Raw genomic sequence first — 40,561 nt, 5'->3', positions numbered from 1 at the left:
GTACGCCGGGCCCGGCAGCGCGGGACGCGCCGGGCGGGCCAGGCCGCGCGGCGCCCCCGTGGCGGACCCGACCGGGTGCGCGACCAGCGGCGGCTCGGCGCCGCTCAGCAGCTCGTGCGGCTCGTCCAGCACCACCAGCGAGTGCGGGACGAGCACGATCGCGGTCGTCCCGCCGTACGGGGACGGCTGCAGCGACACGCTGATGCCGTGCCGGTCGGCGAGCCGCGCGACGACGAACAGCCCGAGCCGCTCGGTGTCGACCAGGTCGAACTCCACGGTGCTGGACAGCCGCCGGTTCAGCTCGTCGCGCTCGTCCGGGTCGAGCCCGACGCCGCGGTCGACGATCTCGACGGCCAGCCCGTTCGCCACCGTGTCGAGCTTGACGGTGACCTCGGTGGTCGGCGGGGAGAACGACGCGGCGTTCTCGATCAGCTCCGCGAGCAGGTGGATCACGTCGGCGACGACGGTGCCGGTCACCGCGGCCGACGACGCGCCGGTCACCTCGACCCGGGTGTAGTCCTCGACCTCGGCGATCGCCGCGCGGATGACGTCCTCGGCGGACACGGGGTGGTCCCAGGCGCGGACGGTCGGCGAGCCGGACAGGATGACCAGGCCCTCGGCGTGCCGGCGCATGCGGGTGGTGAGGTGGTCCAGCCGGAACAGGTCGTCCAGCTCCTCGGGGCTGGCGGCGCGGCGCTCCATCTGGTCCAGCAGCCGGAGCTGGCGGTGCAGCAGCGACTGGCTCCGCCACGACAGGTTGACGAAGACCCGGTTGATGGCGGCGCGCAGGTCGGCCTCGCCGACCGCGGTGCTCACCGCGGTCCGCTGGACGGCGCCGAACGCCTCGCCGACGAGCGCGATCTCGCGGGTGCCGCCGATGACCGGCGGCGGCACCTCGGCGTCGACGTCGACGGGGTCGCCGCGGCGCAGCCGGGCCACCACCCGCGGCAGCCGCTCGTGCGCCAGCTCCTGCGCGGTCCGCTGCAGGTGCCGCAGCTCCTCGGTGATGCGGCGGGCGAACAGCAGCGACAGGGCCACCGAGGCCGCCACGGCCAGCAGCCCGAGCCCGCCGATCAGGTAGAAGGTGAGCATGATCCGGCGGCCGGCGGGCTTGACGTCCTTGTTGCTCACCTGGTCGCCGGCCTTCGCCGCGGCCTGCAGCCAGACCGGCGACAGCGCCGCGATCGTGGTGCGCCACTCGCGCTGGGACGGGGCGAACCCGTTGTCGACCACGGCGTTCTCCAGCGCCGTGTAGGCGGTGTACTGCGACGAGTTCGCCAGGTCGTCCATGATCCTGGCGATCGGGCCGTCGCCGGCGGCGCGGCCGAGCTCGAAGAACTGGGCGCGGGTGCTCGCCCAGCCGGCGAACGTGGTCCGCTCGTCGGAGCCCAGCGCGCCGCGCTGCAGCCCGGACACGAGGTCGGCCTCGCGCAGCATGAACTCGCGCGCCCAGTAGTTGTCCAGCAGCGCGTTGGTCTGCTGGTACACCGGGACGGCGTTGACGCTGACCAGCGTGGTGAGCACCCGGATCGTGCCGTCGATGATCTTGCTGTAGCCGCCGATCGCGCCGAGCGGGGTGGTGCCGTCGACGCGGATCTGCGCGCGCAGCGACTCCAGCGCGTCGAACGCGCCGCTGAGCGTGTGGACGCGCCGCTCGACGGCGTCGTCCATGGCGCCCGCGGCGTCGGAGGAGAAGGCCGACTTGCGGAACGCCGCGACCATCGTGTCCGTCCGGGCCGCCTGCTCCTTGAACTTCGTCTCGCTCCCGGCCTTGGGGTGGGCCAGCGACGCGACGGCCGCGGAGCGCTCCTGCTGCATCGCCTCGATGACGGTGGTGGCGGGCAGCCCGACCTTGTCGTAGACCGTCGCGAAGTCGTACCGCTCGAACGCGTTCGACAGCGTGACGCCGGTCGGGACGAGCCACAGGACCAGCAGCGAGGCCAGCGGGACCGACAGCAGCAGCGCGATCCGGCGCCTGATGCTGCGGGTGCGCGGCCGGCCGGTCCGGATGCGCGGACGCCGCGGCGTCGCGGGCGCCTGGTCGGGTCGCGTCACCGGTTCACTCCCTGTGTCGTGCGTCGTGGAGCTCGCTCCGTCGCCGAGCTGCAAAGGCCCGCAGCATACTGAGTCGGATTTATCGCTGACCAGGGGTATCAACTGCTATTTATCGGATGCGTACGCGCAGTGACCTCGACATCGGCATGGAAATGGGCGGAAACGGGAGGGCGCGGGCGGAGCTGGCCGCTTCCGGCAACGGCCGCGGATTGGCAACTCTAGATCTTGTTGGGTGTAAGCCCACATGTCACGCTTCGTGAAATTTGTCCCCCCCTGCAACGGAGCCACGGTCATGCGCAGAGCCGCGCTCGCCTCCCTCCTGGGGCTCTCGCTCGCCGCCACCGCGCTGGCGGCGACCGACGCCCAGGCCGCCGGACCGGACAGGTCCAAGCTGGCCGCCCTCGTCACCCTCAAGGCCGTCCGCCAGCACCAGCTCGACCTGCAGAAGATCGCGGACGCCAACGGCGGCAACCGCGCCGCCGGCCTGGACGGCAACAAGATCACCATCAAGTACATCGCCGACCAGCTGAAGCGCTACGGCTACCACCCGACGGTCCAGGACTTCACCTTCGACTTCTGGCAGGAGAACGCGCCCGCGACGTTCGCCGAGACCGCGCCGACCCCGAAGACCTTCACTCCCGACACCGACTTCGCGACGCTCCAGTACTCCGGGTCCGGCGACGTCACCGCCGCCGCGACGCCCGTCGACCCGGAGGCCACCGGCAACGGCAGCGGCTGCGAGGCCGGCGACTTCGCCGGCTTCCCGAAGGGGAGCATCGCGCTGATCCAGCGCGGCGGCTGCTTCTTCTCCGTGAAGGCCGGCAACGCCGTCGCCGCCGGCGCGAGCGCCGTCGTCATCTACCAGCTGCCCGGCCAGCCGGGACCGGTGGCGGGCACCCTCACCACGCCGTACTCGATCCCCGTCGTCGGGCCGACCAACGCGGTCGGCACCGACCTCGTCAAGCAGGCGCAGAACGGTGGCGTGACGCTGCACGTCAAGACCGACACCACCAACCAGAAGCGCGCGGCGGCCAACGTCATCGCCGACACCCCGCGCGGCCGCGCCGACAACGTCGTGGTGGTCGGCGCGCACAACGACAGCGTCACCGCCGGGCCCGGCATCAACGACGACGGCTCCGGCACCGCGACGCTGCTGGAGATGGCCAAGCAGATCCACAAGCTGGGCGCCAAGGTCCGCAACCAGGTGCGGTTCGCCTTCTGGGGCGCCGAGGAGGAGGGCCTGCTCGGCTCGCAGTACTACGTGGACAACCTGCCGCAGGCCGAGCGGGACAAGGTCGCGCTGATGCTCGACTTCGACATGCTCGCCTCGCCGAACTACGTCCGGTTCGTCTACGACGGCGACAACAGCGAGGGCGGCAACAACGTCGACACCCCGCCCGGCACCGGCGCGATCGAGAAGGCGTTCACCGACCACTTCGCTGCACGCCGCCTCGCCACCGACCCGACCGCGTTCGACGGGCGTTCCGACTACAACGCCTTCATCACCGCGGGCATCCCGGCGGGCGGCATCTTCACCGGCGCCGAGAAGATCAAGACCGAGGAGCAGGCGAAGGTGTACGGCGGCACCGCCGGCGTCGCCTACGACCCCTGCTACCACTCCGCCTGCGACCGCTACGACAACGTGAACCTGCAGGGCTTCGACCAGATGATCGACGCCACCGCGGCGGTCACCGAGCTGTTCGCCCACAGCACGCTCACCGTCAACGGCAACGCGCTCGCCCGCAAGCAGGCGGCGGCGAAGCCGGCCGCGCCGACCCGGGTGGGCTCCTACCTCACCCGCTGACCGCGCGTTGAGCCGCGGCGGGTCGCCGTTATGGCGCGTTCATGACGGCGGCCCGCCGCAGGCGAACGGACCGGCGGGGTCAGGGCTTGCGGCCGACGCCCACCAGGAACCAGAAGCGGGACGGGTCGTCCGGCACCTCGTCCGGCGAGTCGGGGCGCCAGAGCGGGCCGTGCACGAGACCGGGCTCGACCAGGTCGAAGCCGGTGAAGAAGGCGCCGATCTCCTCGGCGGTGCGCAGCGTCGGCTCGCCCTGCGCCACGGCCCGCCGGTACACCGTCGCGACCGCCTCGCCGGTCTCCCGCTTGTGCGTGCCGTGGCTGACGGCCAGGTGGCTGCCCGGCGCGAGCGGCGCGGTGAGCTCGGCCAGGATGCCGCCCGGGTCCTGCGCGTCGGTGACGAAGTGCAGGACGGCGACCAGCAGCAGCCCCACCGGCTCGTCGAAGTCGATCATCTTCCGCACGGTCGGGTGGCCGAGGACGTCCGCCGGGCGGGTCAGGTCCGCCCGGATCACGGCGGCGTTCGGGTCGCCGTCCAGCAGCGCGGTGCTGTGCGCGACCGCCACCGGGTCGCGGTCGACGTAGACGACCCGCGCCGCCGGGTCCACCCGGCGGACGATCTCGTGCACGTTGCCTAGCGTCGGGATGCCCGAGCCGATGTCGAGGAACTGCCGGACGTCGGCCTCGGCGGCGAGGTACCGGACGGCACGTACGAGGAACGCCCGGTTCGCCGCCGCGATCGCGCGGGCCTGCGGCTCGATGGCCTCCAGCGTCCGGGCGATGTCGCGGTCCGCGGAGAAGTTGTGCGCGCCGCCCAGCAGGTAGTCGTAGACGCGCGCGACGCTCGCCTGGTTCGGGTCGATGCCGGTCGCCCAGTCCGGGTCGTTCAACGGATCCCCTCTCGTTGTGCGGTCGCGCCCCGGCCGGTCAGGTGCCGGTGCGGACGAGCATCACGGTGACGTCGTCGTGGTTCGGCGGGACGACGAGCTTCGCGACGACGTCGGCGCACGCGTCCTCCAGCGGGCCCGCCCGGCCCGCGAGCGCGGACCGCAGCGCCGCGATCCCCGCCTCCAGGTCGCGGGCGCGGGTCTCGATCAGCCCGTCGGTGTAGAGCACGAGGGTGGACCCGTCCGGGACGGCCACCCGGGTGTTCTCGTAGTCGGCGCCGTCCAGGCCGAGCGGCAGCCCGGGCGGCAGGTCGAGGACGTCGCAGTCGCCGTCCGGGCGCAGCAGGATCGGCGGCGGGTGCCCGGCGCGGCAGATCTCGGCGGTGCCGGCGGCGGGGTCCAGGACGGCGCACGCGCAGGTCGCGAACTGGACGGGGCCGATGTCGGGCGCGATGCGGTCCAGCCAGGTGAGGATCTCCGCCGGGTCCTTGCCGAGCATCGCCAGTGTGCGCGCGGCGGCGCGCAGCTGCACCATGGCCGCGGCGGCGGCCGAACCGTGGCCCATGGCGTCGCCGATGACGAGCGCGAGCCGCCCTCCGGGCAGCGGGACGACGTCGCACCAGTCGCCGCCGACGAGGTTGGCCCGGCCTGCGGGCACCGACCGGTGCGCCACCCGCACTCCGGGGACGGCGCCCGGCGGCAGCGGCAGCAGCCCCGCCTGCAGCGCCCGCGCCGCCGCGTGCTCGCGCTGGTAGCGGCGCGCGCCGTCCAGGCAGCGGGCGGTCAGGGCGGCCAGTTCGCCGGCCAATGCGGCGTCCGCGTCGGTGAACGGCCCCGCCGCCTTCCCGCGCGCGAACGCGGCGAGCCCGAGCACGGCCTCGCCCGTCCGCAGCGGGACGAGCAGGAAGTCCACCAGGTCGGCGAGCCGCTCGCGGGCCGGGCGCGGCGGCGGCACCCGCGGCTCCAGGACGAGGTGCCGGTCCAGCTCGCCGAACCGCTGCGGCGCCCCGTCGGCGATGCACGCGGCGTAGGCGCTGCCGGCCGCGAACACCACCATCTCCCCGGCCGGGAACAGCGGCTCCAGGTCGGCGCCGGTCGCGCCGACCGCGATCCGGCGCGTCTCCACGGCCCGGACGCCGGGCGGGCGGGGCGGCTCGTCCCCGACGATCAGCTGCTCGGCGACGTACACCCCGACCGTGTCGGCGAACCCGCCGAGTGCGACCGCGACCAGGTGCCGCGCGACCCGCTCCATGTCCAGGACGCCGGCCATCCCGGTGCTCGCCGCGCTCAGCAGCCGGAGCCGGTCGGGCTCGGATTCGGCGTTCACGTCGTACGCCTCCCGCGGGCGCTCGGTGAATCGTGACGAGGGGCGCTGAATCGTGCAGACATGATCATTTCGTGCGCCCGGCGGCCGCCGCAAGGGCTTCGCGGAAGCAGCCTCCGCTTTCCGCCGCCCGGCCCGGCCGCGCCGCCGGCGCCCGCGCGGCTGCGAGGATGGGGACATGACCGACCGGCCCCGCCTGCTGCTCCTGGACGGCCACTCGCTGGCCTACCGGGCGTTCTACGCCCTGCCGGTCGAGAACTTCAGCACGACGGCGGGGCAGCCCACCAACGCCGTCTACGGGTTCGCGAACATGCTGGCCAACGCGCTGCGCGACGAGCGCCCGACGCATCTCGCGGTCGCGTTCGACGTCTCGCGCCGCTCGTTCCGCACCGAGGCGTTCCCCGGGTACAAGGCGACGCGGGCGCGCTCGCCCGAGGAGTTCGGCGGGCAGCTCGCCGTCCTCGACGAGCTGCTCGGCGCGATGAACGTCCCCGTGCTGCGGGCGCCCGGCTACGAGGCGGACGACGTCATCGCGACCCTCGCGACGAAGGCCGCGGCGGACGGCCTGGACGTGCTGGTCGTCACCGGCGACCGCGATGCGCTCCAGCTCGTCAGCGAGGACGTGACCGTCCTGTACTTCTACCGGACGGCGTCGGAGATGATCCGGTACACGCCGGAGGCGGTCGAGGCGAAGTACGGGCTGACGCCCGCGCAGTACCCCGACTTCGCGGCGCTGCGCGGCGACCCGTCCGACAACCTGCCGAGCATCCCCGGCATCGGCGAGAAGACCGCCGCGAAGTGGATCCGCGAGTACGGGTCGCTCGCCGCGCTGCTGGAACGGGCGGACGAGGTGAAGGGCAAGGCGGGGGAGCGGCTGCGCGCCGCGCTCGACACCGTCCGGCTGAACCGGCGGCTCACCGAGCTGGTCCGCGACGTCGACCTCCCCGTGGACGTCGGCGACCTGCGGCGCCGGCCCTACGACATCGCCGCCTTCACCTCGCTGCTGGACGACCTGGAGTTCCGCAACGCGAGCCTGCGGCAGCGCCTGTTCGCCGCCGACCCCGGCGGCGGCCGTCCCGCGGAACCCGCCGGGCCCGTGCTGCGCGGCCGCGAACTCGGGCCGGACGAGCTGGCGCCATGGCTCGCCGAGAGGGCGACCGGACTGGTCGGGCTCGCCGCCGACCACGTATGGGCGCGCGGCTCCGGCGACGTCCACCGGATCGCGCTGGCCACCGCCGACGGGTTCGCCGCCGCGTTCGAGCCGTCCGCCCTCACCGCCGCCGACGAGGCCGCGTTCGCGGGGTGGCTCGCCGACCCGGACCGCCCCAAGGCGGTGCACGACGCCAAGGCGCTGCTGCGCGTGCTGCCCGAGCGCGGGTGGCGGCTCGGCGGCGTCGCCGTGGACACGGCCATGGCCGCCTACCTGCTGCTGCCCGGCCTCGCCGCCTACGGGGTCGCCGACGTCGCGGCCCGCTACCTCGGCCGCCGCCCGCCCGAGGACGGCCCCGAGGGACTGATGCTGCGGGCCGGCGCCGTCCTCGACCTGGCCGGACGGCTCGCCCCCGACCTCGCGTCCACCGGGATGGGCGAGCTGCTCGGCGACGTCGAGCTGCCGCTGTCCGGCCTGCTCGCCCGCGCCGAGCGCACCGGCGTCGCCGTGGACGCCGGGCTCCTGCGCGAGCTGGAGCGGCACTTCGCCGACGGCATGGAGCGCGCCGCCGACGACGCGGCCGAGATCGCCGGGCACCGCTTCAACCCCGGTTCCACCAAGCAGCTCCAGGAGGTGCTGTTCGGCGAGCTGGGGCTGCCGAAGACCAAGAAGATCAAGTCCGGGCACTCCACCGACCTGGACGCGCTGACCTGGCTGGCGACGCAGACCGACAACGGCCTCCCGCGGATCCTGCTGCGCCACCGCGACCAGGCCCGGCTGCGCGCCACGGTCGCGGGGCTCGTCCGGGAGATCGGCGCGGACGGGCGCATCCACACCACCTTCCAGCAGACCGTCGCGGCGACCGGGCGCCTCACCTCCACCGAGCCGAACCTGCAGGTCATCCCCGTCCGCACCGAGGAGGGGCTGCGGATCCGCCGCGCGTTCCGGCCCGGCGACGGCTTCGACGCGCTGCTGACCGCCGACTACGGGCAGCTGGAGCTGCGCGTCATGGCGCACCTGTCTGAGGACCCCACCCTGCTCGCCGCGTTCGCGTCAGGGGAGGACCTGCACAGCACGATGGCGGCGCGGGTCTTCCAGGTCGCCCCGGAGGCGGTGACGCCGGACATGCGCCGCAAGATCAAGGCGATGTCGTACGGGCTGGCCTACGGGCTGTCGGCGTTCGGGCTGGCCAAGCAGCTCGGCATCGCGATGGCGGAGGCGCGGCCGCTGATGGACGCCTACTTCGCGCGGCTCGGCGGCGTCCGCGACTACCTGGAGGAGGTCGTCGCGGAGGCCCGGGTGACCGGCTACACCCGCACGCTCCTCGGCCGCCGCCGCTACCTGCCGCATCTGACCAGCGACGACAGGCAGCGGCGCGAGACCGCCGAGCGGATGGCACTGAACGCGCCGGTGCAGGGCTCGGCCGCCGACATCGTCAAGATCGCGATGCTGCGGGTGGACGCGGCGCTCACCGAGGCCGGGGCGCGCAGCCGGCTGCTGCTGCAGGTCCACGACGAGATCGTCCTGGAGGTCGCGCCGGGGGAGCACGACGCCGTCCGCGACCTCGTGCGCGCGCGGATGAGCACCGCGTACCCGCTCGCGGTCGGCCTGGACGTGGCGACCGGCATCGGCGCCGACTGGGCCGCCGCCGCCCACTGACGCCCGTCCGCCCGGCCCGCGCCTACTGGAAGGCGGACTCGCCGGTGAGCGCGCGGCCGATGACGAGCGAGTGCACCTCGGAGGTGCCCTCGTAGGTCAGCACCGACTCCAGATTGGCGGCGTGCCGGATGACGGGGTACTCCAGCGTGATGCCGTTGGCGCCGAGCAGCGTCCGGCAGGTGCGGGCGATGTCGATGGCCTCGCGGACGTTGTTGAGCTTGCCGACGCTGACCTGCTCGGGCGTGATCGTCCCGGCCTCCTTCAGGCGGCCGAGGTGGATCGCCAGCAGCAGCCCCTTGCCCGCCTCCAGCGTCATGTCGGCCAGCTTCTGCTGCGTGAGCTGGTACGAGGCGAGGGGGCGGTCGAACACCCGCCGCTCGCCGACGTAGTCGAGGGTGGTCTCCAGGCAGTCGAGGGCGGCGCCGACCGCGCCGAACACGATCCCGAAGCGCGCCTCGTTCAGGCAGCTCAGCGGCCCGGACAGGCCGCGCGCCTCCGGCAGCACCGCGTCCGCGGGCAGCCGCACCTCGTCCAGCACCAGCTCGCTGGTCACGCTGGCGCGCAGCGACAGCTTGCGCTCGATGTCGCGGGCCTCGAAGCCGGGGGTGCCGGCGGGGACGAGGAAGCCGCGGATGCCGTCGTCGGTGCGGGCCCACACGACCGCCACGTCCGCGACCGACCCGTTGGTGATCCACATCTTGGTGCCGGACAGGATCCAGTCGGCGCCGTCGCGGCGGGCCCGGGTGCGCATGCCGGCGGGATCGGAGCCGAAGTCGGGCTCGGTGAGGCCGAAGCAGCCGATCGCCTCGCCGCGCGCCATCGCGGGCAGCCACTGCCGCTTCTGCTCCTCGCTGCCGTGCTTCCAGATCGCGAACATCGCGAGGGAGCCCTGCACGGACACCAGGCTGCGCAGGCCCGAGTCGGCGGCCTCCAGCTCCAGGCAGGCCAGGCCGTAGGAGACGGCGCCCATCCCGGCGCAGCCGTAGCCCTCCAGGTGCATGCCCAGCACGCCGATGGAGCCGAACTGCCTGGCCAGCTCCCGCGCCGGGATGCCGCCCTTGTCGAACCACTCGGGCAGGTGCGGGCGCAGCTCCTTGTCGCAGAGCTTGCGGACGGTGGCGCGGATCTCGCGCTCCTCCTCGCTGAGGAGCCCGTCGATGCCGAACAGGGCGGTGGGGTGGACGGTCCTGGCGCGCGGTGAGGTCGTCATGCGCGGGAGTCTAGTATTGGATCCAATATCCGTGATCCAGTGACCCCGCGTGAGATGGTGGCCCGATGACCGTGCAGCGCACCCGGCCGCCGACGGCCCAGCAGTTCGTCCTCGACGAGCTGCGGCGCGCCATCACCAGCGGCCGGCTCCGCCCGGGCGCGCCGATCCGGCAGGACGTGGTGGCCGAGGAGTTCGGCGTCAGCCGCGTCCCGCTGCGCGAGGCGCTCAAGACCCTGCAGGGCGAGGGCCTGGTCACCTACCGCGCGCACCGCGGCTACTACGTCGAGGAGCTGTCCCTCGGCGACCTGCGCGAGGTGTACCGCATCCGGACCCTCCTCGAAGAGGAGGCGGTGCGCCGCGCGGCCGCGCTGATGACGGCCGCCGACCTCGCCGCCCTCGACCGCGCCGAGGACGAGGTGGAGGCCGCGGCGCGGGCCGGCGACGTGCTCGCGATGGCGGCGGCGAACCGGGCGTTCCACATGGCGCTCTACGAGTACGCGGCGATGCCGCGCCTCGTCCGGCTCATCCGCACGCTGTGGGACGCCACCGACGCCTACCGCTCCATCTACTACGGCGAGGGCGTCAACCGGGAACGCGTCGTCGGCGAGCACCGCGCGGCCCTCGCCGCGCTGCGCGCCGGGGACGCCGACGAGGCCGTCCGCGTCCTCGACGTGCACCGCGCGCACGCGGTCACCGCCCTCGAGCACCTCATGGCCGAGCCCGCCCAGGAGCCCGCCGAGACCGGCTAGCCCGCCCCGGGGGCGTCCGGGCGGGGGTCAGCCCCAGACCTCCTCGGCGGTCTCCGCGATCAGCCGCAGCTTGGCGAACTGCTCGCTCGCCGTGAGCACGTTCCCCTCGACGGTGGAGGAGAACCCGCACTGCGGCGACAGGCAGATCTGCTCCAGCGGGACGAACCGGGCGGCCTCGTCGATGCGGCGCTTCAGCTCGTCCTTCGACTCCAGCTCGCCGCGCTTGGTCGTGACCAGGCCGAGCACGACCGTCTTGCCGGGCGGGACGAACCGCAGCGGCTCGAATCCCCCGGAGCGCTGGTCGTCGTACTCCAGGAAGAACCCGTCCACGTCCAGCTCGGAGAACAGCGCCTCGGCGACGAAGTCGTAGCCGCCCTCCGCCGTCCACGACGAGCGGAAGTTGCCGCGGCACATGTGCGTGGTGACGGCGAGGTCGGCGGGACGTCCCGCCAGTGCCGCGTTGATCTGCCGGATGTAGCGCAGGTGCAGGTGGTCCGGGTCGTCGCCGCGCTCGGCGATCATCGCGCGCTGCTTCGGGTCGTTGAGGTAGGCGAGGCTGGTGTCGTCGAGCTGCAGGTACCGGCAGCCGAGGGCGGCGATCCGCCGTACCTGCTCGGCGTACGCGGCGGCCAGGTCGGACCAGAACTCCTCGACGTCCGGGTACACCTCCGGGTCGATCGCCGCGGGCCCGCCCCGGTAGTGGACCATGTTCGGCGACGGGATCGTCAGCTTCGGCGTGACGCCCTCGCCCGCCGCGTCCCGCAGGAAGCGGAAGTGGTCGGCGAAGATCGTCTCCTCGAGGCGGACCCGGTCGTGCACGCGCAGCGCGGCCGTGCTGAACTCCAGGTCGCCCGACTCGTTGCGGAACCTGACCTTGATCTGCTCGTCCGCCGGGCTGATCCCGCCGAGCCGGTAGATGAAGTCCATGTGCCAGGACGTGCGGCGGAACTCGCCGTCGGTGGCGGTCCGCAGCCCGGCCTGGCGCTGCATCGCGACGGCGTCGCGGATCGCGGCGTCCTCCACCTCGGCGAGGCGCCGGCCGTCGATGCGGCCGCGGGCGTGGTCGTCGCGCGCGGCCAGCAGGTCGGGCGGGCGCAGCAGGCTCCCGACGTGGTCGGCGCGGAAGGGCGGGCGTGTGCGCGGGGACATGGCGGCTCCCTGACCGAGACGGTGCTGCCGGAACGGGCTCCACCGCCAAATCTAGGCACTCCGGCGACGGCGATCAATCCGCCGCCCAGGATCGCCCCTGACCGGCCGCGAGAGCAGCCGGCCGGGACCGCCGCCCGCGCAGGGGCCGCGCGAGGGCGACGGCGGAGCCGTCGTCAGGGCGCCAGGCCGTTGCCGTGCGGCCGGGTGCGGTCCGCCTCGGGCAGGGTGCGGATGACGCTGCGCAGGTGCTCGCGGGCGGCCCGCTCGGCGGCCTCGGGGTCGCGGGCGCGGATCGCCTCGATGATCGCCAGGTGCTCGGGCAGCGACACCGCCGGGCGGCCGGGGTGCATCGCCAGCTTGAACTGGTGCCGGACGCTCTGCGCGCGCAGCCGCTCCAGCACCTCGGCGGCGGTGCGCTGGCCGCTGATCGCGCGGATCTCGCGGTGCAGCCGCTCGTTCAGCCGGGAGTAGCCGAACACGTCGCCGGACGCGACCGCGGCGCGCATGTCCTCGGCGATCCCGGTCAGCAGCCGGACGCCGTCCTCGGTGACCCGCTCGGCGGCCTTGGCGGCGCACAGCCCCTCGATCACCATGCGCAGCTCGCTGATCTCGATGGCCTCCTCCAGGGAGATCGCCCGGACCCGGGCGCCCCGGTTCTGGACCCGCTCGATCAGGCCCTCGTTGGCGAGCTCCAGCAGCGCGGCGCGGACGGCGGCGCGGCTGGCGCCGAAGCGTTCGGCGAGGTCCGCCTCGACCAGCCGCTGGTTGGGCACGAACTCGCCGGAGAGGATCGCCTCCCGGATCCCGGTCGCCACCGGGCGGCCGGTGTCCTGGTCGTCGGCAGTCGGCACTGTCCCTCCCGTGGAACCCGTGCGAAGATATTGTCGCCAATTTTGGCGCGACCCTCAGTCTAGCGGCGGGGCAGCGCCACCGTGGTCGAGGAGGCTCGAATGTCGGAGGGTACCGGGCGGCCGCCCGTCGTCGCCGTGCTCGGGCTGGGGGAGGCCGGCGGGGCGATCGCGCGCGACCTGGTCGCCGCCGGCGCCGCCGTCCGGGCCTACGATCCCGCCGTAGCGGCACCGGAGGGGACGGTCGCCGCCGCCGGCGAGGCGGACGCGGCCGAAGGCGCCGACCTGGTGCTCAGCGTGAACAGCGCGCACGACGCCGCGGCCGCGCTGCACGCCGGGATCCCGGGTGCGGGCGGCGCCGTGTGGGCCGAGATGAACACCGCCTCGCCCGGCCTGAAGCGGGAGCTGGCGGCGGCCGCGAAGGCGGCCGGCGTGCGGTTCACCGACATCGCGATCATGGCGCCGGTGCCGGGCCGCGGGCTGTTCACCCCCATGCTGGCCAGCGGCGACGCGGCGGCGGACGCCGCCGCGATCCTCACCGGGCTGGGCGCCTCCGTCGAGGTGATGGACGCCGAGGCGGGCGCCGCCGCGACCCGCAAGCTGCTGCGCAGCGTCTTCTTCAAGGGCCTCGCCGCGTCGGTCGTGGAGGCGCTGGAGGCGGCGCGCGCGGCGGGCTGCGAGGACTGGCTGCGCGGCAACATCGTCGAGGAGCTGGTCGCGGCGGGCGAGCCGACGGTGGACCGCCTCGTCGCCGGGACGCACCGGCACGCCGTCCGCCGCGCCGACGAGATGGCCGCCGCGGCGGACATGCTGGTCGAACTGGACGTCCCGCCCACGATGGCCGCCGCCAGCCGCGACCTCCTCCGCCGCCTCTCCTCCTGACCCTCCCCGCCGGCGTGCCGCGGGTCAGAGGGGCGGGGTGCCGTGGGTGTGGAAGGACTCGATGGTCTTCAGGCCCCACGCCTGGCCCTTGGCGCGCTCCGCCTCCGTCCAGGTGATCGGCTTCCAGTCGGGCGCCAGGACCAGCCGCGCGCAGGGGTTGCACAGCTCGATCCGGTTGCCGCCCGGCTCGTAGACGTACAGGAAGAACGTCTGCTGGATCGCGTGCTTGTGCGGCCCCGTCTCGATGAAGACGCCGTGGTCGAGGAAGATGTCGGCCGCGCGGAGGATGTCCTCGCGGGTGTCGGTGGCGAAGGCGATGTGGTGCAGCCGCCCGTTGGCGCCCGTCCGGTCGCGGGTGTAGACGATGTCGTAGGACTTGTTGGTGAAGTGCAGCCAGCGCCCGGCGATGTCGCCGCTGTCGAGCCGGATCTGCTCGGTGGTGCGCCCGCCGAGCGTCTCCATCAGGAACTCGGTGCTCGGCTCGACCTCGGCGGACAGGAAGTTCACGTGGTCGAGGCGGCGGACGCACACGCCGCGCGCCGGGTACGCCTGCGCCTGGTTCTTCAGCGCCGGCCGCAGCTCCGGCGGCGCCTCGTACCACTCGCTCTCCCAGTACAGCTCCAGCTCGTGGCCGTCGGGGTCGCGGAACACGTACGTCGGGCCGAGGCCGGGGTCGCCGTCGCGCCAGCCGATGCCGAGCCCCGCCTCCTCGATCGCCTTGACGCGCCGTTCGAGGGCCTCCTGCGACCAGGTCCGCAGCGCGGTCCGGCGGATGCCGGACGTGCTGTGCGCGGTGAGCTTGACGGTGTGGTGCTCGTAGTCGTCCCACGTCCGCAGGTACACCGAGTCGCCTTCGGAGCCGACCTCCGTCAGGCCCATGACGCGGGTGAAGAACCGCAGGCTCTCGTCCGGGACGGGCGTCAGCAGCTCGACGCTCCCGACGTGCGCGATCTCATGCGTGATCAAAGGGACCTCCGGGGGAAGACGGTTCCGTCGAAGAGCTTGCGGGCGGTGCGGACGACGCTGGACCGGCGCACGGACGCGCCGTCGAGCTCGACCGCGACGTCCAGCCGGCCGGTGGGGTGCTCGATGCCCATCGGCGCGCCCGGCGCCGGGAGGTCGGCGAGGTCGTGGCCGACCGCGCCGTCCATCAGCAGCGCGGTCGCCACGGTGACGGCGCCCAGCACGCCGATCGAGGCGTGCACGCGCAGCGGGATGAAGGTCCGGGTGCAGACGGCGCCGCCGTCGCGGGGCGGCGCGACGAGCGTGGTCTTCGGGACGGACGCGTCCGAGACGTCGCCGAGCCCCATCAGCTTCCCGGCGGCCAGCCGCAACGACTGGATCCGGTCGCGCAGCCGGGCGAGGTCGGCGGGGTCCTCGTAGCCGGTGACCCCGAGATCGGACGCGGCGGCGACCACGACCGGCATCCCGTTGTCGACGCACGTGACCTCGACGCCGTCGACGACGTCCCGGACGTTCCCGGTCGGCAGCAGCGCCCCGCACGCCGACCCCTCGGTGTCCTCGAAGTCCAGGACGACCGGGGCGGCGGTGCCGGGCACCCCCGAGATCGCGGTGTCCCCGTCGTAGTCGACGGCGCCGCCGGGCGTCGCGAACGTCGCGGTCGCGACGCTGTCGGAGTTGACCATCCGGATCCGCACGCCGCTGCGGTCGGGGCCGGCCGCGACGAGGCCGCGCTCGACCGCGAACGGGCCGATCCCGGCGAGCAGGTTGCCGCAGTTCTGCCGGTCGGAGACGGTCGGCTCCCCGACGCCGAGCTGCAGGAACAGGTAGTCGACGTCGACGTCCGGCCGCCGCGAGGGGGAGACCACCGCGACCTTGCTGGTCAGCGGGTGCGCGCCGCCGATCCCGTCGATCTGCCGGGGGTCGGGCGTGCCCATGACCCGCAGCAGCAGCTCGTCGCGCTCGGCGGGGTCGGCGGGCAGGTCGCCGGCGAGGAAGTAGGCGCCCTTGGACGTCCCGCCCCGCATCATCATGCAGCGGATCCCGGTGCTCATGACTCGCCGTACTCGCTGTAGGGGACGTACTCGACGCCCATCCCGGGCAGCCGGTCGCGCAGCCCGTAGCGGTCGAGCCCGAGTTCGCCCTTCTGGAACGCCGCGCGGGTCGCCTGCTCCTTCTCCTCACGCGCGCGCGCCGCCTCCACCGCGCCGGCGACCTGCTCGCGCGGGACGCGCACCACGCCGTCGTCGTCGGCGAGGATCGCGTCCCCCGCCCTGACGACCTGCCCGCCGATGGTCACCGGCACGTTGACCGCGCCCGGCGTCGCCTTCACCGTGCCCTGCGCGCTGACCGCCGCCGACCACACCGGGAAGCCCATCGCGTGCAGGGCGGCGACGTCACGCACCCCGGCGCCGATCACCAGCCCGCGCACGCCGCGGAACTGCAGCGCCGTCGCGAACAGCTCGCCGAACATCCCGTCGGTGGACGGCGACGTCGTCGCCACCACCAGCACGTCGCCGGGGCGGCACTGCTCGACCGCGACATGGATCATCAGGTTGTCGCCCGGCCACGACAGCACCGTGACGGCCGTCCCCGCGATCCGCGACCCGAGGTGCACCGGGCGGATCGCGGGGCCGAGGTAGCCGGTCCGCCCCATCGCCTCGTGCACGGTCGCGACGCCGAAGCCGCCCAGCGCGTCGACCGCCGCGGCGTCCGCGCGCGGCGGGTCCGTCACCACCACGGTCCTCACGCCAGCACCCCCGTCGTCTGCGGGTACACGCGCACGTACGCCTCGGCCATCGTCTCGTGGGGCAGGCCCAGGTTCGGGCCCGCGTTCCGCTTCAGCTGGACGCCGCGCCGCTTCGCCAGGTCGGTGTAGTACTCCCACATGTGCACCTGCGCGGGCAGGCACTCCATCGCCTTGCGCTTGCGCTCGAAGACCGGCGTGATGTCGAGCAGGACGTCCGGCTTGAAGTCGCACTGCTCCGGCTGGTGCGGCTCGAAGAGGAACACCGGCGGCGCGCCCAGCGGCTCGCCCGGCGCGTCGTACCCGATGGCCTGCGCGAGCACGCGCGCCTGCATCGCCATCCGCGCCGCCGCCGGGTGGTCGCCGTTGTACGGGTCGGCGAGCGTGTGCGTCAGCACCACCGCGGGCTCGACCTCCCGGTACACCCGGACGAGGCGGTCCACCAGCTCGGGCGTCTCCCGCAGCGGGTAGTCGCCGGCGTCCAGGAACTCGATCTCGGCGCCCAGCTCGACCGCGGCGGCCTCCGCCTCGCTCCGCCGCAGCGCCTTGATCTCGTCGAGGCCCTTGCCCTCGCGCCACGCCCGCGCGGACTCGCCGCGCTCGCCGTAGCTCAGGCACACGACCTTCGCCCGGTCCCCGCGCTCGGCGGCCAGCGCGATCGCCCCCGCCGCCCGCCACACGAAGTCACCGGCGTGCGCGCTGACGACGAGCAGCGGGCCGCCGGTATCGGTGCTCATTCGGATTTCCTCCATCGACATGCGGGACCGACCCCCGGACCAGGGCCGGCCACCACGATCCTGGAACCTGTCGCCGAAATTGTCAACAATTCTGGCGCTTATCGTGGCGAGGCGCCCGCGGGGACGGCGCCCGGTCAGGCGGGACGGCGGTCGAGCGCCTCGGCGCCGGCGTCGTCGTCGGTGAGGAAGCCGCCGGACTGGTGGTGCCACAGCCGGGCGTACGCGCCGTCCGCCTGGAGCAGCTCCCGGTGCGAGCCCTGCTCCAGGACGCGGCCCCGGTCGAGGACGACCAGCCGGTCCATCCGGACGACCGTGCTCAGGCGGTGCGCGACGACCAGGGCGGTGCGGTCGCGCATCAGGTGCCACAGCGCCTCCTGGACGAGGATCTCGCTCTCGGAGTCGAGGGCGCTGGTGGCCTCGTCCAGCAGCAGGATCGGCGCGTCCCGGAGGATGGCGCGGGCGAGCGCGACGCGCTGCCGCTGCCCGCCGGAGAGCTTGACGCCGCGCTCGCCGACCAGGGTGCCGAGCCCGTCCGGCAGGCCGTCGGTGAACTCGGTGACGTGCGCCGCCCGCGCGGCCCGCAGGATCTCGTCCTCGGTGGCGCCCGGCCGGGCGAAGGCGATGTTGTCGCGCACCGACCGGTGGAACATCGCGGGCTCCTGCGGCACGTACGCGATCAGGGCGCGCAGGTCGCTCTGGCGCAGCCGCGCGATGTCCTGGCCGCCGACCAGGATGCGTCCCCCGTCGACGTCCATCAGGCGCAGCAGCAGCCGGGTCAGGGTGGTCTTGCCGCCGCCGGACCGTCCGACGAGCCCGATCCTGGCGCCTCCCGGGATCTCCAGGTCCAGCCCGTCGAACAGGGGCGGGCCGTCGCCGTGCGCGAAGCGCACCCGCTCGAAGCGGACCGAGGCGTCGGCCGGCGCCGACGGCTCCGGATCCGGCGGGTCGACGACGGCCGGCGGCGCCAGGAGCAGCTCGGTGAACTGCGCGGCCTCGGTGAGCGTGCTCTCGATCCGCCGGTAGACCTGGTTGAACTCGAACATGATCCGGGTGGCGTTGGTGTAGTAGGTGAACGTCACCACGACGGCCTCCACCCCGAGCCCGCCGCGCAGCGCGACCGCGGCCAGCAGGCCGAGGACGCCGGTCAGGATCGACATCGGCGCGACGATCATGTCCACCCGCAGGTTGGCGTAGTCCCACGAGCGCAGCGACAGCCGGCGCTGCTCGATGACGCGGGTGCGGTACTCCGCGGCCTCCCGCTCCTCGGCGGCGAACGCGCGGACCGTCTCCATGTTCGTCACCACGTCGGCGACATGGCCCGACACCCGCACCTTGGCGGCCTCGCGCGCGTCCACCAGCGCCTGCCGGCGGCGGATGAGCGGCGCGACGAGCAGGCCGGTCAGGACGATCATGCCGAGGAGCACCACGACCAGCAGCGGGTGGTACCGCCACAGGACCACCGAGGCGAACGACAGCGGGATCACGTTGGCCATGATCGAGAACGCGAGCGTGTCTGCGAAGTCCTCGAACCCGCTGGAGAAGTTGAGGATCCGCTTGGTGAGCGCGCCGGCGAAGTTGTCGTGGAAGAAGGCGGTCTCCTTGGCGAGCAGCTCGTCCATGCCGACGATGCCGAGCCATTCGATGCCCCGCCCGTCCGTCCGGTTGAGGCAGTGCAGGCCGGCCCGCCAGAACGCCTCGCCCGCCGCCATCAGGCCGGTGAAACCGAGCAGGTAGGGGAGCATCGCGCCGAGCGTGCCGTCCCCGCCGCCCGCCAGGTGTCCGATCAGGGCGGCCACCACCAGCGGCGTGAGGTAGTACAGGCAGGTGTTCCCGAGGGCGGGGAAGACCATCGCCGGGATCGAGACCCGCCAGTTCCGGCGCAGGACGGCGGTGTAGTACCGCAACGCCAGCAGCACCGCCCGCCTGCGAGGTGCCCGTCCGTCCTGAAGACCATCCCGTGCATCCGCCAGAACCACGCGCCCTCCCCACGCCGCCGCGGACTTCATGCTGCCCCGAACCCTCCGGGACGGGCCATCGCATTTCCGGGTGCGGCGTGCGCCGTGGGGAGCCGCGTTCCGAAAACGAGGATGAGCGCGTCCGGCACACGTCGAAAGCGGGGGAGAAGGGCGCCGCGCCGTCCTTCCGCGCGGCGCCGGTGGCGGACGAGCGACCCCGAAACGGGACGACTGTTTTCCGCTGGCCGCACATCCGAATGTGGCCGAGCCGGTGGCGCCGCGCCTGAGGCGGGCGGCCGGCGCCCCGCTAGAGGTTGACGGCGATGCCCAGCCCGCGCTCGCGGGCCGCGCGGTACACCACGGAGGCCGCCGCGACGTCGAGGGCGGCGTGGCCGGTCGACTTGAAAAGCGTCAGCTCCGACGCCGAACGGCGGCCGGGACGCCTCCCCGCGAGGACGTCACCGATGAGCCGGGCGCGCGCCGGGTCGGTGCCCTGCAGCTCCCAGGCTCCGGCCGGAGGCGGCTCGGTCACGGCGCCGGGCCACTCGACGAACAGCGACGCGTCCTCCAGCGTCCCGGCGTCGAACTCCGGGCCGTCGGAGCCGCCGACCGAGCTGAGGTGGGCCCCGTCGCGCAGCCACGAGCGCCGGAGGACCGGTTCCCGGCTGGACGTGCAGCAGAAGACGACGTCCGCCGACCGGACCGCCGCCTCGACGCCGGCCGCCGCCGCTCCCGCGGCCGGCCGCTCGGGCAGCTCTGCGACGAGCCGCTCGGCCTTGGCCGGGTCGCGCGCGCCGACCACGAGCTCCACGCCGTCCATCGCCGCGATCAGCGCGATCTGCGCGCGCGCCTGCGTCCCGGTGCCGATCACGGCGATCCGGGACGTGCCGGGGCGGGCGAGCGCGCGCATGGCGACCGTCGCGGCGGCCGCCGTCCGCACGGCGGTGACCGCCTCGGCGTCCATGACGGCGAGCGGCCGCCCGGTCTCGGCGTCGAAGTGCGCGACGATGCCGAGGTGGGAGCCGTGCTCGCCCGGCGCGGCGCCGGGGAAGACCGACACGAGCTTCGCCGACAGCCCCAGCCCGGGGACGTGCCCCGGCATCGCGCCCAGCAGGCCGCGCCCCGAGCGGGCGGCGACGCGCGGCGGCGCGGAGACCTCGCCGGCCGCGACGGCGATGAGGGCGGTGCGCACCGCCTCCGCCACCGCCTCCGGACGCGCGGCCTCCCGGGTCCGGCCCCGGTCGAGGATCAGGACGCCGACGCCCGCGGGGTCACTCACGGCCGGCCCCGGAGCCCGGACCGGCCAGCGCGCGCCCCAGCTCCGCCGCGGCCGCGGACAGGTGCTCCCGAAGCACGGCCTGCGTCGGATCGTCGAACTCGCCGTCCAGGCCGACGACCGTGATCGCGCACAGCGGCCGGCCGTTGCCGGCGAGGACCGCGCGGCTCAGCGACGCGATCACCTCCTCGTTGCGCCCGCGCTGCAGCGCGAAGCCGGTGCGCCGGGTCCGCTCGATGTCCTCCAGCAGCGCGGCGCGGCCCTCCGGCGGGTGCCCCTGCCGCTCGGCGGCGCGCAGGTACGGGAGCCGGGCCGCCTCGTCGAGCGCGGAGACGAGGGCCAGGGGCCCGGCGAACGTGTGGACCGGCAGCAGCTCGCCGAGCAGGTCGGTGAACATCGCCAGCCGCGGCGGGCGGACGGCGTCGACCACGCGCCCGCCCTCCGGTTCGAGCACCTGGAGGTTCACCATCATCCCCGTCCGGTCCGACAGCGCCTGGAGCACGGGGCGGCCGAGCACGGCCAGCGAGCCCGCGGCGGCGGCCTGGGAGAACCGCAGGACGGCCGGGCCCGGCAGGTAGCGGTCCTCGCTGCGCAGGACCCAGCCGCGCCTCACCAGGTCCACCAGGATGCGGTAGGCGGTGGCGCGGTGCATCCCCGTCTCGCTCGCCAGCTCGCTCAGGCGGAGCGGGCGGTCGGCCCGCACGGTGGACTCGATGAGGTCCAGGGCCTTGTCGACGGCGGAGCCGCCCGGTCTGGACAACGTCCCTCCACGGTTCGCTGGACGGATGACCGATCTTCGGGCACCCTAACAGACGTTGCCAGATTCACAACAGTTGTTACGGTGTATGTAACGTCCCTGGTCACGGGCGGATTTTCCGGCCCTCCAGGATCGAGAACGGAGACCGCGCGATCGCCATGACGGACCAGGACGAGCCCCCGGTCGCGGAGAACGACCCGGCCCCCACCCCCTTCGCCGCGCCCGGGCCGTGCCGCGTGACGGCCTACCGGGGCGTGTCGCTGATCGACGGGACCGGCGCCCCCGTCCGGCACGGCATGGCGGTGGTGACGGACGGCCCGGTGATCGAGGCGGTGGTCCCCGACGCCGACCTCGGCCCGTCGGGCCCGCCCGGCGCCGAGACGGTCGACGCGCGGGGCGCGTTCCTGCTCCCCGGCCTGGTCGACGCCCACCAGCACCTGTCGACCCCGCCGAACCGCGCCCAGGCCGAGGCGATGATGCGGCGGCAGGTCTACGGCGGCGTCACCGCGATCCGCGAGATGGCCGGCGACCTGCGGCAGATGGCCGACCTCGCGCGCGCCGCGCTCGTCGGCGAGATCCCCGGCCCGGACGTCCACTGCGCGGCGCTGATGGCGGGCCCGGGGTTCTTCGACGACCCCCGCACCCACCAGGTGACGCAGGGGGCGGCGCCCGGCGCCGTGCCCTGGATGCGGGCGGTCGACGAGGGGACCGACCTGCGGCTCGCCGTCGCCGCCGCGCGCGGCACCGGCGCCGTCGCGATCAAGATCTACGCCGACCTCGACGCCTCGCTGGTCCGCCGGATCGCCGCGGAGGCGCACCATCAGGGGATGCTGGTGTGGGCGCACGCGGCCGTGTTCCCCGCGATGCCCGGCGAGGTCGTCGCGGCGGGCGTCGACGTGGTGTCCCACGTCCACATGCTCGTCCACGAACTCTCCGGTGACCGGCCCGTGTCGTACCGGCGGCAGCGCGAGCACCTCGCGGACGCCTACCGGCGCTTCCTCGACGCGCCCGAGGACGCCCTGGACCCGCTGTTCGAGGACATGCGGCGCCGCGGGACGGTCCTCGACGCGACCGCGAGCCTCGTGGCCCGGATGCCGTCGGGCGCCCCCGGCGCGGCCGAACTCGCCCCGCGCGTGCTGCGGCGGCTGATCGGCCGGGCGCGCCGCGCGGGCGTCACGATCTGCGCCGGCACCGACTACGAGACGTCGCCCCGCGACCGGTTCCCGGCGCTCCACGACGAGCTCCGCTACCTCGTCCGATCGATGGAGATGGCGCCGCACGAGGCGGTCCGCGCGGCCACCACCGCGGGCGCCGCCGCGATCGGGCTCCAGGACACGGTCGGCACCGTCGAGCCGGGCAAGCGGGCCGACTTCGTCATCGTCGACGCGGACCCGTACGAGGACATCGACCACCTCCGCCGCATCGTCACCACGGTCAAGCGCGGCCGGCGCCACGACCGTGCCGACTACCACCGTGCCGACTACGACCGCTCGGACCACGACGCCCAGGCGGCCGGCACCGGCGCCGGCACCGGGAAGGGAGCGCCCGATGGGCGTTGACATCGAGGACTTCGTCGTCATCAACGCGCTCGGCGAGCTGGACGACCCCAACGCGCCCGCGTCGGCCGCCGCCTCCGGACAGCTCGCCCCGACCAGCGCCCAGCTGACGATCAACGAGCGCGCCCTGGCCGACGCGCACGCCTCCGGCGTCACCGCGATCAACGTGACGCTGGGCTACACGCTCGGCGACTTCCCGCCCTACCGGCACACCCTCGACGAGATCCGGACGTGGGACGCGATCATCGCCGCCCGCCCGGGCGACCTGATGCGGATCGGCACCGCCGCCGACATCGCCGAGGCCAAGCGGTCGGGCAGGATCGGCATCATCTACGGGTTCCAGAACGCCGCCGCCGTGGAGGACCGCCCCGAGCGGGTGGCCGAGTTCGCCCGCCTGGGCGTGCGGGTCGTCCAGCTGACCTACAACCAGGCGAACCGGATCGGCGACGGCTCGATGGCGCCCGGGAACCGCGGCCTCACGCCGCTCGGGCGCGAGGTCGTCGAGGCCCTCAACGAGCGGCGCGTCATGGTGGACCTCTCGCACAGCGGCGAGCGGACGTGCCTGGAGGCCGCGCGCGTGTCCGCCCAGCCCGTCTCGATCAACCACACGGGCTGCCGCGCCCTCGTCGACCTGCCCCGCAACAAGACCGACGAGGAGCTGCGGCTCGTCGCCTCGCGGGGCGGGTTCGTCGGCGTCTACTTCATGCCGTTCGTCAACGCCTCCGGCCACGCCACGGCCGCGGACGTGGTCGAGCACATCGCGCACGCGGTCGACGTCTGCGGCGAGGACCACGTCGGCATCGGCACCGACGGCGCGATCACCGCGATCGACGACCTGGACGCCTACCGGGAGCGGCTCGCCGAGCAGGTGGCGCGGCGGCGGGCGGCCGGCGCGTCCGCGGCGGGCGAGCGCGCCGACACCCTCCCGTTCGTCGCCGACCTGCGCGGCGTCGACCAGTTCCGCGAGCTGGCGCGGCTGCTGGAGCGGCGCGGCTACTCCTCGACCCGGATCGAGAAGATCCTCGGACTGAACTTCCTGAACTACGCGAAGGCGGTCTGGGGGGCCTGACGCCCGCCGGGCCGCGCGCGGCGCGGCCCGGCTAGACGGCGGCGTGCAGGGCGAGGGAGAGCGTCACGGCGCCGTCGACGACGGCGTCGAGGTCGGTGCCGAGCCGGCCGTCGGCCCACTGCTGGGCGAGCTCGGTCATGGCGCCGGTGAACATGGTGGCGGCGATGACGACGGGGAGCGGCGGGTCCTGGTCGCGGGTCATCGCGAGGACGCCCTCCAGCAGCGCGGTCTGCGCGGCGCGGCGGCGGGCGGCGAGGATCTCGTTGCCGCGCGCCTCGGCGAACAGCACGCGCCCGCGGCCCGGGTCGTCGCTGATGAACCGCAGGACGGCGCGGATGCCGGCGCGGGTGCGCGCGTCGGGGCGCGGGCCGGCGTCCTCGACCGCGCGGGCGAGGACGTCGCCGAGCGCGGTGGCCTGCTGGTCGTACACGGCCGCGAGCAGCTCGGCGGTGTCGGCGAAGTTCTCGTAGAAGTAGCGCGTGTGCAGCTCCGCCTCGCGGCACACCGCGCGGACGGCCAGGGCGGCCTCGCCGCCCGCGGTGAACAGCCGGTACGCGGCCCGGACGAGCATGTCGCGCCGCTCGTCCCGGCGCCGGGCGGCGGGGACCCCGGCCCACCGGGTGTTCGCGGCCGTCCGGGCGTTCGCCATGGCGGTCACGATACCAAGTCTGGACACGCATGTACCCAGACACTTACGCTGGAGTCTGGACACAGTTGTATCCAGACTCTGACGGGAGCGCCGGGATGGCACCCAGGACGAACATCCTCGCGGCACGATTCGAGCGGGCCTTCGACACCGAGATCCGGTCCCGGTTCTTCCGGGGCCTGGAGTTCGCCGGACCCGAGGGCGACCCGGGCTGGTTCGGCCCGGACAGCGCGGTCTGGTACGTCCACTCGCACCTGCCGACCCTGGTCCTCGGCCTGGTCGGCGCCGCCTACATCGAGGGCCTCGACCCCAGCATCAGCTGGATGGCCTACGACCACTCCCGCATCCCCGAGCGGGTGGACGGCGTCCCGACCGGCGGCATCGACCCGGAGGGCGCCGCCGTCCGGCTCGGCCACTCGCTGTCGTTCTTCATCGGCACCGCCTACGGATCCACCAAGACCGCCGAGCGGCTCGCCCGCACGGTCCGCGCGATGCACCACACCGTGAAGGGCACCCGCCCGGACGGCCTGCCGTACGACGCCGACGACCCCGACTGGCTGCGCTGGAACTATGCCACCGTCGTGTGGGGCCTCGCGACGGCCCACGAGCGCTACCACCGCAAGCCGCTGCGCGGCGCCGACCTGGAGCGCTACTACGGCGAGTTCGTCCGGGTGGGGGAGGCGCTGGGCGGCACCGACCTGCCCGCCACGAAGGCCGATGTCGCCGAGTGCCTGGAGTCCTACCTGCCGCGCCTGGCCGTCACGCCGATCAAGGCGTTCGGGACCGGCCCGAACCTGCGCGGCAACGGCACGAAGCCGTGGGAGCCCGGCAGCCCCTTCATGGACTGGGCCGCCCGCGACATGCTTCCCGAATGGGCGCAGAAGCTGGCGCTTTACCAGCGGCCCAACCCGCTGGTGCTGCGCATGCGCCGCGGCGCCCTCTGGCTCGCGCTCAACGGGCTGTACGACGCGACCGGCCCGCTGCCGGAGTTCCGGCAGGCCGAGGCGCGGGTCGCCGGCGGCGCCTCCGCGCCCGTCGCGGTGACGGCGCCGTCCGCGCCCGACCCCGAGCTGACCCGCGAGGAGGTGGAGGCCATCGCCTAGCGGGAGCGCTCGCCTAGGGGGAGCGCTCGCCTAGCGCGAGCGCTCCGCGCGGCGGGTGCCGAGGCAGGCCAGCACGGCGAGCGCGGACAGCGCCGCCATGCAGGCCAGCGCGTACCGGTAGCCGAGGACGAGCTGCTGGACGCCCTGCCCCGACACCCGCGACAGGTCCCCGGCGAAGACGTGCGCGCGCAGCGCGGCCGGCACCGGACCCGCGATGATCGAGAAGGCCAGGGCGGTGCTCACCACGATGCCGGTGTTCTGCACCATCAGCCGCATCGCGTTGACCACGCCGAGCCGGTGCGACGGCAGGCCGCTCAGCAGCGCCGTCGCGTTGGAGGGCAGGAACGCGCCCGACCCGGCGCCCAGCAGCATCAGGCCCGCCGCGACCGGCGCGTACGGGACGTCCCGCCCGATCGCCGCCAGCAGTTCGAGCAGCCCGAGCGTCGTCAGCGCGGCGGCGAGCACCGTCATGGTCCGGGCGCCGACGCGGTTCTCGAGGAAGCCCGCGCCGGTGGACGCCAGGACCGCGACCGCCGACATCGGCAGCACCTTGAGCCCGGCCGTGACGGGGTCGTCGCCCTGCACGGACTGGAAGAACAGCGCGAGCAGCACGACCGCGCCCATCCGCGCGGTCGCGTTGAGGAACGTGGCGAGCAGGCCGAGCGCGAACGGCGCGTCCCGGAACAGCGCGATGTCGACGACCGGGCGGGAGGAGCGGCGCTCGACGGCGAGGAAGACCGGCAGCAGCACCGCGAACACGGCGACGCCGCCGATGACGACCGGGCTGCCCCATCCCCGCTCGTTGACCTGCGACAGCCCGAACAGCAGGCCGCCGAGCCCGGCGAGGACGAGCACGTTGCCGGGCACGTCGACGCCGCGCTCGCGCGAGGCCGCCTCCACGGGCCGCAGCGCGACGGCGCCCCAGGCCAGGCACAGCACGCCGAACGGGACGTTGTACCAGAACACCCACCGCCAGCCGAAGGCGTCGGTGAGGTAGCCGCCGAGGGTGGGCCCGGCCAGCTGCGCGATGGAGAACGAGGCGGTGTAGACGCCCATGGCGCGGCCGAGCCGCTCGCGCGGGAACGCGTCGGTGACGATGGCGGCGCTGTTGGCCAGCAGCATCGCGCCGCCCGCGGCCTGAAGGACGCGCAGGCCCACGACCGTCCAGGCGGTCGGGGCGAAACCGAGCAGCAGGCTCGCGAGGGTGTAGGCGCCGAGGCCGGACAGGTACATCGCGCGGCGGCCGAACATGTCGGCGAACCGCCCGAACACCACGATGAGGACGGTGTTGGCCAGCAGGAACGCCAGCAGCATCCAGTTCGCGGCGAGCGGCCCGGCGTGGAAGTGCCGCACGACCGAGGGGAGCGCGACGTTGAGGGTGTTGCCGCCGAGCCCGGTCAGCACGCTCGCCATGCTCACCGCGGACAGCGTCCACCAGGGGTCGCCGGGCCGCCCGGCGGCGGGCTCCGGGCACCGGACGGCGGGCGTCGTCCCGGTCACGCGGGCGCGCCGGCATCGCCCATGCGGGCCTCCCGACCGACGAGAGAACGACCTCTTTCTAGATGTTGATACTAGAACTCGATTCGAGAATCCAGCCCTTGACGGTACTGAATGAACGGTCTTTTAATTCCGTCCATGGGCCGGATCGCGGGCGTCACGGCGGCCGAGACGCGAGAGCGGCTGCTGCGCGCGGCGGCCGGCGTCTTCGCCGAGCGCGGCTACGACGGCACGCGCGTCGCCGACATCGCGGCCGCCGCCGGGGTCAGCAACGGCGCGCTGTACGCCCACTTCGGCTCGAAGGGCGAGCTCCTGGTGGCGGCGCTGCGCGCGCACGGCCGGCAGATGCTGGCCGAGCTCGTCGCCGCCGACCCGGAACGCCCGATCACCGAGTCGCTGCTGATCATCGGCCGGTGGCTGCCGCGCCGCCGGGACGCGCGCGGCCACCTCGTCGTCGAGGCGCTCGTGGCGGCCCGCCGCGACGCCGACGTGGCCCGGCCGATGCACGACTACATGGGCGAGCGCGCCGCCGTGCTGGAGGAGCTGGTGCGCGCGGCGCAGGCCGGCGGGGAGATGGACGGCGCGCTCTCGCCCGAGGCCGTCGCGCACTTCTGCCTGCTGCTGGCGATGGGCAGCGTGCTGGTCCCGCCGGAGATGCACGGGGTCGGCGACGAGGAGTGGTCCGCGCTGCTGACCCGCGTCGTGGCGGCCTTCGCACCGGCCGGTCCCGCGCCGGCCCGCCCCGCGCAGGCCCGCCCCGAGCCGGGGGAGCCGGCCGGTCCCGAAGCGGAGACAGGAGGAACGCGATGAAGGTGCGGATCGATCCCGGGCGCTGCCAGGGGCACGGCCGCTGCTACGACCTGGCCCCCGGCCTGTTCGGCGAGGACGACGAGGGCTACGGCACCGTCCTCGCCGACGGGACCGTCCCGGCGGACGGGGAGCAGGACGCGCGCCGCGCGGCGGCCAACTGCCCCGAGCGCGCGATCACCGTCGTGAAGGAGGCGGAGGCATGACCACCGACCGCGAGCCGGTCATCGACCGAGAGCCGGCCACCGGCGGCGCGCCGGCGACCGGCGCGCCGGCGACCGAGGACGACCGCTTCACCCAGGGCTTCGAGGAGATGCGCGAGAGCCGGCCGCTCGGCACGCGCAACGAGGTCGTCACCGGTCCGGTGGCGGACTGGGCGACCGACTTCTCCCACATGGAGCCCGAATGGGCGGCCGACCCCTACCCGATCCAGGACGACCTGCGGCGGCGCTGCCCGATCGCGCACACCGGCCGGTTCGGCGGCGGCTGGCTGCCGACCCGCTACGAGGACGTCAGCGCGATCGCCTACGACACCGAGCGCTTCTCGTCCCGGTCGATCGTGATGAGCAACTTCCGGCCGCCGCTGGAGGCGGCGCCGGTGGGCGGGGTGCCGCCGATCTCGTCCGACCCGCCGTTCCACCACGACGCGCGCAAGCTGCTGCTGCCGGCCTTCACCAAGACGGCCGTCTCCCGGCTGGAACCGGCGACCCGCGCGTTCTGCCACGCGCTCCTCGACGGCCTTGAGGGGGACGGCGTCGTCGACGCGGCCCGCGACTACGCCCAGCACATCCCGATGCGGGTGATCGCGGACATGCTCGGGTTCCCGCCGGAGGACGGCCCGAAGTTCCGCGAGTTCGTCGAGAACGCGCTGGAGGGTGTCAACCGGCCGCCCGACGAGCGCATCGCGCGGATGGAGAAGCTGTTCGACTACCTCCTCGACCAGATCCGCGACCACGTCGACCGCCCGCGCGACGACCTCACCACGTACCTGATCAACGCCGAGCTGTACGGCCGCAAGCTCGACCCGTCGCACGTCTCGGGGACGATGGCGCTGCTGCTGATCGCGGGCATCGACACCACGTGGAGCGCGATCGGCGCGTCGCTGTGGCATCTGGCGAAGACTCCGGCGGACCGGGAGCGGCTGGTCGCCGAGCCGGAGCTGCTGCCGACGGCGATGGAGGAGTTCCTGCGCGCCTACGCGCCGGTGACGATGGCGCGGCTGGTGAAGCAGGACATGCACTGGCGCGGCGCCGACATGAAGGCCGAGGACTGGATCCTGCTGTCGTTCCCCGCCGCCAACCGCGACCCCGAGCAGTTCGACCGCGCCGGGGAGGTCGTCATCGACCGCGAGGTCAACCGGCACGCCGCGTTCGGCCTCGGCATCCACCGCTGCGTCGGCTCGCACCTGGCCCGCATGGAGCTGCGCGTCGCCCTGGAGGTCTGGCTCGAACGGTTCCCGCGCTTCACCCTCGACGATCCGTCGGCGGTGACGTGGTCCGCCGGGCAGGTCCGCGGCCCCCGCACCCTGCCCCTCCGCATCGGCTGACCGTCCCGCCGCCCGGGCGCGGCCGCCCGCCGCGCCCGGTCACGGTCACCGGGGCCCGCCCGGCCGGCCGGGCCGCCCGCCCGGTCACACGGGTTCGGGCGGCTCGTCGCGGATGTCGAAGACGCGCTCCAGCCCGGTGACCCGCAGCACGTTGCGGACGCGCTCGGTCGGGCGCACCAGCACGAACCGGCCCTGCAGCGCGGCGATCCGCTTGCTCGCCCGGATCAGGACGTTCAGCCCCGACGAGTCGCAGAACGTCATGCGGGTGACGTCCACGACGATCCGCGGCCGCTCCTCCGCGCCGATCGCCTTCGACAGATGCTCGTCCAGCGTCCCGGCGGTGCCGAGGTCCAGCTCGCCCTCGACCGTCACCACCGTCCAGCCCTCGTGCTCGGCGACGTCGAAACTCGCGCCGCCGCGCTGCGCGCCTTCAGCGGCCCCCATGCGCTCAACCTCCGATCCCTTCCCCCGGCACCCTAGGGGATCAGCGGCGCAGCAGCCTGGCGGCGCCCACGGCCGCCCCTGTGGCGGCCGCGCCCGCCGTCGCCGCGCCGACCAGGTACTTGTGCTTCGCAGCCCACAGCTGAGGGCTGCGCGGATGGGCCTCCTCATCGAACCGGCCGTGCGCGCCGAAGTCGCGGCCTCCGGTTCCGTCGACGGGCTCCCACAGGTTCGCGGGCTGGTCCGGCGGGCGCCGCTGCCCGGTCTGCTGCGACGAGAACGCGGTCCTCGCCAGGTAGCGGTCGAGGACCCCCGCGGCGAACTTGTTCGCGATCAGCGTGCCGACCGTGCTCCCGCCGACCCAGTACTCCCGGCGCCGCGGATGCTCCGCCGCGTACAGCAGGGCGTCCGCCGCGATCTCCGGCTGGTAGATGGGCGGGACCGGCTGCGCGCGGCGCGGCAGCCGCGACAGCACCCAGCTGAACTGCGGGGTGTTGACGCCCGGCATCTCCACCATGGTCACCTTCACGCCGGGGCACGCGTGCAGCAGCTCGGCCCGCAGCGAGTCGTGGAGGCCCTGGACGGCGTGCTTGGCGCCGCAGTATCCGCTCTGCAGCGGGATCCCGCGGTAGGCGAGCGCCGACCCGCACTGGACGATCACGCCGCGCCCGCGCGGCATCATCCGCTTGAGCGCCGCCCGGGTGCCGTTGGCGTAGCCGAGGTAGGTGACCTCGGTGATGCGCTTGAACTCGTCGGGCTCGATCTCCCAGAAAGGCGCGAACACCGAGGAGAACGCCACGTTCACCCACACGTCGATGGGCCCGAGCTCCTCCTCGACGCGCCGGGCCGCCGCCTCCACCCGGCCGTCGTCGGCGACGTCCACGCTGATCGGCAGCGCCCGCCCGCCGGCCTTCACGACGTCCTCGGCGGCGCCGTCCAGGCCCTCCTCGCCGCGCGCCAGCAGCGCGACCCCGGCGCCGCGCCCGCCGAACGCCCGGGCGGCCGCGCGGCCGATGCCCCCGCTGGCGCCGGTGATCACCACGACGCTGCCCTCGTCGATCCCGTACTTCATCGCCGTCCTCCCACCGGCTCGGTCAAGGAGGAGTGCCCGCACAGACGCGTCCGTAACGCGGCATGATCCCGCGTTCGTCCCGACCCGTACTCTCGCGGGCGCGGGGCTCGCGGGCCGCCGCTACGGGCCGCCACTACGAGCCGCACAAGGGGAGGCGCAGGACCATGCAGGTGCCGGACGGCCGGTCGGCGACGGCCAAGGTCCCCCGGTGGGCGACGGCGACCTGACGGGCGATCGCGAGCCCCAGGCCGGTGCCCTCCGGCTCGCCGGCGCGCGCGTCCGGGCGGCGGTAGAACCGGCGGAAGATCGCCTCCCGCTCCTCCGGCGGGATGCCCGGCCCGTCGTCGACGACCCGGAGGACCGCCTGGCCGCCCTCCCGGGCGAGCAGCACCTCGACCCGGCTCGCCGCGTGCCGCTCGGCGTTGGACACCAGGTTGCGCAGCAGCCGCGCCAGCCGGACGGCCGACCCCTCCACCTCCACGCCGGACTCCAAGCGCGCCGTGAGGGCGACACCGGGCTCGCGGCCGGCCAGCTCGTCCTCCACGAGCCGGGTCAGGTCCACGGTGCCGGTCCTGATCGGCACGCCCGCCTCCAGCCGGGCCAGCTCCAGCAGGTCCGAGACGATGTCGCCGAGCCGCTCGGCGTCGTCCAGCGCGGCGTGCAGGATCGCGCGCGAGTCGGACTCCGGGTCGGCGAGCGCGAGCTGCAGCCGGGTCTGCAGCCCGGTGAGCGGCCCGCGCAGGTCGTGCGAGGTGTCCGCGACGGCCTGCTGCTGCCGCCGCAGGGCGTCGCGCATCGCCGCCGCGGCCCGGTGCTCGTCCTGCCGGGCCCGGTGCAGCCGGTCGTTGACCTCCTGCAGTTCGCGCGTCCGGGCGAACAGCTCCGCCTCGACGCCCTCCACCTGGGCCTCGGGCGACGGCGCCTCCCCCGACCGTGCGGCGCGCAGCTGCATGATGTAGGAGGTCACCTCCTCCACCCGGTGCAGGAGGGCGGTGACCGCGCCGTCCGGACCGAGCAGCGGCGCGTTCCGGATGCTCCAGTACCGCTCCTGGTACACCCCGGGCCGGTCGGCGGCCTCGACGTCGTAACGCTGCAGCGGCATGATGTCGGTCTCGCGCTCCGCCACCACCCGTTCCAGGGACGCCCGCACCTGGGCCACGCCCTGCCCGGCCGGGCCGCCGGGGAACACCTCGTAGAAGGGACGGCCGATCAGCTGCTCGCGGGAACGCCCCGCGAGCCGCTCGTAGGCGCAGTTGACCATCACGTACCGCAGATCGGGCGTGAACACCGCGCAGCCGACGGGCAACGCGTCGAAGACCGCCGACAGGTCGATCTCGGCCATCCCCCATACCTATCCATTCAGGGCAAACGGCCGGGAAGCCCCGGGCATCCCGGCCGCAAAACCCCGTCTCAGCCGGGGACGGACGGCCCGCGGCCGCGGCGGGCCGCCGGGGCGTCGGCGGCCTCCGGCTCCGGCGCCTCCGCGGCGCCCAGCTCCTCGATCACGTCGCGCATGGCCCCGCACAGCGCGTCCATGTCGGCCACCAGCGTCGCCTCCGCGCTGACGCCCATGTTCAGCATCCCGGTCCAGCCGAGGGCACCGACCGCGAGCGGCGCGCCCGGCCCGGTCGGGACGATCGGGTGCGCCACGATCAGCGGGGCACCGGCCAGCCGCGCCGGCGTGTTCGCACCGGGGAGGTTCGTGGCGATCGCCTGGAACGTCCGGCCGCCGTACACGGCCCGCGCGAACGCGTCGTGCAGCACCGGCGGCAGCGCCCGCGACGCCCGCTGCATCACGAAGGCCGACGCCAGCGCCCGGGTGCCGGACCGCAGCCGCCGCGTCGCCGCGGCCAGCGTGCGCAGCCGCTCCACCTCCGGCATCGGCCCGTACGGCAGGTCCACCATGACCGCCGAGGTGTGGTTGCCCTCGGGCGGCACCACGGGCCCGCCCGTCATCAGCGGCACCGCGACCCGCAGGACGCGCCCGCCCTCCGGCCCGCCCACGGGCGGCCCGACCCGGCGCAGGCCGCCGGCCAGCGCGCACAGCACCACGTCCGTCACCCGCACGCGGTGCTTGCGGGCGAGGTCGCGGACCGCCGGCATCGGCAGCCGGAACGTGCCGAACGCCCGCTCCGCGGTGCCGGTCGAGGGCAGCCGCGTCCGCTGCCGCGACTCCGTCGCCAGCTGGGCGATCCCGGCGGCCGTGCCCAGCGCGCGGCGCGTCGCCGACGGCCCGGCGCCCGCGGCCGGCAGCGCGTCCGGGGGCGTCAGCATCCGCAGTACGTGCGTGATCACGCCCATGCCGTCGGCGACGACATGGTGCATCAGGAAGATCACCGCCGACCGGTCGGGGGCGTAGCCGCGCACCAGGATCATCCGCCACATCGGCCGGTCGCGCGGCAGCGGCTCGCTCTGCAGCGCGCCGACGAGCGCGTTGAGCCCCGCGTCGCCGTCCTCCGCGAGCACCGCCTCGCGCACGTGCCAGTCCCAGTCGATCACCGGGTGCTCGACCCAGCGGCGCCGCCGCAGCCGCGATGGCGGGGACAGCCGCTGGCCCAGCCGGGGCAGCTCGTCCAGCCTCCCGCGCAGCGTCGCGATCATGTCCTCGCGGCTCGGCGACCCGTCCGGCGCGTCGAGCAGGATCAGCCCGCCGACGTGCTGCGGCGTCCGGTCCGACTCCACCGCCAGGAAGAACGCGTCCTCGGGCGGGACGATCGGGGCCCGCGGCCGGCCGGTGTCCCGGTCGGTGACGAGGTAGGCGACCCAGACGACGGCCAGCGCGCCCGCCGCGTCCAGCAGGTAGTGGTTGGCGGTCGCCATGATGACGTAGAGCGTCACGAAGACGTGCAGGACGCTGGCCGCCTGCAGCCACCGCCGCACCGACAGCCGCGCCAGCTCGACGCTCACCCACAGCGCCCACGCGACGTGCAGCGACGGCATGGCCGCGAGCCGGTCGGCGTGGTCGACGACCGGGCTGCCCCACGACCCCCACGTGCCGTGCGTCAGGACGGTGTCCACGTACCCGAGGCCGGGCAGCAGGCGCGGCGGCGCCACCGGCCACAGCGCGAAGCAGAGCGCGCCGATCACGTTGATCAGCGCGAAGGCGTTGCGGGCGACGCGGTACCGGCCCGGCCGGCGGCGGTACAGCCAGGCCAGCACCCACAGGGTGGTGATCAGGTAGACGGTGGCGTACTCGTAGTTCGCGACGACGGCGACGGAGCGGTGCGCGGCGAGCCAGTCGTTGAGCGGCCGCTCCGCGGCGATGTGCAGCGTCCGTTCGAGGTCGTGGATCCGCCGGCCGTGGTCGGCCGCGGCGGCGTGCCGGTCGCCGACGGGGACGGCCGCGGCGACGGCGTAGAGAGCGAAGAGCGACAGCCCGTACGCGAGTTCGCGGGCGAGCGGAGGGCGGCGGCCCGATGGCCCGGAGGGGAGCGCGGAGGAGACGGAGGGGTCGGTCTCAGGTGTCACCAACCTCTCCTAACCCAAAAACTTGGTTTATACACATATATATGATCGGTTTCGCGTTTACCCGGCGATCAACAGGGTTATGGGGACCATTGCGACCGGCAGAGCGCCGCCCCGCCCCGCGCGCCGCCCCCGAAGGAAACGATGTCCATCAGCGAGCGCTTATGGAACGAGACCCACGAACGCCAGATCAGGAACCGGCTGCAGGCCAGGGAGAACTTCCCGGTGGCCGCCCGGTTCCTTCCCGCCCGGCACCGGGCCCACCTCCTCGACGTCTACGGCTACGCCCGGCTCGTCGACGACATCGGCGACGAGGCGCCGCCGGATGAGCGCGCCGGCCTGCTCGACCTCGTCGACCGCGACCTCGACCGGATCTACGCGGGCGCCGTCCCCGAGATCCCCCTCATGCGCGCGCTGGCCCGCACCGTCCACGACTGCCGGATCCCCGAGGAGCCTTTCCGGCGCCTAGTGCGGGCAAACCGCCAAGACCAGGTCGTCACCCGCTACGGGACGTTCGACGAGCTGCTCGACTACTGCACCCTGTCGGCGGACCCCGTCGGGCACATCGTCCTGCACGTGTTCGGCGCCGCCACCCCGGCGCGGCTCCGCCTCTCCGACCGGATCTGCTCCGCTCTGCAGGTCATCGAGCACTGCCAGGACGTCGGCGAGGACCACCGCAACGGCCGGGTCTACCTGCCGGCGGACGACCTGCGCCGGTTCGGCTGCACCGAGGACGACTTCCGCGCCGCGGTCACTCCGACGCGCCTGCGCGGTGTCATCGCACTTCAGGCGGGAAGGGCAGGACGACTGCTCGCCGAAGGCGCGCCTCTCGTCCGGACCCTGCCGGGGTTCGCGCGCGCCGCCGTGGCCGGGTACGCGGCGGGCGGGCTCGCCGCCCTCGCCGCGCTGGACCGCCGCGCCTACGACGTCCTGGCCGGCCCGCCACGCCCGGGGAAGACGCGGCTGCTCGCCGAGTGGTCGCGGATGTTGGGAAGGAGATGAGATGGACGCAGCCGGCGCCTACCGGCACTGCGAACAGGTCGTCCGCTCGCAGGCACGCAACTTCTCGTACGGGATCCGCCTCCTGCCCCCGCCGAAACGCCGGGCGCTCAGCGCCGTCTACGCCTTCGCGCGGAGGATCGACGACATCGGCGACGACAACGACGCCCCTCCCGATGCGCGGCTGGCCGCGCTGGCCGCCGAGCGCGACCGGCTCGCCGACCCCGGCGCCCACCCGGACGACCCCGTCCTGGTCGCCCTCGCGGACGCGGCGCGCCGCATGCCGATCCCGCTGGAGGCGTTCGGCGAGCTCATCGACGGCTGCGAGGCCGACGTGCGGGGCGCCTCCTACGACACCTTCGACGACCTGCTCTGGTACTGCCGGTGCGTCGCCGGCTCGATCGGCCGCCTGTCGCTCGGCGTGTTCGGCACCGGCGACCCCCGGGTCGCCCGGACCCGCGCGGACGCGCTCGGCGTCGCGCTGCAGCTGACGAACATCCTGCGGGACGTCCGCGAGGACCGGCTCGGCGGCCGCGTCTACCTGCCGGCCAAGGACCTCGCCAGGTTCGGCTGCACGCTGGACCAGGACGCGTCCGGCCGGTTCACCGACCCGCCGGAGCAGCTCGCCGCCCTGGTCCGCTTCCAGGCGGAGCGCGCGGGGGAGTGGTACGCGACGGGGCTGCGGCTGCTGCCGATGCTCGACCGGCGCAGCGCCGCGTGCACGGGGACGATGGCCGGCATCTACCGGCGGCTGCTGCGGCGCATCACCGCCGACCCGGCGACCGCGCTGGCGGGCCGCATGTCCCTGCCCGCGTGGGAGAAGGCGGCCGTCGCCGCGACGGCGCTCGCCGGGATCCGGCGGTGAGCGCCCGGGGGAACGTCGCCGTCGTCGGCGGCGGGCTCGCCGGGATCAGCGCCGCGCTCGCCCTCCTGGAGGCGGGCGTGCGCACCACCCTCTACGAAGCGCGTCCCCGGCTCGGGGGCGCCACCCACTCGTTCGACCGCGACGGCCTCACCGTCGATAACGGGCAGCACGTCTTCCTGAAGTGCTGCACCGCCTACCGGGGGCTGCTGGACCGGCTGGACGCGCGGGACCTCGTCCGCGTCCAGGACCGCCTCGACATCCGCGTCCTCACCCCGGACGGGCCGGCCGGGAGGCTGCGCCGCGCGAAGGCGCCGGGGCCGCTGCACCTGCTGCCCGCGCTCGCCCGGTACCGGCTGCTGTCGCCCGGCGACCGGCTCCGGGCCGTCCGCGCGTCGCTGGCCCTGCAGCGCCTCGACCCGCAGGACCCGGACCTGGACGGGCAGGCGATGGGCGGCTGGCTCGCCGCCCACGGCCAGCGCGAGCGGGCCCGCACCGCGCTGTGGGAGCTGTTCCTGATCTCGGCGCTGAACATCGGCGTCGACGACGCCGCGATGGGCCCCGCGACGATGGTGTGCCGGCAGGGCCTGCTCGGCCGCTCCGACGCCGCCGACATCGGCGTCCCGACCGTCCCGCTCGGCGAGCTGCACGGCTCGGTCGCGGCGAAGCGGATCGCGGGGCTCGGCGGGCGCGTGCGCCTGAAGGCGAAGGTGTCGGCGGTCCACGCCGGTCCGAAGCTCGTGGTGGACGGCGAGCCGGTCGCCGCGGACGCCGTCGTCGTCGCGGTGCCGCACCGCGCGGCGGCCCCGCTCGTCCCGGCGCAGGCGTGCCCGGACCGGGACCGCTGGGCCGGCCTCGGCTCCAGCCCGATCATCAACGTGCACGTCGTCTACGACCGGCCGGTCATGGACGTGCCGTTCGCCGCCGCCGTCGGCTCGCCCGTGCAGTGGGTCTTCGACCGCACGCCGACCAGCGGCCTCGCCCGCGGCCAGTACCTCGCGGTGTCGGTGTCGGCCGCCGACGGCTGGATCGACACGCCCGCCGCCGACGTCCGCGCCGCGTTCCTGCCCGCCCTGGAACGGCTCTTCCCGGCCGCCCGGCGGGCCCGCGTCACCGACTTCTTCGTCACCCGGGAACGCCATGCGACGTTCCGCCAGAGCCCCGGCAGCGGCGCGCTGCGGCCCGCGTCCGCGACCCGCCTGCCCGGGCTCTTCCTCGCCGGCGCGTGGACCGACACGGGCTGGCCCGACACCATGGAGGGGGCAGTGCGCAGTGGACTGACCGCCGCCCGGCTGGTCCGGCGGCACCTGGACGGGGTGAGCGGCCGATGACCGCCGTCCCCGGCTCGATCACCGACGGGCGCGCGCTCGTCGACGAGGCGATGCGCGCCTGCGTGGACCGCCTCGACCCGGCCAACCGCCGCGTCATCGCCTACCACCTCGGCTGGACCGACGCCGAGGGCCGGCCCGCCGCGGCGGGCGGCAAGGCGCTGCGCCCCGCGCTGGCGCTGCTGTCGGGGCGCGCGGCCGGCGCGCCGCCGGAGCACGCCCTGCCCGGCGCCGTCGCCGTGGAGTTCGTGCACGCGTTCTCGCTGCTGCACGACGACATCATGGACGGCGACCGGACCCGCCGGCACCGCCCCGCCGCGTGGACGGTCTTCGGCGCGGCGGCCGCGATCCTCGCCGGCGACGCGCTGCTGGCGCTGTCGGAGGAGCTGCTGCTGGAGCACCACACCCGCGGCGCGCACTGGGCGGCGGAGGCGCTGACCGCCGCCACCCAGCGGCTCATCTCCGGCCAGGCCCTCGACATGGGGTTCGAGAAGCGCGCCGACGTCACGCTCGACGAGTGCCTGACGATGGCGTCCGACAAGACGGGCGCGCTGCTGGCCTGCGCCAGCTCCATCGGCGCGATGCTCGGCGAGGCGCCCGCCGAGCTGGTCACCGCCCTCACCGGCTACGGGACGGAGATGGGCCTGGCGTTCCAGCTCGTCGACGACCTGCTCGGCATCTGGGGGAGCCCGGAGACGACCGGCAAGCCGGTGCTGTCGGACCTGCGGGCCCGCAAGAAGTCGCTGCCGGTGGTCGCCGCGCTGACCGCCGGGACCCCCGACTCCGCGCGGCTGGCCGAGCTGTACGCCGCGCCCGGCGACCCCGCCGAGGCCGACCTGCGGGAGATGGCGGAGCTGGTCGAGGCCGCGGGCGGCCGCGCCTGGGCCGAGGCCGAGGCGGACCGCCGCGTCGCGCTGGCCGCCAAGTACGTGGGCGACGTGGAGATGGACGACGCGGTCCGCGCGGAGTTCCGCGACATCGCGCTCTTCGTCACCGCCCGGGACCACTGAGCGGCGGGACCCGCACCGGGACGCGGACACCCGTCAGAAAGCAGGATGCCGAATGACCACGACGGAAGCCCCCGGACTCACCGAAGCGGCCGCGGCCGCCGTCGAGGCGGCCCGCGACCACCTGCTCGGCCTGCAGTCGGCCGAGGGCTGGTGGAAGGCCGAGCTGGAGACCAACGTCACCATGGACGCCGAGGACCTGCTGCTGCGCCAGTTCCTCGGCATCCGCACCGAGGCCGAGACCGCCGCGGCGGCGCGCTGGATCCGCTCGCAGCAGCGCGCCGACGGGACATGGGCGAACTTCTACGGTGGACCGCCGGACCCGTCCACCACCATCGAGGCGTACGTCGCGCTGCGGCTGGCCGGCGACGCCCCCGAGGACGAGCACATGCGCAAGGCCGCCGCCTACGCGCGCGAGGCCGGCGGCATCGAGGGCAGCCGCGTGTTCACCCGCATCTGGCTCGCGCTGTTCGGCCAGTGGTCCTGGGACGACCTGCCGGTGATGCCGCCGGAGCTGATGTTCCTGCCGAGCCGCGTCCCGCTGAACGTCTACAGCTGGGCGTGCTGGGCGCGGCAGACGATCGTGCCGCTGACCGTCCTCGGGTCGCTGCGGCCCGTCCGGTCGCTGCCGTTCGACCTGCCGGAGCTGCGCGCGGGCCGGCGCCCGGTGCGGAAGGCGACCGGCTGGGGCCGGGCGTTCAACACCCTGGACCGGTTCCTGCACGTCTACGAGAAGCGGCCGGTGGCGCCGCTGCGGAAGGCCGCGCTGCGGCGCGCGGCCGAGTGGATCGTCGCGCGGCAGGAGGCGGACGGCTGCTGGGGCGGCATCCAGCCGCCGTGGGTGTACTCGCTGATGGCGCTGAGCCTGCTCGGCTACGACCTCGACCATCCGGTGATGAAGCGCGGCCTCGCCGGGCTCGACCGGTTCACGATCGAGGACGAGAAGGGCCGCCGCCTGGAGGCTTGCCAGTCGCCGGTGTGGGACACGGTCCTCGCGATGAACGCGCTGTCGGACGCGGGCGCGCCCGCCGGCGACCCGGCGCTGCTGCGCGCGGCCCGCTGGGTCGTGGGCGAGGAGATCCGCGGCCCGGGGGATTGGTCGGTGCGGCGGCCGGACCTGCCGCCGGGCGGGTGGGCGTTCGAGTTCGACAACGACCTGTACCCCGACACCGACGACACCGCCGAGGCGATCCTCGCGCTGCGCCGCTCCGGGCTGCCCGAGGCCCGCGGGCCGATCGACCGGGCCGTCCGCTGGATGTCCGGGATGGCGTCGAAGGACGGCGGGTTCGCCGCGTTCGACGCCGACAACACCCAGGAGCTGTGCACCAAGCTGCCGTTCTGCGACTTCGGCGCCGTCATCGACCCGCCGTCGGCGGACGTCACCGCGCACGTCGTCGAGGCCCTCGCCAAGGAGGGGCACGCGGAGTCGCCCGTCACCAAGCGGGCGGTGGTGTGGCTGCTGAAGGCCCAGGAGCCGGACGGGTCGTGGTTCGGCCGGTGGGGCGCCAACCACGTCTACGGCACGGGCGGCGCGGTGCCCGCGCTGATCGCCGCGGGCGTCCGCCCGGACAAGCCGCCGATCCGCCGCGCCGTCGCCTGGCTGGAGCACCACCAGAACCCCGACGGCGGCTGGGGCGAGGACCTGCGCTCCTACGACGACCCCGCCTGGATCGGGCGCGGCACGTCCACCCCGTCGCAGACGGCCTGGGCGCTGCTGGCGCTGCTCGCCGCGGGCGAGCGGTCACCGGCGGTCGAGGCCGGGGTCCGCTGGCTCGTCGAGAACCAGCGCCCGGACGGCACCTGGGACGAGGACCAGTTCACCGGTACCGGCTTCCCCGGCGACTTCTACATCAACTACCACCTGTACCGACTGGTGTTCCCGATCAGCGCCCTCGGCCGCTACCTGGGGCGGGACCGGTGACGAGGCCCGTGGTGTGCGCGGCGCTCGGCCTCGAGGCGCGGGCGCTCGCGCACGCCGGCCCGCCGGTCGTCCGGACCGGCGCCGGCCCCGCGCGGGC

The 40,561-nt window shown here is 74.6% G+C and carries 34 protein-coding genes; 15 read left to right on the top strand and 19 right to left on the bottom strand.

What is annotated here, in order from left to right:
- The coding region (locus tag amrb99_RS42965; protein WP_190867509.1) for a sensor histidine kinase at positions 1-2,055 on the bottom strand (2,055 nt) is incomplete at its 3' end.
- Between the two features lie 292 nt (positions 2,056-2,347).
- On the opposite strand from amrb99_RS42965, the gene amrb99_RS42960 reads away from it, so the two are divergent.
- Entirely contained in the window at positions 2,348-3,859 is a 1,512-nt protein-coding gene (locus amrb99_RS42960) for a M20/M25/M40 family metallo-hydrolase (RefSeq protein WP_190867506.1), read from the top strand.
- A gap of 79 nt (positions 3,860-3,938) precedes the next feature.
- Here amrb99_RS42960 and amrb99_RS42955 read toward each other — a convergent pair whose 3' ends face one another.
- Positions 3,939-4,745 carry an SAM-dependent methyltransferase gene (locus amrb99_RS42955; RefSeq protein WP_190867503.1) on the bottom strand — a complete coding sequence of 269 codons (807 nt, stop codon included), beginning with the start codon at positions 4,743-4,745 and terminating at the stop codon, positions 3,939-3,941.
- 37 nt (positions 4,746-4,782) lie between these two features.
- Positions 4,783-6,069 (bottom strand): PP2C family protein-serine/threonine phosphatase, encoded by a 1,287-nt coding sequence (locus tag amrb99_RS52825; RefSeq protein ID WP_190867501.1) that lies wholly within the window; start codon positions 6,067-6,069, stop codon positions 4,783-4,785.
- Positions 6,070-6,244: 175 nt separating this feature from the next.
- Between amrb99_RS52825 and polA the strand changes: the two genes are divergently transcribed.
- Positions 6,245-8,875: a DNA polymerase I gene (gene polA, locus amrb99_RS42945; protein WP_190867499.1), complete on the top strand. Its 2,631-nt coding sequence runs from the start codon at positions 6,245-6,247 to the stop codon at positions 8,873-8,875.
- 22 nt (positions 8,876-8,897) lie between these two features.
- Here polA and amrb99_RS42940 read toward each other — a convergent pair whose 3' ends face one another.
- Positions 8,898-10,085 (bottom strand): acyl-CoA dehydrogenase family protein, encoded by a 1,188-nt coding sequence (locus tag amrb99_RS42940; RefSeq protein WP_190867497.1) that lies wholly within the window; start codon positions 10,083-10,085, stop codon positions 8,898-8,900.
- A 65-nt stretch (positions 10,086-10,150) separates the two neighbouring features.
- On the opposite strand from amrb99_RS42940, the gene amrb99_RS42935 reads away from it, so the two are divergent.
- Positions 10,151-10,834, top strand: a complete 684-nt coding sequence (locus amrb99_RS42935; protein WP_190867495.1) for a GntR family transcriptional regulator — start codon at positions 10,151-10,153, stop codon at positions 10,832-10,834.
- A gap of 27 nt (positions 10,835-10,861) precedes the next feature.
- Here amrb99_RS42935 and amrb99_RS42930 read toward each other — a convergent pair whose 3' ends face one another.
- Both amrb99_RS42930 and amrb99_RS53530 read right to left on the bottom strand, forming a co-directional pair.
- Complete coding sequence (locus tag amrb99_RS42930) at positions 10,862-11,983, bottom strand: 5-methyltetrahydropteroyltriglutamate--homocysteine S-methyltransferase (RefSeq protein ID WP_190867493.1); 1,122 nt, start codon at positions 11,981-11,983, stop codon at positions 10,862-10,864.
- A 173-nt stretch (positions 11,984-12,156) separates the two neighbouring features.
- The gene (locus tag amrb99_RS53530; RefSeq protein WP_347257106.1) at positions 12,157-12,834 is read right to left on the bottom strand and encodes a GntR family transcriptional regulator; all 678 of its coding nucleotides are present in this window, start codon (positions 12,832-12,834) and stop codon (positions 12,157-12,159) included.
- Between the two features lie 99 nt (positions 12,835-12,933).
- Between amrb99_RS53530 and amrb99_RS42920 the strand changes: the two genes are divergently transcribed.
- On the top strand, positions 12,934-13,713 hold the full coding sequence (locus amrb99_RS42920; RefSeq protein WP_190867492.1) for a DUF1932 domain-containing protein: 780 nt from the start codon (positions 12,934-12,936) through the stop codon (positions 13,711-13,713).
- Between the two features lie 24 nt (positions 13,714-13,737).
- On the opposite strand, the gene amrb99_RS42915 is transcribed toward amrb99_RS42920, so the two are convergent.
- From amrb99_RS42915 to amrb99_RS42885, 7 genes are all read right to left on the bottom strand, one after another.
- Complete coding sequence (locus tag amrb99_RS42915; protein ID WP_190867491.1) at positions 13,738-14,679, bottom strand: catechol 2,3-dioxygenase; 942 nt, start codon at positions 14,677-14,679, stop codon at positions 13,738-13,740.
- Positions 14,676-15,728, bottom strand: coding sequence for a 4-oxalomesaconate tautomerase (locus amrb99_RS42910; RefSeq protein ID WP_190867490.1), 1,053 nt, complete (start codon positions 15,726-15,728; stop codon positions 14,676-14,678). Before amrb99_RS42910 ends, amrb99_RS42915 begins: the two co-directional genes overlap by 4 nt.
- Positions 15,725-16,423 (bottom strand): 4-carboxy-4-hydroxy-2-oxoadipate aldolase/oxaloacetate decarboxylase, encoded by a 699-nt coding sequence (locus amrb99_RS42905; RefSeq protein WP_190867489.1) that lies wholly within the window; start codon positions 16,421-16,423, stop codon positions 15,725-15,727. The genes amrb99_RS42910 and amrb99_RS42905 overlap by 4 nt, the downstream gene beginning before the upstream one ends.
- Positions 16,420-17,157, bottom strand: coding sequence for a PIG-L deacetylase family protein (locus tag amrb99_RS42900; RefSeq protein ID WP_190867488.1), 738 nt, complete (start codon positions 17,155-17,157; stop codon positions 16,420-16,422). The genes amrb99_RS42905 and amrb99_RS42900 overlap by 4 nt, the downstream gene beginning before the upstream one ends.
- A gap of 134 nt (positions 17,158-17,291) precedes the next feature.
- On the bottom strand, positions 17,292-19,073 hold the full coding sequence (locus tag amrb99_RS42895) for an ABC transporter ATP-binding protein (RefSeq protein WP_347257105.1): 1,782 nt from the start codon (positions 19,071-19,073) through the stop codon (positions 17,292-17,294).
- 346 nt (positions 19,074-19,419) lie between these two features.
- Complete coding sequence (locus amrb99_RS42890) at positions 19,420-20,391, bottom strand: NAD(P)-binding domain-containing protein (RefSeq protein WP_190867487.1); 972 nt, start codon at positions 20,389-20,391, stop codon at positions 19,420-19,422.
- Positions 20,384-21,148 (bottom strand): IclR family transcriptional regulator, encoded by a 765-nt coding sequence (locus amrb99_RS42885; protein WP_206700336.1) that lies wholly within the window; start codon positions 21,146-21,148, stop codon positions 20,384-20,386. Before amrb99_RS42885 ends, amrb99_RS42890 begins: the two co-directional genes overlap by 8 nt.
- A 155-nt stretch (positions 21,149-21,303) precedes the next feature.
- Between amrb99_RS42885 and amrb99_RS42880 the strand changes: the two genes are divergently transcribed.
- Positions 21,304-22,704 (top strand): amidohydrolase family protein, encoded by a 1,401-nt coding sequence (locus amrb99_RS42880; protein ID WP_190867486.1) that lies wholly within the window; start codon positions 21,304-21,306, stop codon positions 22,702-22,704.
- Positions 22,694-23,770, top strand: a complete 1,077-nt coding sequence (locus amrb99_RS42875; protein ID WP_190867484.1) for a membrane dipeptidase — start codon at positions 22,694-22,696, stop codon at positions 23,768-23,770. Before amrb99_RS42880 ends, amrb99_RS42875 begins: the two co-directional genes overlap by 11 nt.
- Before the next feature lie 31 nt (positions 23,771-23,801).
- Here the strand turns inward: amrb99_RS42875 and amrb99_RS42870 are convergent, their stop codons facing one another.
- On the bottom strand, positions 23,802-24,419 hold the full coding sequence (locus tag amrb99_RS42870; RefSeq protein WP_190867482.1) for a TetR/AcrR family transcriptional regulator: 618 nt from the start codon (positions 24,417-24,419) through the stop codon (positions 23,802-23,804).
- 95 nt (positions 24,420-24,514) lie between these two features.
- Between amrb99_RS42870 and amrb99_RS42865 the strand changes: the two genes are divergently transcribed.
- Positions 24,515-25,519: an oxygenase MpaB family protein gene (locus tag amrb99_RS42865; RefSeq protein ID WP_190867480.1), complete on the top strand. Its 1,005-nt coding sequence runs from the start codon at positions 24,515-24,517 to the stop codon at positions 25,517-25,519.
- Positions 25,520-25,549: 30 nt separating this feature from the next.
- Here amrb99_RS42865 and amrb99_RS42860 read toward each other — a convergent pair whose 3' ends face one another.
- On the bottom strand, positions 25,550-27,019 hold the full coding sequence (locus amrb99_RS42860; RefSeq protein ID WP_347257104.1) for an MFS transporter: 1,470 nt from the start codon (positions 27,017-27,019) through the stop codon (positions 25,550-25,552).
- A 135-nt stretch (positions 27,020-27,154) separates the two neighbouring features.
- Between amrb99_RS42860 and amrb99_RS42855 the strand changes: the two genes are divergently transcribed.
- From amrb99_RS42855 to amrb99_RS42845, 3 genes are read left to right on the top strand one after another with little or no spacing between them, the layout of a single operon-like run.
- Positions 27,155-27,826: a TetR/AcrR family transcriptional regulator gene (locus amrb99_RS42855; RefSeq protein WP_190867478.1), complete on the top strand. Its 672-nt coding sequence runs from the start codon at positions 27,155-27,157 to the stop codon at positions 27,824-27,826.
- Positions 27,823-28,029, top strand: coding sequence for a ferredoxin (locus amrb99_RS42850; protein WP_190867476.1), 207 nt, complete (start codon positions 27,823-27,825; stop codon positions 28,027-28,029). The genes amrb99_RS42855 and amrb99_RS42850 overlap by 4 nt, the downstream gene beginning before the upstream one ends.
- The gene (locus amrb99_RS42845) at positions 28,026-29,369 is read left to right on the top strand and encodes a cytochrome P450 (RefSeq protein WP_206700335.1); all 1,344 of its coding nucleotides are present in this window, start codon (positions 28,026-28,028) and stop codon (positions 29,367-29,369) included. The genes amrb99_RS42850 and amrb99_RS42845 overlap by 4 nt, the downstream gene beginning before the upstream one ends.
- A gap of 84 nt (positions 29,370-29,453) precedes the next feature.
- Here amrb99_RS42845 and amrb99_RS42840 read toward each other — a convergent pair whose 3' ends face one another.
- The 4 genes from amrb99_RS42840 to amrb99_RS42825 form a co-directional block, all read right to left on the bottom strand.
- Complete coding sequence (locus amrb99_RS42840) at positions 29,454-29,813, bottom strand: STAS domain-containing protein (RefSeq protein WP_190867474.1); 360 nt, start codon at positions 29,811-29,813, stop codon at positions 29,454-29,456.
- 40 nt (positions 29,814-29,853) lie between these two features.
- On the bottom strand, positions 29,854-30,882 hold the full coding sequence (locus amrb99_RS42835) for an SDR family oxidoreductase (RefSeq protein ID WP_190867472.1): 1,029 nt from the start codon (positions 30,880-30,882) through the stop codon (positions 29,854-29,856).
- Positions 30,883-31,015: 133 nt separating this feature from the next.
- Complete coding sequence (locus amrb99_RS42830; RefSeq protein WP_190867470.1) at positions 31,016-32,224, bottom strand: PAS domain-containing sensor histidine kinase; 1,209 nt, start codon at positions 32,222-32,224, stop codon at positions 31,016-31,018.
- Between the two features lie 68 nt (positions 32,225-32,292).
- On the bottom strand, positions 32,293-34,350 hold the full coding sequence (locus amrb99_RS42825) for a phosphatase PAP2 family protein (protein ID WP_206700334.1): 2,058 nt from the start codon (positions 34,348-34,350) through the stop codon (positions 32,293-32,295).
- 141 nt (positions 34,351-34,491) lie between these two features.
- Between amrb99_RS42825 and hpnC the strand changes: the two genes are divergently transcribed.
- From hpnC to shc, 5 genes are read left to right on the top strand one after another with little or no spacing between them, the layout of a single operon-like run.
- A complete protein-coding gene (gene hpnC / locus amrb99_RS42820; RefSeq protein WP_190867465.1) occupies positions 34,492-35,349 on the top strand; it encodes a squalene synthase HpnC in 858 nt (285 codons plus the stop codon).
- Between the two features lies 1 nt (position 35,350).
- Positions 35,351-36,211 carry a presqualene diphosphate synthase HpnD gene (gene hpnD / locus amrb99_RS42815; RefSeq protein WP_190867463.1) on the top strand — a complete coding sequence of 287 codons (861 nt, stop codon included), beginning with the start codon at positions 35,351-35,353 and terminating at the stop codon, positions 36,209-36,211.
- Positions 36,208-37,539, top strand: a complete 1,332-nt coding sequence (gene hpnE, locus amrb99_RS42810) for a hydroxysqualene dehydroxylase HpnE (protein WP_190867461.1) — start codon at positions 36,208-36,210, stop codon at positions 37,537-37,539. The genes hpnD and hpnE overlap by 4 nt, the downstream gene beginning before the upstream one ends.
- A complete protein-coding gene (locus amrb99_RS42805) occupies positions 37,536-38,546 on the top strand; it encodes a polyprenyl synthetase family protein (RefSeq protein ID WP_190867459.1) in 1,011 nt (336 codons plus the stop codon). The genes hpnE and amrb99_RS42805 overlap by 4 nt, the downstream gene beginning before the upstream one ends.
- Before the next feature lie 52 nt (positions 38,547-38,598).
- Entirely contained in the window at positions 38,599-40,464 is a 1,866-nt protein-coding gene (gene shc, locus amrb99_RS42800) for a squalene--hopene cyclase (protein ID WP_190867457.1), read from the top strand.
- The last annotated feature ends 97 nt before the right edge of the window (positions 40,465-40,561 follow it).

Source organism: Actinomadura sp. RB99, from assembly GCF_014706005.1.
GTDB lineage: Bacteria > Actinomycetota > Actinomycetes > Streptosporangiales > Streptosporangiaceae > Spirillospora.
This window is presented reverse-complemented; position numbering and strand designations above follow the sequence as displayed.

Coding starts and splice junctions, on each gene's coding strand:
- amrb99_RS42845 (WP_206700335.1), top strand. CDS start 28,026: ATGACCACCGACCGCGAGCCGGTCATCGACCGAGAGCCGGCCACCGGC.
- amrb99_RS42935 (WP_190867495.1), top strand. CDS start 10,151: ATGACCGTGCAGCGCACCCGGCCGCCGACGGCCCAGCAGTTCGTCCTC.
- amrb99_RS42835 (WP_190867472.1), bottom strand. CDS start 30,882: ATGAAGTACGGGATCGACGAGGGCAGCGTCGTGGTGATCACCGGCGCC.
- amrb99_RS42930 (WP_190867493.1), bottom strand. CDS start 11,983: ATGTCCCCGCGCACACGCCCGCCCTTCCGCGCCGACCACGTCGGGAGC.
- amrb99_RS42840 (WP_190867474.1), bottom strand. CDS start 29,813: ATGGGGGCCGCTGAAGGCGCGCAGCGCGGCGGCGCGAGTTTCGACGTC.
- amrb99_RS42865 (WP_190867480.1), top strand. CDS start 24,515: ATGGCACCCAGGACGAACATCCTCGCGGCACGATTCGAGCGGGCCTTC.
- amrb99_RS42900 (WP_190867488.1), bottom strand. CDS start 17,157: ATGAGCACCGATACCGGCGGCCCGCTGCTCGTCGTCAGCGCGCACGCC.
- hpnC (WP_190867465.1), top strand. CDS start 34,492: ATGTCCATCAGCGAGCGCTTATGGAACGAGACCCACGAACGCCAGATC.
- amrb99_RS42940 (WP_190867497.1), bottom strand. CDS start 10,085: ATGACGACCTCACCGCGCGCCAGGACCGTCCACCCCACCGCCCTGTTC.
- amrb99_RS42880 (WP_190867486.1), top strand. CDS start 21,304: ATGACGGACCAGGACGAGCCCCCGGTCGCGGAGAACGACCCGGCCCCC.
- amrb99_RS42910 (WP_190867490.1), bottom strand. CDS start 15,728: ATGAGCACCGGGATCCGCTGCATGATGATGCGGGGCGGGACGTCCAAG.
- hpnD (WP_190867463.1), top strand. CDS start 35,351: ATGGACGCAGCCGGCGCCTACCGGCACTGCGAACAGGTCGTCCGCTCG.
- amrb99_RS42855 (WP_190867478.1), top strand. CDS start 27,155: ATGGGCCGGATCGCGGGCGTCACGGCGGCCGAGACGCGAGAGCGGCTG.
- amrb99_RS42920 (WP_190867492.1), top strand. CDS start 12,934: ATGTCGGAGGGTACCGGGCGGCCGCCCGTCGTCGCCGTGCTCGGGCTG.
- amrb99_RS42870 (WP_190867482.1), bottom strand. CDS start 24,419: ATGGCGAACGCCCGGACGGCCGCGAACACCCGGTGGGCCGGGGTCCCC.
- amrb99_RS42830 (WP_190867470.1), bottom strand. CDS start 32,224: ATGGCCGAGATCGACCTGTCGGCGGTCTTCGACGCGTTGCCCGTCGGC.
- amrb99_RS42960 (WP_190867506.1), top strand. CDS start 2,348: ATGCGCAGAGCCGCGCTCGCCTCCCTCCTGGGGCTCTCGCTCGCCGCC.
- shc (WP_190867457.1), top strand. CDS start 38,599: ATGACCACGACGGAAGCCCCCGGACTCACCGAAGCGGCCGCGGCCGCC.
- amrb99_RS42850 (WP_190867476.1), top strand. CDS start 27,823: ATGAAGGTGCGGATCGATCCCGGGCGCTGCCAGGGGCACGGCCGCTGC.
- amrb99_RS42805 (WP_190867459.1), top strand. CDS start 37,536: ATGACCGCCGTCCCCGGCTCGATCACCGACGGGCGCGCGCTCGTCGAC.
- polA (WP_190867499.1), top strand. CDS start 6,245: ATGACCGACCGGCCCCGCCTGCTGCTCCTGGACGGCCACTCGCTGGCC.
- amrb99_RS42875 (WP_190867484.1), top strand. CDS start 22,694: ATGGGCGTTGACATCGAGGACTTCGTCGTCATCAACGCGCTCGGCGAG.